At 55.1% G+C, this 56,317-nt stretch carries 56 protein-coding genes, 1 tRNA gene and 3 pseudogenes (1 of these 60 cut by a window edge); 42 read left to right on the top strand and 18 right to left on the bottom strand.

Annotation, left to right across the window (positions count from 1 at the left end; translation table 11 throughout):
- The 3 genes in view from P0G09_RS13485 to P0G09_RS13475 are tightly spaced (at most 17 nt apart) and all read right to left on the bottom strand, a layout consistent with a single transcriptional unit that may run on beyond the window.
- On the bottom strand, positions 1 to 347 hold the 5' end (the start) of the coding sequence (locus tag P0G09_RS13485; protein WP_035394259.1) for an ATP-binding cassette domain-containing protein. 472 nt of this gene lie to the left of the window's left edge; the window shows 347 of its 819 coding nt (coding positions 1-347); its start codon is at positions 345 to 347; the stop codon falls past the left edge of the window.
- A gap of 7 nt (positions 348 to 354) precedes the next feature.
- Positions 355 to 1,278, bottom strand: a complete 924-nt coding sequence (locus P0G09_RS13480) for an ABC transporter permease (RefSeq protein ID WP_156061928.1) — start codon at positions 1,276 to 1,278, stop codon at positions 355 to 357.
- Positions 1,279 to 1,295: 17 nt separating this feature from the next.
- Positions 1,296 to 2,402 (bottom strand): ABC transporter substrate-binding protein, encoded by a 1,107-nt coding sequence (locus P0G09_RS13475; RefSeq protein WP_275252913.1) that lies wholly within the window; start codon positions 2,400 to 2,402, stop codon positions 1,296 to 1,298.
- A gap of 782 nt (positions 2,403 to 3,184) precedes the next feature.
- On the opposite strand from P0G09_RS13475, the gene P0G09_RS13470 reads away from it, so the two are divergent.
- Entirely contained in the window at positions 3,185 to 5,467 is a 2,283-nt protein-coding gene (locus P0G09_RS13470) for a helicase associated domain-containing protein (protein WP_275252912.1), read from the top strand.
- A gap of 45 nt (positions 5,468 to 5,512) precedes the next feature.
- Here the strand turns inward: P0G09_RS13470 and P0G09_RS13465 are convergent, their stop codons facing one another.
- Complete coding sequence (locus tag P0G09_RS13465) at positions 5,513 to 6,664, bottom strand: aldo/keto reductase (protein ID WP_275252911.1); 1,152 nt, start codon at positions 6,662 to 6,664, stop codon at positions 5,513 to 5,515.
- Positions 6,665 to 6,846: 182 nt separating this feature from the next.
- Here P0G09_RS13465 and dusB point away from each other — a divergent pair, with 182 nt between their 5' ends.
- The 3 genes from dusB to P0G09_RS13450 all read left to right on the top strand — a co-directional run bounded on the left by dusB (position 6,847) and on the right by P0G09_RS13450 (position 10,528).
- Positions 6,847 to 7,878 carry a tRNA dihydrouridine synthase DusB gene (dusB, locus tag P0G09_RS13460; protein WP_275252910.1) on the top strand — a complete coding sequence of 344 codons (1,032 nt, stop codon included), beginning with the start codon at positions 6,847 to 6,849 and terminating at the stop codon, positions 7,876 to 7,878.
- A 36-nt stretch (positions 7,879 to 7,914) separates the two neighbouring features.
- Entirely contained in the window at positions 7,915 to 10,293 is a 2,379-nt protein-coding gene (locus tag P0G09_RS13455) for a YfhO family protein (RefSeq protein ID WP_275252909.1), read from the top strand.
- 61 nt (positions 10,294 to 10,354) lie between these two features.
- Positions 10,355 to 10,528, top strand: coding sequence for a chorismate--pyruvate lyase (locus P0G09_RS13450; protein ID WP_097770869.1), 174 nt, complete (start codon positions 10,355 to 10,357; stop codon positions 10,526 to 10,528).
- Positions 10,529 to 10,547: 19 nt separating this feature from the next.
- Here the strand turns inward: P0G09_RS13450 and P0G09_RS13445 are convergent, their stop codons facing one another.
- Positions 10,548 to 11,867 (bottom strand): MATE family efflux transporter, encoded by a 1,320-nt coding sequence (locus P0G09_RS13445; RefSeq protein WP_275252908.1) that lies wholly within the window; start codon positions 11,865 to 11,867, stop codon positions 10,548 to 10,550.
- 76 nt (positions 11,868 to 11,943) lie between these two features.
- Positions 11,944 to 12,014 (bottom strand) — tRNA-Gln (locus P0G09_RS13440).
- 599 nt (positions 12,015 to 12,613) lie between these two features.
- Between P0G09_RS13440 and P0G09_RS13435 the strand changes: the two genes are divergently transcribed.
- Genes P0G09_RS13435 through P0G09_RS13415 form a run of 5 tightly spaced genes read left to right on the top strand, consistent with a single transcriptional unit; the run spans position 12,614 to position 18,349 of the window.
- Positions 12,614 to 14,080: an aminotransferase class I/II-fold pyridoxal phosphate-dependent enzyme gene (locus P0G09_RS13435; RefSeq protein WP_005932972.1), complete on the top strand. Its 1,467-nt coding sequence runs from the start codon at positions 12,614 to 12,616 to the stop codon at positions 14,078 to 14,080.
- Between the two features lie 13 nt (positions 14,081 to 14,093).
- Positions 14,094 to 14,951 (top strand): polyamine aminopropyltransferase, encoded by an 858-nt coding sequence (gene speE / locus P0G09_RS13430; RefSeq protein WP_097772565.1) that lies wholly within the window; start codon positions 14,094 to 14,096, stop codon positions 14,949 to 14,951.
- The gene (gene speB, locus P0G09_RS13425) at positions 14,951 to 15,829 is read left to right on the top strand and encodes an agmatinase (protein WP_005932969.1); all 879 of its coding nucleotides are present in this window, start codon (positions 14,951 to 14,953) and stop codon (positions 15,827 to 15,829) included. Before speE ends, speB begins: the two co-directional genes overlap by 1 nt.
- 46 nt (positions 15,830 to 15,875) lie before the next feature.
- Positions 15,876 to 17,135, top strand: a complete 1,260-nt coding sequence (locus tag P0G09_RS13420; protein WP_275252907.1) for a saccharopine dehydrogenase family protein — start codon at positions 15,876 to 15,878, stop codon at positions 17,133 to 17,135.
- The gene (locus P0G09_RS13415) at positions 17,135 to 18,349 is read left to right on the top strand and encodes a carboxynorspermidine decarboxylase (RefSeq protein ID WP_275252906.1); all 1,215 of its coding nucleotides are present in this window, start codon (positions 17,135 to 17,137) and stop codon (positions 18,347 to 18,349) included. The genes P0G09_RS13420 and P0G09_RS13415 overlap by 1 nt, the downstream gene beginning before the upstream one ends.
- Positions 18,350 to 18,424: 75 nt before the next feature.
- Here P0G09_RS13415 and gnpA read toward each other — a convergent pair whose 3' ends face one another.
- The 6 genes from gnpA to P0G09_RS13385 form a co-directional block, all read right to left on the bottom strand.
- Positions 18,425 to 20,584: a 1,3-beta-galactosyl-N-acetylhexosamine phosphorylase gene (gnpA, locus tag P0G09_RS13410; RefSeq protein ID WP_275252904.1), complete on the bottom strand. Its 2,160-nt coding sequence runs from the start codon at positions 20,582 to 20,584 to the stop codon at positions 18,425 to 18,427.
- 27 nt (positions 20,585 to 20,611) lie between these two features.
- Entirely contained in the window at positions 20,612 to 20,803 is a 192-nt protein-coding gene (locus P0G09_RS13405; RefSeq protein WP_097772569.1) for a hypothetical protein, read from the bottom strand.
- An 11-nt stretch (positions 20,804 to 20,814) separates the two neighbouring features.
- Entirely contained in the window at positions 20,815 to 21,711 is an 897-nt protein-coding gene (locus tag P0G09_RS13400; RefSeq protein WP_275252903.1) for a carbohydrate ABC transporter permease, read from the bottom strand.
- Between the two features lie 12 nt (positions 21,712 to 21,723).
- Complete coding sequence (locus tag P0G09_RS13395; RefSeq protein WP_005932963.1) at positions 21,724 to 22,608, bottom strand: sugar ABC transporter permease; 885 nt, start codon at positions 22,606 to 22,608, stop codon at positions 21,724 to 21,726.
- Between the two features lie 83 nt (positions 22,609 to 22,691).
- A complete protein-coding gene (locus P0G09_RS13390) occupies positions 22,692 to 24,062 on the bottom strand; it encodes a carbohydrate ABC transporter substrate-binding protein (RefSeq protein ID WP_005932961.1) in 1,371 nt (456 codons plus the stop codon).
- Complete coding sequence (locus P0G09_RS13385; RefSeq protein WP_275252900.1) at positions 24,059 to 24,265, bottom strand: hypothetical protein; 207 nt, start codon at positions 24,263 to 24,265, stop codon at positions 24,059 to 24,061. Before P0G09_RS13385 ends, P0G09_RS13390 begins: the two co-directional genes overlap by 4 nt.
- Before the next feature lie 62 nt (positions 24,266 to 24,327).
- On the opposite strand from P0G09_RS13385, the gene P0G09_RS13380 reads away from it, so the two are divergent.
- The 21 genes and pseudogenes from P0G09_RS13380 to P0G09_RS13280 all read left to right on the top strand — a co-directional run bounded on the left by P0G09_RS13380 (position 24,328) and on the right by P0G09_RS13280 (position 39,751).
- The gene (locus P0G09_RS13380; protein WP_275252899.1) at positions 24,328 to 24,495 is read left to right on the top strand and encodes a hypothetical protein; all 168 of its coding nucleotides are present in this window, start codon (positions 24,328 to 24,330) and stop codon (positions 24,493 to 24,495) included.
- A complete protein-coding gene (locus P0G09_RS13375) occupies positions 24,476 to 25,342 on the top strand; it encodes an AraC family transcriptional regulator (RefSeq protein WP_097770858.1) in 867 nt (288 codons plus the stop codon). Before P0G09_RS13380 ends, P0G09_RS13375 begins: the two co-directional genes overlap by 20 nt.
- 17 nt (positions 25,343 to 25,359) lie before the next feature.
- Positions 25,360 to 26,457: an aminoglycoside phosphotransferase family protein gene (locus P0G09_RS13370; RefSeq protein WP_275252898.1), complete on the top strand. Its 1,098-nt coding sequence runs from the start codon at positions 25,360 to 25,362 to the stop codon at positions 26,455 to 26,457.
- 556 nt (positions 26,458 to 27,013) lie between these two features.
- The gene (locus tag P0G09_RS13365; protein ID WP_275252897.1) at positions 27,014 to 27,883 is read left to right on the top strand and encodes a DUF6017 domain-containing protein; all 870 of its coding nucleotides are present in this window, start codon (positions 27,014 to 27,016) and stop codon (positions 27,881 to 27,883) included.
- A complete protein-coding gene (locus P0G09_RS13360) occupies positions 27,883 to 28,716 on the top strand; it encodes a ParA family protein (RefSeq protein ID WP_275252934.1) in 834 nt (277 codons plus the stop codon). Before P0G09_RS13365 ends, P0G09_RS13360 begins: the two co-directional genes overlap by 1 nt.
- On the top strand, positions 28,673 to 29,599 hold the full coding sequence (locus P0G09_RS13355; RefSeq protein ID WP_128117868.1) for a ParB/RepB/Spo0J family partition protein: 927 nt from the start codon (positions 28,673 to 28,675) through the stop codon (positions 29,597 to 29,599). The genes P0G09_RS13360 and P0G09_RS13355 overlap by 44 nt, the downstream gene beginning before the upstream one ends.
- 62 nt (positions 29,600 to 29,661) lie before the next feature.
- Complete coding sequence (locus tag P0G09_RS13350; protein ID WP_156073422.1) at positions 29,662 to 30,087, top strand: hypothetical protein; 426 nt, start codon at positions 29,662 to 29,664, stop codon at positions 30,085 to 30,087.
- A 135-nt stretch (positions 30,088 to 30,222) separates the two neighbouring features.
- Complete coding sequence (locus P0G09_RS13345; protein ID WP_156073424.1) at positions 30,223 to 30,669, top strand: DUF3846 domain-containing protein; 447 nt, start codon at positions 30,223 to 30,225, stop codon at positions 30,667 to 30,669.
- A 30-nt stretch (positions 30,670 to 30,699) separates the two neighbouring features.
- Positions 30,700 to 31,158, top strand: a complete 459-nt coding sequence (locus P0G09_RS13340; RefSeq protein ID WP_117930537.1) for a PcfB family protein — start codon at positions 30,700 to 30,702, stop codon at positions 31,156 to 31,158.
- The gene (locus P0G09_RS13335; protein WP_275252895.1) at positions 31,155 to 32,936 is read left to right on the top strand and encodes a type IV secretory system conjugative DNA transfer family protein; all 1,782 of its coding nucleotides are present in this window, start codon (positions 31,155 to 31,157) and stop codon (positions 32,934 to 32,936) included. Before P0G09_RS13340 ends, P0G09_RS13335 begins: the two co-directional genes overlap by 4 nt.
- A gap of 136 nt (positions 32,937 to 33,072) precedes the next feature.
- A pseudogene (locus P0G09_RS13330) lies at positions 33,073 to 33,207 on the top strand (Maff2 family protein); the annotation flags it as partial.
- Positions 33,208 to 33,403: 196 nt separating this feature from the next.
- Positions 33,404 to 33,763, top strand: coding sequence for a PadR family transcriptional regulator (locus P0G09_RS13325; protein WP_005937450.1), 360 nt, complete (start codon positions 33,404 to 33,406; stop codon positions 33,761 to 33,763).
- Positions 33,760 to 34,218, top strand: a complete 459-nt coding sequence (locus P0G09_RS13320) for a DUF1700 domain-containing protein (RefSeq protein WP_005937453.1) — start codon at positions 33,760 to 33,762, stop codon at positions 34,216 to 34,218. The genes P0G09_RS13325 and P0G09_RS13320 overlap by 4 nt, the downstream gene beginning before the upstream one ends.
- A 2-nt stretch (positions 34,219 to 34,220) precedes the next feature.
- A complete protein-coding gene (locus tag P0G09_RS13315; RefSeq protein WP_005937456.1) occupies positions 34,221 to 34,658 on the top strand; it encodes a DUF6591 domain-containing protein in 438 nt (145 codons plus the stop codon).
- Positions 34,659 to 34,669: 11 nt separating this feature from the next.
- Positions 34,670 to 34,852: pseudogene (locus P0G09_RS13310) on the top strand (cysteine-rich KTR domain-containing protein); the annotation flags it as partial.
- 791 nt (positions 34,853 to 35,643) lie between these two features.
- Entirely contained in the window at positions 35,644 to 35,991 is a 348-nt protein-coding gene (gene mobC / locus P0G09_RS13305; RefSeq protein ID WP_044953234.1) for a plasmid mobilization relaxosome protein MobC, read from the top strand.
- Positions 35,963 to 37,597 carry a relaxase/mobilization nuclease domain-containing protein gene (locus tag P0G09_RS13300; protein WP_044953233.1) on the top strand — a complete coding sequence of 545 codons (1,635 nt, stop codon included), beginning with the start codon at positions 35,963 to 35,965 and terminating at the stop codon, positions 37,595 to 37,597. The genes mobC and P0G09_RS13300 overlap by 29 nt, the downstream gene beginning before the upstream one ends.
- A gap of 186 nt (positions 37,598 to 37,783) precedes the next feature.
- Positions 37,784 to 37,975, top strand: coding sequence for a hypothetical protein (locus P0G09_RS13295; RefSeq protein WP_005937470.1), 192 nt, complete (start codon positions 37,784 to 37,786; stop codon positions 37,973 to 37,975).
- Positions 37,965 to 38,717, top strand: coding sequence for a phage replisome organizer N-terminal domain-containing protein (locus P0G09_RS13290; RefSeq protein ID WP_158365285.1), 753 nt, complete (start codon positions 37,965 to 37,967; stop codon positions 38,715 to 38,717). Before P0G09_RS13295 ends, P0G09_RS13290 begins: the two co-directional genes overlap by 11 nt.
- The gene (locus tag P0G09_RS13285) at positions 38,714 to 39,541 is read left to right on the top strand and encodes an ATP-binding protein (RefSeq protein ID WP_015528425.1); all 828 of its coding nucleotides are present in this window, start codon (positions 38,714 to 38,716) and stop codon (positions 39,539 to 39,541) included. The genes P0G09_RS13290 and P0G09_RS13285 overlap by 4 nt, the downstream gene beginning before the upstream one ends.
- Positions 39,542 to 39,553: 12 nt before the next feature.
- Positions 39,554 to 39,751, top strand: a complete 198-nt coding sequence (locus tag P0G09_RS13280) for a transposon-encoded TnpW family protein (RefSeq protein ID WP_005939431.1) — start codon at positions 39,554 to 39,556, stop codon at positions 39,749 to 39,751.
- A 58-nt stretch (positions 39,752 to 39,809) separates the two neighbouring features.
- Here the strand turns inward: P0G09_RS13280 and P0G09_RS13275 are convergent, their stop codons facing one another.
- A complete protein-coding gene (locus P0G09_RS13275; RefSeq protein ID WP_005939429.1) occupies positions 39,810 to 40,517 on the bottom strand; it encodes an AAA family ATPase in 708 nt (235 codons plus the stop codon).
- Here P0G09_RS13275 and P0G09_RS13270 point away from each other — a divergent pair.
- From P0G09_RS13270 to P0G09_RS13220, 10 genes and pseudogenes are all read left to right on the top strand, one after another.
- The gene (locus tag P0G09_RS13270; RefSeq protein WP_275252893.1) at positions 40,516 to 42,129 is read left to right on the top strand and encodes a recombinase family protein; all 1,614 of its coding nucleotides are present in this window, start codon (positions 40,516 to 40,518) and stop codon (positions 42,127 to 42,129) included. The genes P0G09_RS13275 and P0G09_RS13270 overlap by 2 nt on opposite strands.
- A 28-nt stretch (positions 42,130 to 42,157) precedes the next feature.
- Positions 42,158 to 42,433, top strand: a complete 276-nt coding sequence (locus P0G09_RS20890; RefSeq protein ID WP_342760535.1) for a hypothetical protein — start codon at positions 42,158 to 42,160, stop codon at positions 42,431 to 42,433.
- Between the two features lie 79 nt (positions 42,434 to 42,512).
- Complete coding sequence (locus P0G09_RS13255) at positions 42,513 to 43,379, top strand: CD0415/CD1112 family protein (protein ID WP_275252892.1); 867 nt, start codon at positions 42,513 to 42,515, stop codon at positions 43,377 to 43,379.
- 13 nt (positions 43,380 to 43,392) lie between these two features.
- Positions 43,393 to 43,755 carry a PrgI family protein gene (locus tag P0G09_RS13250; RefSeq protein WP_275252891.1) on the top strand — a complete coding sequence of 121 codons (363 nt, stop codon included), beginning with the start codon at positions 43,393 to 43,395 and terminating at the stop codon, positions 43,753 to 43,755.
- Positions 43,730 to 46,096, top strand: coding sequence for a DUF87 domain-containing protein (locus P0G09_RS13245; protein ID WP_275252890.1), 2,367 nt, complete (start codon positions 43,730 to 43,732; stop codon positions 46,094 to 46,096). Before P0G09_RS13250 ends, P0G09_RS13245 begins: the two co-directional genes overlap by 26 nt.
- Positions 46,089 to 47,846, top strand: a complete 1,758-nt coding sequence (locus P0G09_RS13240; RefSeq protein WP_275252889.1) for a C40 family peptidase — start codon at positions 46,089 to 46,091, stop codon at positions 47,844 to 47,846. Before P0G09_RS13245 ends, P0G09_RS13240 begins: the two co-directional genes overlap by 8 nt.
- A 12-nt stretch (positions 47,847 to 47,858) precedes the next feature.
- Complete coding sequence (locus tag P0G09_RS13235; protein WP_112091926.1) at positions 47,859 to 48,131, top strand: DUF4315 family protein; 273 nt, start codon at positions 47,859 to 47,861, stop codon at positions 48,129 to 48,131.
- Positions 48,115 to 48,849: a DUF4366 domain-containing protein gene (locus tag P0G09_RS13230; protein WP_275252888.1), complete on the top strand. Its 735-nt coding sequence runs from the start codon at positions 48,115 to 48,117 to the stop codon at positions 48,847 to 48,849. Before P0G09_RS13235 ends, P0G09_RS13230 begins: the two co-directional genes overlap by 17 nt.
- A gap of 61 nt (positions 48,850 to 48,910) precedes the next feature.
- A pseudogene (locus tag P0G09_RS13225) lies at positions 48,911 to 49,228 on the top strand (toprim domain-containing protein); the annotation flags it as partial.
- Between the two features lie 88 nt (positions 49,229 to 49,316).
- Positions 49,317 to 49,598 (top strand): DUF6061 family protein, encoded by a 282-nt coding sequence (locus P0G09_RS13220; protein WP_217285589.1) that lies wholly within the window; start codon positions 49,317 to 49,319, stop codon positions 49,596 to 49,598.
- Positions 49,599 to 49,763: 165 nt separating this feature from the next.
- Here the strand turns inward: P0G09_RS13220 and P0G09_RS13215 are convergent, their stop codons facing one another.
- The 5 genes from P0G09_RS13215 to P0G09_RS13195 all read right to left on the bottom strand — a co-directional run bounded on the left by P0G09_RS13215 (position 49,764) and on the right by P0G09_RS13195 (position 53,489).
- Positions 49,764 to 50,363, bottom strand: coding sequence for a hypothetical protein (locus tag P0G09_RS13215; protein WP_217285590.1), 600 nt, complete (start codon positions 50,361 to 50,363; stop codon positions 49,764 to 49,766).
- A 51-nt stretch (positions 50,364 to 50,414) separates the two neighbouring features.
- Positions 50,415 to 51,479 (bottom strand): hypothetical protein, encoded by a 1,065-nt coding sequence (locus P0G09_RS13210; RefSeq protein ID WP_217285591.1) that lies wholly within the window; start codon positions 51,477 to 51,479, stop codon positions 50,415 to 50,417.
- A 224-nt stretch (positions 51,480 to 51,703) separates the two neighbouring features.
- Positions 51,704 to 52,090 carry a hypothetical protein gene (locus P0G09_RS13205; protein ID WP_223383317.1) on the bottom strand — a complete coding sequence of 129 codons (387 nt, stop codon included), beginning with the start codon at positions 52,088 to 52,090 and terminating at the stop codon, positions 51,704 to 51,706.
- A gap of 171 nt (positions 52,091 to 52,261) precedes the next feature.
- Positions 52,262 to 52,957, bottom strand: a complete 696-nt coding sequence (locus P0G09_RS13200; protein WP_217285592.1) for a DUF4367 domain-containing protein — start codon at positions 52,955 to 52,957, stop codon at positions 52,262 to 52,264.
- On the bottom strand, positions 52,950 to 53,489 hold the full coding sequence (locus P0G09_RS13195; RefSeq protein ID WP_223383315.1) for a sigma-70 family RNA polymerase sigma factor: 540 nt from the start codon (positions 53,487 to 53,489) through the stop codon (positions 52,950 to 52,952). The genes P0G09_RS13200 and P0G09_RS13195 overlap by 8 nt, the downstream gene beginning before the upstream one ends.
- 80 nt (positions 53,490 to 53,569) lie before the next feature.
- Here P0G09_RS13195 and P0G09_RS13190 point away from each other — a divergent pair, with 80 nt between their 5' ends.
- Together P0G09_RS13190 and mobQ are read left to right on the top strand one after the other, a co-directional pair.
- Positions 53,570 to 53,893: a DUF3847 domain-containing protein gene (locus tag P0G09_RS13190; RefSeq protein ID WP_005924694.1), complete on the top strand. Its 324-nt coding sequence runs from the start codon at positions 53,570 to 53,572 to the stop codon at positions 53,891 to 53,893.
- Positions 53,894 to 54,156: 263 nt separating this feature from the next.
- Complete coding sequence (gene mobQ / locus P0G09_RS13185) at positions 54,157 to 55,740, top strand: MobQ family relaxase (RefSeq protein ID WP_154256859.1); 1,584 nt, start codon at positions 54,157 to 54,159, stop codon at positions 55,738 to 55,740.
- Positions 55,741 to 56,317: the final 577 nt, after the last annotated feature.

Genomic DNA, 56,317 nt, shown 5'->3' with positions numbered 1-56,317 from the left:
GCGTGGGGGGCGGTTCCTGCCCGGAGATAGGCCAGCGCAAGGTTTTCCTCAATGGTCATATTGGGGGCCGTGCCCTTGAGGGGGTCCTGGAACAGGTGGCCGATGACCTTGCTGCGCTCATACTCGGGCGCAAAGGTAATGTCCTGCCCGCCCAGCACGATGCTGCCCTCGTCGGCAATGAAACCGCCGGTGATGGCGTTGAACATGGTGGATTTGCCCGCGCCGTTGGAGCCCACGATGGTGGCAAAGTCGCCTGCTTCCATGTGCAGGCTCACACCGTTCAGGGCCACCTTTTCGTTGACGGTTCCGGGATTAAAGGTCTTGTGCAGGTTGTTCAGTTCCAGCATTTCCATCTCAGTGCACCTCCTTCCGGGCATTGTGCTTGCGCTGCTCAAAGGCAAACTTTGCCCGGATGGCGGGCATCGAGATGGCTACAGCCACGATGAGGGCACTCACCAGCTTCATAGCGGCGGCGGGCACATTGAAGCGCAGGGCCACGGCCACGATAAAGCGATACAGGCAGCTGCCGAACACCACGCCCAGCACCCGGCGCACCATGGTGCGCTTGCCCACCAGCGTTTCGCCGATGATAAGGGAAGCCAGTGCGATGGTCACCATGCCGGTGCCCACGTTGATGTCGCTGCTCTTCTGATACTGGGCCAGCAGGCCGCCGGAAAGGGCGGTCAGCGCGCCCGAGATGCACAGGCCCACTGTGATGGTGAAGGCCGGGTTGATGCTGGAGGCCCGCACCATGGCGGCATTGTCGCCGGTGGCGCGGATGGAAAGGCCCAGCCGGGTGCCCAGGAAACCCACCATGGCGGCACAGGCGAGTACAATGACCGCCGCCGCGATGACCAGCTTATACCAGCCGCCCGTAAAGGCCAGTGCGGATTTTGCCAGCGAGAATACCGTATCGGTCTTGACCAGGGACATCGTGGACGAAAAGCCCATGACCGCCAGATTGATGGTGTATAGACCGGTGTTCACGATGATGCCTGCCATGATGCTCTCAACGCCCAGACGTGTCTGCAAAAAGGCGGTGACAAAGCCCGAACACACACCCGCCGCCATGGCCGCGAACAGGGCCAGGATGGGGTGGCCTGTCAGCGCCACCTGGCAGGCCACGGCACAGCCAAGGGTGAAGCAGCCATCGGTGGACAAGTCGGCAATGTTCAGGATCGAATAGCTCAGAAACAGCGCCAGCGCCACCAGACCGTAAATGCAGCCCAGCTCCAGCGCCGTCTGGATCACGTTGAGCGAAAAGATACTCGCCAGCATGGTTGATGTACTCCTTTTTAGAAATTCTCCTGCGTGGTCACTACCACAATTTCGGTGCAGTAGGGCTTGAAGGCTTCCTTAATCATGTTCAGGGTATTGTCGTCCATGCCCAATGCTGCGGCCGTTTCTGTATTGATGGTCACGATGCCGTTGTCGAAGGTCTGATAGGGCAGGTCGGCGGTGGTCTTACCCTCGCAGAGCAGCTCCACTACCATATCGGCGGTGGCCTCGCCCAGCTGGACGTAATCCACGCCGTAGCCCACAAAGGCACCGTTCAGTGCAAAGCTGTCGGCACCAGTGAAGTGCATCACGCCTGCATCGGTAAAGGTCTCATAGATGGACAGCTCGGCGGTCATCACGGTGTTGTCGGTGGGGGTGAACACTGCCTTGACACCGGCAGCCACAAGGGCCTCAGCAGCCATCTGCACCTCGGCGGTGGTGGTACCGTTCTTTTCAATGTACTTGATGCCCTTGCTGTCGCAGAACGCCTTGGCATCGGCGATGGCCTGGGTGGAGGCATCCTGGCTCAGGTCGTACAGCAGACCGATGGTGTCGATGTCGGGGTTGATGGCAGTGATGAGGTTCATAATGGCCTCGGTGTTCAGGGCATCGGAGGTGCCGGTGATGCCCTCCTCCCCGTCAAACCCGGCGGAAACAGGGTCGGTGACGGCAGAGTAGACCACAGGGATGTCGGTATCTTCCACAGCGGCCAGCATGGTGGCGGCAGTGGGGGTGGCCACGGCCACAATGACATCTACCTGGTCGGCCACCAGGTCTGCACCGATCTGGTTCAGGTTGGACTGGTCAGCCTGGGCGTTGGCGTAGTAATCGGCATAGTCGAAGGTCACGCCCTTCTCCGCGCCCACCTTATCCAGGCGGCTCTCAACAGAGGCCACAATCTGGTTCAGGGAAGCATGATCGACATAGTTGACGATGCCCACCTTAAAGGTCTGGCCTGCCTCAGAAGCGGCGGCAGCGGAACCGGCAGCGCTGGAAGCGGTGCTGGATGCTGCGGCAGAAGAGCCGGAGGAGCCGCAGCCGGTCAGGCCCAGTGCGGATACGACAGCGGCTGCGGCGGTAGCCTTCAGGAAGCTGCGGCGGGAGATCATGTTCATGGTTTTCATAGCGGTTGCTCCTTTCCCGGAGCGGGCGGCCCAAAAATAAATAAAACCCGCTCCACCTGCGGAACGGGTAAAATAAAAACGGCCCCGTCCCTGTGTGTTCATCCACAAGGACAGAGTCGAGAAATTCGAATCTGCGGTGCCACCTTGCTTGCTCCGCTCGTCTTCCCACCATGGAAAACTGCAGGAGCCCCTCAACGGAGAGCCAACACTCCCCTGCCCTGTAACGGAGGCTTCCGTCCCAAGCTACTAAAGGCACTGCCCTGTTCGCCCGGCCCTCGGCGGCCCACGAACTCTGCCCCGCTCTCTGCCCGTTTTCACCATTCGGGCTCACTGTAAGTGCGCTTGCAGGTTCTCTTCCGCCTCATCGGTTTGTTGATTGCATTATACGCTTTATTTTCATAAAGTCAAGAGGGAATTTTTCATTTTTTCGGCCGCAAAGATGAAATGCTTCTTGGATGTTCTGCAGCAGCCCGCCCGCCCAAATCTCCCCGGTGCGGCCCGGGCAGCTCCGCCGGGGCAAAAGAAGTCTTCTTCCTGCCATAGGTCATACTTTCTCTCCGCTCCGGGACGCATTTCCACTTTCAGTATCCCCGTTGCTGCGCACAAAGTTCGCAGTTTCTGCCACAGATTCCACACTATTTTTATTCTTTTCCCGAGTTTTGCTCTAAATTCTCTTCAAAGGGCTTGACAGAAAAATGTTTTTTGCGATAAACTAATTCTATGAAATATTTTCGTTGTATCCAACGATGTCAAACATGCAACTCGGAGAGGACACTACCACCATGTCGATGACCCTGAATCCCGTCAACGAAGCCGCTTTTCAGAAAGCTGTACAGTCTCTGGAGACCCTGAACCGGGCCGCCGTGTTCCACCCCACCGGCACCGGCAAAAGCTGTATTGCCTGGAAGGTGGTGGAGGCTCACCCCCAGACCACCTTTTTCTGGCTGGTGGCCGGTGCACAGCGTCTGGCCCTGCGGCAGGCAGAGTTGACACGCTACAACGGCGGCACCCTGCCCGGCAATGTCCGCTTCTGTGATTGCGAAAAGCTGGCCGCTGCCACCCCGGAGCAGTGGGTGCGGCTGGGGGAGCAGATACCCGGCTGCATCGTGCTGGACTGCTACCATGAGTTGAGCGCCGTGTGTTGGGCACAGTCGGTACAGAAGCTGCTGCGGATGTGCCCCCAGGCAAAGGTGCTGGGGCTGGGTGTGCCCAACGGTGCCCCCGTCTGCGCCGCCGCGCAGGAGCTGTTTGCCGACTGCATCGTCTCCCACATGACTGTGGCCGAGGCCATGGCCGCCGGGACCATGCCAGTGCCCTCGGCCTATGCGGCCCTGCTCTGGCCTCAGGAGGAGGAGCTGGCCACCCTGCGCGCCCGGATCAAAAACCTGTGTATGCCCAAGGGCGACACCTCCCTGCGCGTTCAATATGAAGAGCTGAGCTGGTCTCTGCGTCAGGTGGAAAACCTGACCGTTCTGCTGCCCCGCCTGCTCAGCGATACCAGCGGCCATTATCTGGTCCTGTTTGAATCCGCCGCCTATCAGGAAAAGCTGGGCGCGGAGCTGGAACAGCTGCTGCGCACTGTGGACCCTGCCGTCCGCTTTTACGCCGCAGATCACGCCTGCTTTGCGGATTCTGCTGCTGTGGAGACCTTTCTCTCCGATACGGCCCCCGGCCCCAAGGTCCTGCTCTGCGTCAACGCGCCGGGAGTCCAGCAGCCGCTGGAGGGGCTGGCCGGGGTCATTCTGGTGCGCCAGTCCAGCCTGATGTCCACCTTCAAGCAGATGCTCTGCCGCGCGCTGGTGGCTGCAGGCAGCCGCAGCGTACCGGTGTTCGACCTTGTGGCGCAGTTCGAGGGGCTGGGCAACGGCCGTACCCTGCAGCGTGACTGCACCGAGGCCATGACCAGAGCCGGCAGCAAAACGCCGGGCTTCCGGCAGGAGCGCCCCATGCAGCAGACCTACCGCCTGTATGGCAAGCTGCGCCGGGAGATGGAGGCCCGCTGGGAGGTGCTGTGTCAGGCTGCCGCCGATGCCGCCGCCAAAGAGGGCACCCTGGAGCTGCCCCGGAGCTATACCATCCACAGCGGCGTGCCCGTGGGCAAGTGGCTCGAGCTCCAGCGGCAGGTACAGGCCGGGCAGCGCCCGGGCCGCCTGACAGCGGAACAGGCCGCCAAGCTGGAAAAACTGGGCATCCGCTGGAACCACCGGCTGGAGGCCGCCTGGGAAAAAGGCTTTGCCTCCGCGCAGAAATACCGCACCGAGCACGGCGACCTGCTGGTGCCGGTGCGCTACCGCGATAAAAATGATTTTGCGCTGGGCGAATGGATCGTCTACAACCGCCAGCGCTATCTGGGCGGCAACCTGACCCAGAATCGCATCGAGCGGCTGGAAGCCATCGGCATGGTGTGGAGCACCTCCAACGATCTGTGGGAGCAGAACTATGCCGCCGCCACCCAGTATTATCTGGAGCACGGCGATCTGGAAGTGCCAATCAAGTACGAAACGCCCTCCGGCTTCGGTCTGGGGGTCTGGCTGGGAGCCCAGCGCGCCGCTCACAAGGCAGGTGAGCTGCCTCAGGAGCAGGTGGAGCGGCTGGACGCTCTGGGCATGGACTGGACCAACCGCAACGACCGCAAGTGGATGTCCCTGTACGATGTTGCCGCCGCCTACTACCATGAGCACGGCAACCTGAACGTCCCCTCGGAGTATGTCACGCCGGACGGAGTGCTGCTGGGCAAGTGGGTGGCACGCCAGCGCTATGCCTACCTGAACCCGGACCGCTCCAGCGCCCGGGTCACCCCTGAGCGCAAGGCCCTGCTGGACAAGCTGGGCATGGTGTGGGATGCCCGGGATGCCAAGTGGGGAACCGCCTATCAGCAGGCCAAAGCCTACTACAAGGCCCACGGCAATCTCCACGCCGCCGCCAACTACAAATCCGACGAAACCGGCTTCTGCCTGGGCGACTGGCTCCGCCGGATGCGGGAGTGGGATACCGCCCACGACCCCAAGCTCACCCCTGAGCGCCGCGCAATGCTGGATAAGATCGGGATGGAGTGGAGCGAATAAGAGAAAAGAGCCACCGGTTTTTGCCGGTGGCTTTTCTGATGCAGATTACAGCTGATCCAGCTCCTGCTGCAGCTGGGCCAGCGCATTGCGGATGGGCAGATGCTGGGGGCAGGCCGCCTCGCACTTGCCGCAGCGGACGCAGTGGCTGGCCTTTTCGGCATCGGGGAAGTGGGCTTCCCACTGGTGCTTGATGGCCTCGGGCTGGCCGAACATCCCCAGCTTGTTCCAGATGCTGAAGTTGTCCGGGATGTCCACCCCCATGGGGCAGGGCATACAGTACCGGCAGCCGGTGCAGCCGATCTTGATGCGGCTGTGCAGGAAGGCGGCGGTCTGCTCCACTGCGGCGGTCTCTGCAGCGGTCAGCGGCTCAAAGCGGGCAAAGGTGGCCAGGTTATCCGTGAGCTGGTCCTCGGCGCTCATGCCCGAGAGGATGACATGGACGTTCCGGTGGCTGCCCACCCAGCGCAGGGCCCAGGAGGCATCCGAGGCCTCGGGCCGCAGGGCCTTGAGGGGTGCTTCGGCCTCCGGGGGCAGGTTGGCCAGCGTGCCGCCCTTGATGGGTTCCATAATGATGAGGGGGATGTTCAGCTCCTCGGTCAGCTGATAGCCGCGGTCACCCGAGATCTCCTCGGCACGGTCATCGGTGTCCAGATAGTTATACTGCAGCTGGCAGAAATCCCAGGGCTGATCCCGCAGGATGTGCTCAAGGCCCGCTGCGTTGTCGTGGCAGGAGAAGCCGAAGCTGCGGATACGGCCCAGCTTTTTCTGCTCCCACAGCCAGTCCACGATGCCCATTTCCTTGGCCCGGTCGTACCGGGCGGCGTGCAGGGAGTGCAGCAGGTAGAAGTCGATGTACTCCACGCCCAGCCGCCGGAGCTGCTCTTCAAAGATATGCTGGGCCTCCTCCAGGCTCCCGCACTGCCACAGCGGCATCTTGGTGGCCAGATAAAAGCTCTCCCGGGGCCACTTTGCAATGACCCTGCCCACAAAGGGCTCGCTCCGGCCGCCGTGGTAGGGGTAGGCGGTGTCAAAATAGTTCACGCCTGCATCCCGCGCGGCGTTCAGCAGCGCTTCGGCCCGGGGCTCGTCAATGGCTCCCTCCGGTGTGGTGGGGAACCGCATACAGCCATAGCCCAGCAGGGAGGTGCGGATGCTCTCCCCTGCGCCGTTCTGCTTTTTCCATGTTCTGTATTCCATCTCTTTTGTGCAGCTGGCTGCCGTGTTCCAGCCGCTCCTCCTTTTGTCCCCCAGTATACCGGAAAAATCCCGCGCTGACAAGAAAGATGTTCCGCTTCTTGTTCTGCCGCCGGAAATATGGTATACTTATAATCCAAATTTTATCATGTTATCAACTAAATCAGATAGCGCTAAGGAGTATCATGGAACCTTTCAACACCCCTTTGAAGATCAGGGAGATCTCCCTGCCCCACCGGGCAGTGTTCGGCCCCATGGCGGGCTTTACCGATGCCCCGGCCCGGCGGCTGATGGCCCAGCACGGAGCCGGTTTTACCGTCAGTGAGATGGTGTCCAGCCGGGCGCTGGTATACGGCGACCACAAAACCGTCAGCCTGCTCAAGGCCGAACCCAACGGTGCCCCCTACGGCGTGCAGATCTTTGGCGAGGTGCCCGAGATCATGGGGCAGGCCGCTGCCGCCGTGGAGCAGTACACGTTCGATTTTCTGGACATCAACATGGGCTGCCCGGCCCCCAAGATCGTCTCGGGCGGGGCGGGCAGCAAGCTGATGCTTGACCCCGACCGCTGCGGCCGTATTGTGGAGGAAGTGGTCAAAAACACCTCCCGCCCCGTCACCGTGAAGATGCGCAAGGGCTGGGACGCGGAGCACGTCACGGCCGTGGAATGCGCCAAAGCCTGCGAGCAGGCGGGCGCAGTGCTCATCGCCGTCCACGCCCGCACCCGGGAGCAGATGTACACCCCGGGCATCGACCCGTCCATCATTGCGGCGGTGAAGGATGCCGTCCACGTTCCCGTGCTGGGCAACGGCGATATCCGCACCGCCGAGGATGCTGTGCGGATGGTGGAGGAGACCGGCTGCGACGGCGTGATGATCGCCCGGGCCGCCCTGGGCGACCCCTGGCTCTTTGAGCGGGTGAACGCCGCGCTGGAGGGCCTGCCCGCCCCCAAGGAGCCGAACCTGCAGGCCCGGATGAACGCCCTGCGCCGGCAGGTGGAGGAGATGGTGGAGCAGAAGGGCGAGTTCGTTGCCATGCCCCAGGCCCGGGCCCAGACCATGCACTACATGAAGGGCCTGAAGGGGGCCGCCAGCCTGCGGCGCTACTGCTGTGAGCTGAGCCGCCTTTCTGATCTCGACACCCTCATCGACGCGGTGTTCGAGCAGCAGCGCAGGGCCGCGCAGGACCCCGATGACACCCGCGAGGTGCCGTTCCCGTAAGCGGGAAATTTCCGATACTGAAAAGAGGACTGACGCATGACTGCATTTCATTCTTCGCCCCGGATGCTGGGACAGAAGCAGGACAAGTTCTGGCTCACCGTGGGGCTCTGCGCCCTGACAGCCGCCCTCATCTTCCTGCCGTTCTATCTGCTGGACGGCGGCTTTTTCCACTATGCAGGCGATTTCAACAGCCAGCAGATCAGCTTTTACCGCTACATGAACGGCTTTCTCAAGGGGGCAGGCTACCCCGCCGGATACGGAGGCGTGAAGAACACCTTTTCCTGGGCAACTGACCTGGGCAGCGGAACCATGAACGCCTATTCGTTCTACCTGTACGGCTCCCCCTTCTTCTGGTTTTCCCTGCTCTTCCCGCAGAACTGGCTCCCCTACCTCATGGTGCCGCTGCTGGTGCTCAAGTTCGCGGTGGCGGGCGGCGGCGCGTATCTGTACCTGCGCCGCTACGTCAAAGACCCGAACTTTGCGGTGCTGGGTGCGGCCCTCTACGCCTTTTCGGGCTGGGGGCTGTACAACATCTTCTTCAACCACTTCATTGATGTGCTGGCCCTCTTCCCCTGGATGCTCTGGGCACTGGATGAAACCATCTACGAGCACCGCCACGGATGGTTCGCCTTCTGGGTGGCGGTGAACCTGCTCAACAACTACTTCTTCTTTGTGGGGCAGGTGCTCTTCCTTGTCATCTACTTCGTCTGCAAGCTCTCCGCCGGGGAGTTCCGGCTCACGCCCCGCCTCTTCGGTCAGCTGGCCTTTGAGAGCCTGCTGGGCGTGGCACTGGGCTTTGTGGTGCTCTGGCCCACTGTCCTCAGCGTGCTTCAGAACCCGCGCACCATCGACCTTTCCTCCGGCTGGGGCTTTCTGACCTATTCCAAGCCCCAGCAGTATCTGGCCATCCTGCTGAGCTGGGTGCTGCCCCCGGATTCCCCCTATATGACCTCCATCTGGTCTGAGGGCATCATCAAATGGACCAGCATGACAGCCTATCTGCCCCTGTGCAGTCTGGCCGGTGTGGTGGCCTACTGGCGTGCCCGGCAGGGCGACAGCAAAAAGCGGATCATTGCCGTCTGCATGGTATTTGCGCTGGTGCCCATCCTGAACAGCGCGTTCTATGCCCTCAATTCCAGCTACTATGCCCGGTGGTTCTATATGCCGGTGCTCATCCTTGCGGCCATGACGGTGAGCGCGTGGGAGGACCCCAGCCTCGACCTCGCCCGCCCCGCCCGGAGCATTGCCTTTGTGATGATCGCCACGCTGGCCTTTGCACTGGTGCCCGTGCAGGATGCCACCACCAAGAAGTGGAGCCTGGGCGTGCTTCAGAATCCGGGCCAGTACTGCGCAGTGCTCGCCTTTGGTCTGGGCGGGCTGGCCGTCTACCATTGCATCTGCAGGCGCTGGCAGCAGCGCAGGGTCTTTGCCCGCCGTCTGCTGGCCGGTGTGCTGGCGTTCAGCTGCCTGTTCGGCATCGTCCACATCGGCATTGGCAAGTTCGGCCAGTGGAACACCGACAGTGACCTTGTGGAGCAGTACATCAACGCGCTGGCCCTGAAGGAGGATCTGCCCGAGGGTGACTGGCGCATTGACACTTACAAGACCCACGACAATCTGGGCCTGTGGCTGGACAAGAGCTGCCTGCAGTATTTCGGCAGCACCGCCGCTCCCAGCATCCTCAGCTTCTACCCGGCACTGGGGGTCAAGCGGGATGTGCGCAGTCAGCCCGAGCTCTCCAACTACGCCCTGCGCGGCCTGCTCAGCGTCAGATACCTGCTGACCACACTTGCGCATCAGAAGCAGTTCCACGCTGAGGCCGATGAGGGCTGGGCGTATTACGATACCCTGGACGGCTATGTTCTCTACGAGAACCAGAACTACGTTCCCATGGGCTTCACCTACGATTACTATCTCACCGAGACCCAGTACGAGGACACCGTGACCCCCACCCGCTCCAACCTGCTCATGCGGGCACTGGTGCTCACTGAGGAGGATGCGGTGGCCTACGGGCAGTACCTCACGCCCCTGCCCACGGCAGAGCTCAACGACCTGACCTACACCCGCTACACTCAGGACTGCGCCGACCGCCGGGCCTCTGCCTGCACCGCCTTTGAGATGACCAGTGCAGGCTTCCACGCTGAAGCCACACTGGACAGGGCCAACCTGATGTTCTTCTCCGTGCCCTACGATGACGGCTTCACGGCCTATGTGGATGGGCAGGAGACCGAGATCCTGCAGGTGGACGAGGGCCTGATGGCCGTTCTCTGCCCCGCCGGAACGGTCACCATCGACTTTGTCTATCAGCCGGACGGCATCCGCCTGAGCCGGACTGTCACCCTTGCCGCCCTGCCCGTGTTCCTGCTCTACACCGGGCACTTTGCCTGGGACGAAAAGAAAAGACGGAAGCATTAAAAAAGCCGCCGCTCCAAAAAGCGACAGCTCAAAGAAAAGCTCAAATGAAAGAAGGTATCCTATGGGCCCCTGGTATTACGAGGTCGTCAGCTTTGACGGCGATTATGTCAACCTGCGCCGCACCGACATTGAAAGTGACGAGCTGAACCCCGTTGCGCTGGCCCTGTTGCCGCCCGAGATCGAGGTGGGCAGCAAGGTCAAGTGCGAGTATTTTCAGTATGAGGTGATCGGCTGAACCTCTCCGTCATCCCCTATTAGGGAAGCTGGTGCGAAGTGCCTGAGAGGTTCGCCAGCGCCGCCGCCAGCAGCATTCCGATGGGTGCGCTGATCCAGCTGGACATCCAGAAGCCTGCAAAACCGATGCGGGGCACCAGGATCACACAGGCCAGCAGGTTCAGGGCGATCTGCCCCAGGCTGGAGGCCAGATACAGCCCCATCTTCTGGGCACCGCGCAGGCGGGCCTCGAACAGATGCTTCTGTGCCACAAACAGGTAGGTCACCGACTCAAAGGCCAGCATGGTGCAGCCGTAGCTGGCCGCTGCCGGGTCGGTGGTAAAGAGCCGGAGCAGCGGTCCCCGCAGGCCGATGCAGACCGCCACCACCCCAAGCGAATACACCAACAAGATCCGCCGCCCTTCCCGCAGGCCCTCTTTCACACGGCCCGGCTGAAGGGCGGCTGTGTTTTGCGCAATAAAGAACACTGTAGACTGCACAAAGCCGAACACCGGCATCATCAGCAGACTGGACAGCTTGCCTGCGCAGGAGAAGCCTGCAATGGCTTCCACACCCAGGCCGCCCAGCAGCCCCTGTTTGACCGTGGTGATGATGGTGCCGCTGGCCTGCTGGACACTGTTGGGGGCCGACAGCCGGAAGATATCCCTGGCATAGCGCGCCTTGAGCATCCGGGGCGAGAAGGCCGCGTCCATCTGGGTGCGGCGCAGAAACGCCACCATGTAGACCGCGCCCGCCACCTGCGCCACCGCTGTGGCAGCCGCCGCACCGGCCACCCCGAAGGGCCCCACCAGAACAAGGTCAAGCACAATGTTCATCACGCTGGTCGCCACAATGACCTTGAGCGGCGTTTTGGAATCGCCGCAGCCCATGACACACTCCTTGCTCAGATCATAGGGCATCAGAAATGGCAGCCCCAGCAGATAGATGCGCCCATAGAGCACAGCGGTATCCAGGATCTCCGCAGGCGTGTTGATCAGCCGCAGCAGGGCCGGCAGGGTCACAAAGCCCACTGCCGTGGTCAACAGGGCGATGACCTCATCCACGAACAGCAGGTTGTACAGCAGCTCTGTCATCTCATGCTTTGTAGCAGTGGGCTTGCCCGCCGCCACCAGCAGGCCGCCGCCCAGCTCCATGCCGCCGGAGACGAACAGAAAGATCATCAGCACCGTGGAAGCGTTGGACACTGCCGCCAGCGCATCGGCATCCAGCCGCAGGCCGATGATCATGGTATCGGCCACGGCGTAAAACTGTGTTGCCACCATGCTCAGGATAATGGGCAGCGCGTACCGCAGCAGCGCGGGCCGCACTGCCCCGGTCAGCAGAGAATTCTCTTCGTTCACACAAACACCCTCTTTTCACAAAAAATAAAACCCGCAGGGAACCTGTCGCCCAGGCCCCCTGCGGGTTCTTTTTCAGTTGCGCCAGCAGGAGTCGAACCTACGATGGGGGAGTCAAAGTCCCCTGCCTTACCGCTTGGCGATGGCGCACCGGTAAGAATTAGTATAGTAGAATTTCTTTCATTTGTCAAGCAAAAGCGTTTTACCGTGTCTGTGCAAAGTGTTTTGCCACACTTTTACCATGTCTTTACAGTGTCCTTGTCATAATGCGAACCGCTTGCCCATTTTCCGCTTTATTTTCCCAAAAAGTATTGACACCACCCTCATAGCATGATAAGATATCATCGATTTTGAGAGACAAAGCGTGTCAGAGTCTTTTCAAAGCAAATTACCTGGGACCGCCCATCGGGGCTAAGGCCATACGGACAGCCGGGTCCACTGCCGACCGGCGGCGCAAGCTGCCATTATTGATTGAGTTGAAAGCTCAAATTTTATAAGTTGGTTCCTTTACAGCCATGAAATTGCGCAGAACGTGCGCAGACTTGTGAAACGGTCAATAAGAGTAGTAAAAGTGTAATTGCTATATAGACTCTCGTCATCCCGTCTTTTTGAACCATGCGGAGGTTTTCCCCAGTGTCACCGGGGGGCTTTATCTGCATGTTCACAACGCTTTTTCAAGCGCAGGTCTGCACCAGTGTGGTGGGCCTGCGCTTTTTTGCTGCGCCGGAACCAGGGACGGAGGAGAAAAGATGAGTGAGAACCGTACACGGTTCCGGCTGGATCAGCGCCGCGCGCCCATTTATGAGGCGCTGGAGCAGTTCCGGCAGATGCGTGTGGTACCTTTTGATGTACCCGGCCACAAGCGGGGCCGCGGCAACCCGGAACTGACGGCCTTTCTGGGCCAGCAGTGCGTAGGTGTGGACGTAAACAGCATGAAGCCGCTGGATAATCTCTGCCACCCGGTATCGGTCATCCGGGAGGCCGAGGAGCTGGCCGCCGATGCCTTTGGCGCAGCCCACGCCTTTTTAATGGTGGGCGGCACCACCAGCTCTGTGCAGAGCATGGTGCTGACAGCCTGCAAGCGGGGCGATGAGATCATCCTGCCCCGCAACGTGCACCGCAGTGTGCTGAACGCGCTGGTGCTCTGCGGCGCGGTCCCTGTTTATGTAAATCCCGAGGTGGACAAGCGGCTGGGCATCTCGCTGGGCATGAAGCGGGAGCAGGTGGCCAAGGCCATCAAGGAGCACCCCAACGCCGTGGCCGTTCTGGTGAACAACCCCACCTACTACGGCATCTGTTCCGACCTGCGCGCCATCGTGAAGATGGCCCACGAGGCCGGGATGCTCTGCCTGGCCGACGAGGCCCACGGCACCCACTTCTACTTTGGCAACGGCCTGCCCGTTTCCGCTATGGCAGCGGGGGCCGATATGGCCTCGGTCTCCATGCACAAGAGCGGCGGCAGCCTGACCCAGAGCAGCCTGCTGCTCATCGGGCCCAATGTGCATCAGGGCTATGTGCGGCAGATCATCAACCTGACCCAGACCACCTCCGGCAGCTACCTGCTCATGTCCAGTCTGGACATCTCCCGCCGCAACCTTGCCCTGCGGGGGCGGCAGGTGTTCCATCAGGTGGCAGATATGGCCGAGTACGCCCGGGAAGAGATCAACGCCGTGGGCGGCTACTACGCCTTTGGCAAGGAGCTGTGCAACGGCAACTCTGTCTTTGACTTTGACACCACCAAGCTCAGCGTCCACACGCTGGACATCGGCCTTGCCGGCATCGAGGTCTACGACATCCTGCGGGACGAGTACGACATCCAGATCGAGTTCGGCGATATCGGCAACATCCTTGCCTACCTCTCCATCGGCGACCGCCCCCAGGAGATCGAGCGGCTGGTCAGCGCTCTGGCCGAGATCAAGCGCCGCTACCACACCGACGGCACCGGCCTGCTGAGCCAGGAATACATCGACCCCGTGGTGGCCGCCAGCCCGCAGGAGGCCTTCTATGCCCCCAAAAAGAGCCTGCCCCTGCGGGAGACCGAGGGCATGGTCTGCAGCGAGTTCGTCATGTGCTACCCGCCGGGCATCCCCATTCTGGCCCCCGGCGAGCGCATCACCAAGGAGATCCTGAACTATATCGAGTACGCCAAGGCCAAGGGCTGCAGCATGACCGGCCCCGAGGACCCTGATATTTTGCACCTGAACGTTCTGGCATAAGGAGGGAAAGCAGATGGAGTTTTGGTTTTCGGAATTTCACACCCCCGATGTGAAGCACAGCATCCGGGTGAACAAGCAGCTCTACTCCAAGCAGAGCGATTATCAGCGCATTGATATTTTTGAAACGCCCGAGTTTGGCCGGGTGCTCACACTGGACGGCAATGTGATGCTGACCGAGCGGGACGAGTTCATCTACGACGAGATGATCGTCCATGTGCCCATGGCCGTGCACCGGGAGGCAAAGGATATCCTTGTCATCGGCGCGGGCGACGGCGGCGTGGTGCGGGAGCTGACCCGCTACGACCGGGTGGAGCGCATCGACCTGGTGGAGATGGATCCCCAGGTGGTGGAGGCCTGCCGCGCCTACCTGCCCGGCAACGCCTGCCGGATGGATGACCGCCGGGTGCACATCTATTTTGAGAACGCCCTCAAGTTCATCCGCCAGTGCGAGGAGGAATACGACCTCATCATCGTGGACTCCTCCGACCCCTTCGGCCCCAGCGAGGGCCTGTTCACCCGCGAGTTCTACGGCAGCTGCTTCAACGCCCTGAAAGAGGACGGCATCATGGTCAACCAGCAGGGCAGCCCCTTCTACGCCGAGGATGCCAACGCCATGCAGCGCAGCCACAAGCGCATCGCTTCCACCTTCCCCATCAGCCGGGTGTATCAGGCCCACATCCCCACTTTTGCGGCGGGCTACTGGCTGTTCGGCTTTGCCAGCAAGAAGTACCACCCCATCGATGATCTGGATGCAAACGCTTGGAAGGCCCTGAACATGCGCACCCGGTACTACACCACCAAACTGCATATCGGAGCATTCTACCTGCCGGCTTTTCTGGAGGAGATGCTGCGGGAAGTGGAGGAACACTGATGCTTTACCCCAACGTTGAAACCTTTATCGGCTGCGACAGCAGCTACCGTGCCGCCAGCATCGTGCTGTACGGTGCCCCCTACGATTCCACCACCAGCTACCGCCCGGGGGCCCGGTTCGGCCCGGCTGCCATCCGGCATGAGAGCTACGGTCTGGAGACCTACAGCCCCTACCAGAACGCCGACCTGACCGATTTTGACATCTTCGACAGCGGCGATCTGGAGCTCTGCTTCGGCTCCAGCGAGAGCGCACTGGCCGACATCCAGAGCCGCGCGGCAGAGATCCTGCACGACGGCAAGTTCCCCCTCCTGCTGGGCGGCGAGCATCTGGTCACGCTGGGTGCCGTGCGGGCCATGGTGGAAAAGTACCCCGACCTCCACATCGTCCACTTTGATGCCCACGCCGACCTGCGGGACGACTATCTGGGTGCAAAGCTCAGCCACGCCTGTGTCCTGCGCCGCTGCCATGACCTCATCGGCGACGGGCGCATCCACCAGTTCTGCATCCGCAGCGGTGACCGCACCGAGTTTGAGTTCGCGGCTGCCCACACTGAGATGCACAAGTTCGATTTCACTGGCCTTGCCCAGCTCACTGAGCAGCTCTGTGCCAGCAAGGTGCCCGTTTACCTGACCATTGACCTCGACTGTCTGGACCCCTCCTGCTTCCCCGGCACCGGCACCCCGGAGGCCGGCGGCGTGAGCTTTTTGCAGCTGCTGGAGGCCATCCGCACCGTGACCAAGGCCAACATCGTGGGTGCGGACCTCAACGAACTGGCCCCCACGCTGGACACCACCGGCGTTTCCACGGCCACGGCCTGCAAGGTCCTGCGGGAGCTGCTGATTGCGCTGGACAAGGGCTGGCCGGGCTTTCAGGTATAAGGACAGACCGTAAAAAGACAACTTTACAGATAAAGGAGTAACCGACATGAGCAAAGTTCTGATCATCGGCTGCGGCGGCGTGGCCTCCGTTGCCATCCACAAGTGCTGCCAGGTCCCCGAGGTGTTCACCGAGATCTGCATCGCCAGCCGCACCAAGGCAAAGTGCGACAAGCTGGCCGCCGAGCTGGCCCCCAAGACCACCACCAAGATCACCACCGCACAGGTGGATGCCGACCATGTGGATGAGGTCATCGCCCTCATCAAGAGCTACCAGCCCGATCTGGTGATGAACATCGCCCTGCCCTATCAGGATCTGACCATCATGGATGCCTGCCTGGCCTGCGGCGTGAACTACATGGACACCGCCAACTACGAGCCTGAGAACACCGACGACCCGGAGTGGCGCGCCATTTACGAGAAGCGCTGCAAGGAGGCCGGTTTCTCCGCCTACTTTGATTACAGCTGGCAGTGGGCCTACGCCAAGAAGTTTGAGGAGGCCGGCCTGACCGCCCTGCTGGGCAGCGGCTTTGACCCGGGCGTGACCCAGGCTTACTGCGCTTACGCCAAGAAGCACGAGTTCGACACCATCGACACCATCGACATTCTGGACTGCAACGGCGGCGACCACGGCTATGCCTTTGCCACCAACTTCAACCCTGAGATCAACCTGCGCGAGGTCTCTGCCCCCGGCAGCTACTGGGAGAACGGCCACTGGGTGGAGATCCCGGCCATGAGCATCAAGCGGGAGTACCACTTTGATCAGGTGGGCCAGAAGGATATGTACCTGCTCCACCACGAGGAGATCGAGTCTCTGGCCAAGAACATCCCCGAGGCAAAGCGCATCCGCTTCTTTATGACCTTCGGCCAGAGCTACCTCGACCACATGCGTTGTCTGGAGGACGTGGGCATGCTGTCCACCACCCCGGTCAACTTCAACGGTCAGGAGATCGTGCCCATCCAGTTCCTCAAGGCCCTGCTGCCCGACCCCGCCAGCCTCGGCCCCCGCACCAAGGGCAAGACCAACATCGGCTGCATCTTCACCGGCAAGAAGGACGGCAAGGAAAAGACCTACTACATCTACAACGTCTGCGACCATCAGGAGTGCTACAAGGAGGTCGGCTCTCAGGCCATCAGCTACACCACCGGTGTGCCTGCCATGTGCGGCGCACTGATGCTGCTGACCGGTAAGTGGACCACCAAGGGCGTGCACACTGTGGAAGAGTTTGATCCGGACCCGTATCTGGATGCTCTGGACAAGTACGGCCTGCCCCGCTCCGAGAGCCACGTCCCGGCTCTGGTGGACTGATGCGGCTGGCCGACACCCGCCCGCCCTTTGCGGGGCTGGCGAACCTCTCTGCGGCTGCACTGGCTGCCCTGCCCACCCCATGCTACCTGCTGGATGAAGCCCGGCTGCGCCGCAACGGCGAGATCCTGCTGGGCGTGCAGCAGCGGACAGGCTGCAAGATCCTGCTGGCCCAGAAGGCCTTTTCCAACTACGACCTCTACCCGGTGCTGGCCCCCTATCTGGCAGGCACCGAGGCCAGCGGCCTGTACGAGAGCCGCCTGGGCAGGGAGAAGCTGCCGGAGAAGGAGAACCATGTGTTCTGCGCCGCCTACCGGGCCGACCAGTTCGAGGAGCTGCTGCAATACGCTGACCACATCGTGTTCAACTCACCCCACCAGCTGGCAAAGTTCGGCCCGGCCGCAAAGGCGGCGGGCAAGAGCGTGGGCCTGCGGGTGAATCCCGAGCATTCCACCCAGGAGGGCCACGAGATCTATGACCCCTGCGCCCCGGGCAGCCGTCTGGGCACCACCCGCGCCCAGTGGGATGCCGCTGCGGCGCAGCATCCTGACCTGCCCGACCTGCTGGACGGCCTGCACTTCCACACCCTGTGCGAGCAGGATTCCGACGCGCTGGCGGCCACCCTGCCCGCGCTGGAAGCGAAATTCGGTGACCTGCTGCCCCGGATGAAGTGGCTCAACTTTGGCGGCGGGCACCACATCACCCGCCCAGATTACGACCTTGCCACGCTGGAAAAGTGCATCACCGGGATGCAGGAAAAGTACGGCGTGCAGGTGTATCTGGAACCGGGCGAGGCCTGGGCGCTGAACGCGGGCTACCTCGTCACCACGGTGCTGGACACCCTGCAGAATGGTCAGACACATCTTGCCATTCTGGATATGTCCGCAGCCTGCCACACGCCGGATGTCATCGAGATGCCCTACCGCCCGCCCCTGCTGGACGCGGGCGAGCCGGGGGAAAAGCCCTGCACCTTCCGGCTGGGCGGCCCCACCTGCCTTGCCGGGGACGTGGTGGGCGATTACAGCTTTGCCGCCCCCCTCACCGAGGGTGACCGGCTCATCTTCGGCGACATGGCCATCTATTCCACCTGCAAGAACAACACCTTCAACGGGATGCCCCTGCCGGATATCTGGGTGCTGCATGAAAACGGCACCACCCAGCCGCTGGCCCGCTTCGGCTACCACGATTTCAAATACCGTCTGGGCTCTCCCCGCTGAGCCGCCCGGATACACAAACACCCCTCTGCGCTCCTTTCGGAATGCAGAGGGGTGTTTGCTTATGAAACGGAGAACTCAGATCTCATACCACTTGATCTCGTTGGCTTCCAGATGCAGGTCGAAATGTTTTTCATCGGTGGTGTAGACCGTGGTGTCCTGCGGCTCGTAGGTGTTGTTCACCACGCAGTACTTGCCATTTTTTACGTAGGCGTGCACTTCCACATTGTAGTTGGAGCTGAACCAGGTGTGCAGCTCCTCCTCGCTGTGGGCGCTCCACAGGATGGCACGGTACAGGGTGCGGCTATTGGCAAAGCTGTAGGGAACGCCGCTGATGTACACGGCGCGGCCCTTACCAAAGTCGTGGGCCGCCATCTGCACTTCCCGGTTCCGCTGCACCAGCACCTCGGTCCCCTCGAGGGCGTAGATGTTCTTCTTGCCCTCGCCAAAGTCGATGGGCTGGTCGGCATCCTGCAGAATGAAGTGGTCCGGGTGCTCGTCCCAATTGTACTTGTCGTAGTTGAGGGTGAAGCCGTTTTCTTCCTCCACGCCCAGCACACTGGCAAGCTGGAGGATGTGGCCCTGATAGGCATGACCGGAGGGCTCACCCACGCCGATGAGGCCGCCGCCGTTCCAGACGAATTTCCGGATCGCGGAGGAGATCTCCGGGTCCTCCCACCAGATGCCGCCGGTGTGGGCGGTGTCAGCATCGCCCACATTGATGATGACATCCAGTTCATCCAGCAGGGCGGGGTCCTTCTTGATGTCCTCAAAGCTGATGAACTTCACGTCAAAGGGCGCGCCGGACAGCATTTCGATGACTCCGGAGTAGCTGTAGTTCTGCTTGTAGTAGAGGGCGTGGTGCACCATGTGGCAGCCCCAGGCCCGCATCTTGCCCCAGCAGTTCAGCACGGCCACCCGCTTGACGCAGTAGGGCGTGGTGCCCTTGATGTTCTCATACAGCTCACGGAACTCGCTGCAGACGCTCTCCACATAGTCCACGAACTCCGGGAACTGCAGCGCCAGCTTCAGGTAGCCGCCGTAGCCGATGCGGTCAATGGGCTTGCGCAGGATGGCGCGGCGGGCCGTGACCCAGTTTTCCTTGGCCTCCCGCACCGGGTCGCCGCCCTCGTGGAAGGTGTCCGGGAAGAAGTAGGGCAAAAAGCGGCCCTCCGTGTACTTCACACCCTCAATGTCCGAGATCAGGCGCAGGGTGGAACCGTTGCCCACGCTGCCCACCACGGCATCCAGACCGATGGTCTTGAACTCCGGCATAAAGGGCTCGGTGCCGATCCAGTGGTCCCCCAGGAACATCATGGCCTCACACCCACACTCGTGGGTGATGTCTACCATCTCTTTGGCCAGCTTTGCCACCTCCCGGCGCTGGAAGGCCTGAAAATCCCGGAATTCCCTGCTGGGCACCCGGTACTGGTTGTTGTAGTAGCCCTGATCGATGATGTACTCCGGGCGGAACTTGTAGCCCACCTCCTGCTCGAACTGCTCCAGGATATAGGGGCTGACCGAGGCGGAATAGCCGTACCAGTCCACGAACTTCTCCCGCTTGAGCTCATCGAAGATCAGGGTGAACTGGTGGAAGAAGGTGGTGTAACGGATGACATTCACATAGGGGTGGTCTGCAATGAATTTCCGCAGGCGCTCCATGGAATACTTGTGGGTCTTGGGCTGACGGACATCAAAGGTGATCTGATGCTCGAAGTTGGTCCAGCCGTTGGTGGTGGCGTTGTACATGTGCACCGGGTCCCAGATCAGGTAGGCCAGAAAGCTGACCGTATACTCATGGAACGGCACGGCCTGCACAGTCACGCTGCCGTCGGCGTAGCTCCACAGCTCCGGGGGCACCGGCTGACCGGTGGTGCGGTCCATGACCTCCCACCAGCGGGTGATATCGTCGTTGGTGTTCACCTGCATCAGCTCCGGGCTGATGCCCTTCATCAGCGGAATGGTCACGGTGTCACCGGGGGCGGTGTAGAAGCCGGTCATAATGTAGCACTGCTGCACCTCGTCCGGGTTCGCTTTGGCCCACGCGTTGTCCTTGCGGGTGGTGTAATAGGTGGAGTAGATCTTTGCGTCGGCATCCTTCAGCTCCTGTGGAAAGTCGGTGCCGTCGCAGTCGCGGATAGCATCCGCGCCCCACTTTTTCAGGATCTGCAGCGTTTCGGGCACCACGTCCAGATCGGTCGGGATCGTTACGCGCCCAGTCATTCTATTTTCTTCCATGGGAATTCTCCTTTACCTCTCTTCTCCTCAATCCCGATAGGGGGCGTTATAGAGCGCCAGCACAGCCAGCAGCAGCGCCACCCCCAAAAGCATGATGCCAAGACCGGCCAGCTGCCCGGTCATTTTCCAGCCTGCTGTCACCAGCGCGATGGACAGCACGAACAGTACCAGCATCAGCACCATGCGCAGGGCGGGATGATTTTTCCAGAATGCTTTCATCGTTTGTCACCTTACCCTTTCAGACCGCCCACGGTCATGCCCTGTGTCAGCTGCTTCTGCACGCAGATGTACAGGATCAGGGTGGGCAGCATCACCAGCACCAGACCGGCATACATGGTGCCGTACTGGGCCGCGCTCTGCTGGGCCTGCATCAGATTCAAAAGGCCCACCGGCAGGGTGCGGGGCGCGCTGGTGGAGCTCATCAGCGTCATGGAAATAATGTACTCGTTCCAGAAGGACAGGAAGTTGAACAGGATGATGGTGATGATGGAGGGCTTTGCCATGGGGAAGATGATACGGGTCATGGTGGAGAAGTAGCTTGCACCGTCGATGTAGGCAGCCTCCTCAAAATCATGGGGCAGGGTGGCAAAATAGCCCGAAAGCAGATAGATGGTAAAAGGCAGGGCCGTGGCTGCATACACCACCGCCAGCACCACCAGATTGTTCAGCAGGAAGCTGCTGCCAAAGTGGCTCTTCAGCCAGACATCTCCGTCCCGCAGCATCAGGAAGATGGGCACCACGATGTAGTTGACATTGATGAACAGGCCCGCCATAAACAGGGTGTTCAGCAGTTTGCGGCCCTTGAACTGGAAGCGGGACAGGCAGTAGGCGGCAGGCAGCGCAATGACCAGCAGCAGCACCAGTGCCAATGCGGTCACGATGACAGAGTTGAGCATATACTCGCCCATCTTGGCTCCGTTCCACGCATTGACAAAGTTCTGCCAGTAGAACCCGGCAGGCAGCGCCCACGGGTTGCCGTAAAACTCCGCGTTCTGCTTGATGGAGGCCATGAATACCCATGCCACCGGCACGATGATGATCACCGCCAGCAGGACCAGCACAAAATAGATAAAGAACTTGTAGAGACCTTCCGCCGAGCGGGAAGATCTTTCGGTGGTATTCTGCATCTTCTTCCCTCCTTAGAATTCCAGCGGATCGCGGTCGGTGGCCTTGTTGACACAGGCAGACAGTGCAAACGAGAACAGGAAGATGACCACGCCAATGGCCATGCTGTAGCCATACAGGCCTGCGTCCTTCTGGCTGTACATATAGCTCAGCGCCACATCCGAAGCACCGTTGGGCCCGCCGCTGGTCATGGCCTTGACAAAGAGGAAGGCCATGTTGATGGTGGAGATGATGAAGAAGGTCAGGGTGGTGCGGATGTTGGTCCAGATGAGGGGGATGGTGATCTGGAAGAACTGGGTCAGGCGGCCCGCACCGTCCAGATTGGCGCTCTCGTACAGGCTGGCGGGCACCGAGGACATGGAAGCCATATACATGACCATGTAATAGCCCACGGCCTGCCAGACCATGGCGAGGATGATGGAGGGGATGACCAGCTTTTCGCCCTTCCAGAGGATGGGGTCCGTCATATCCCGGAACAGGCCGATGATGCTGTTCAGCATACCGTTTTCCGGCTTATAGATGGCCGAGAAGATGCCGGAGATGACGACCACCGACAGGATGTTGGGGATGTAGAAGATGACCCGGAAGAAATTCTGCCCCTTGATCTTTTCCCTGGTCAGGATGGCCGCAAACACCAGCGCAAAGGCAAAGGTGACGATGGTTACCACTACCACCAGCAGGATCATATTCTGCATGGAGCGGATGAACTGGGTGTCCTTGAGCAGGTGCTGGAAATTCTTCAGGCCCACAAAGGTCTCGTTGGGCGAGTAGGCACCGCGCTCGTACAGGCTCATGCGGAACACGTTGAGAGTGGGCAGGATCATAAAGAGAAAGAACAGGATCGTGGCCGGTGCCACGCAGAGAAAGACGAACCGTCTGCGGCTTTTGTCAGATCTCATAGACAAACCGCTCCTTTCTATCGGAACCCGAAAACCACAAAAAGCGGAGGCGGTCAAAACCGCCCCCGCTGGGCAGGGTTCAATTACTCGATGATATTGGCACGCATCTGGTCGCTGGCGGACTTGATGCCGTCGATCCACTGCTGCTCGGTCATGCTGCCGGACACCAGAGAGTTGACGGGGTCAAAGAACACGGTGCGGACCTCCACGCCGGGGATGGCGCTGAAGGAGGCAAAGTTGCCCATAGCGGCCTTTGCGCCGTTGTCGTAGATGGAGTAGAACATCTTGTTGTCGCCTTCCAGATCATCGGCGATGCCCAGCACAGGCTGGATGGCACCGCTCTCGGCAAACAGCTTGCAGGCCTCGTCGCTGTACAGGTAAGCCACGAACTGCTTGGCGGCATCCAGATGCTCGGCACCAGCCGGGATCCATGCCTGCTCGAACCAGGTGTAGCTGTACTGGTCGCCGCCGGCCTTGACAGCGGGCAGGGCGGTCATGCCCCACTCAAAGCCATCCGCACGGGGAGCCTCGGCCATCTCGCCCACGATCCAGGTGCCGTTGGGCATGAACAGGGCCTTGTTGTCCAGCACCAGCTGCTGGTTCTGGGTAAAGTCCTGATCGTTGGCCTGTGCGGGGGTAATGGGGTTGGTGTAGGAAGCCAGCTTGTTGACGATGTCAAAGCAGGTCTTTGCCTCCGGGGTATCCCAGATGCCTTCCTCATAGTGGGTGGCCTTGTTGAAGAACTCCGGGCCGCCGGCGGCATACATCAGTGCGTAGAAGAACGCATCAAAGTAGCCGGTGGTGGGGTAGGTGAACAGGTAGGTACCCTCAGCGGCAGCCTTGTCGCCCAGTTCCCACATCTCGTCCCAGGTGGTGGGCACGTCCCAGCCCTTTTCCTTCAGGAAACCGGCGTTGTAGAACAGGCCGCAGGGGCTGTAGAACATGGGAGCCAGATAGGTCTTGCCGTCGCCGTAGGGGTTGGTCAGGGAGGTGTCGGTAAAGCCGCCTGCGATCTTCTCGCTCACCTTCTTGCTCTCGCCGGGCACGGTCATGCTCAGCACATCGGTGATATCCGCGATCAGGTTGCCCTTGATGAACTGCTCGGTCAGGGCAGCCTCACGGCCGGTAGCCAGGTGGATCACGTCGGGGTAATCGCCGCCCTGCATGGAAGGTCCGATGACATCCTCCAGCTTCTTGTCGGTGGTCAGCTCCACCTTGATGCCGGTCTGGGCGGTAAAGGCCTCAGTGACCTTCTTCCACATATCAGCGCCATAGCCGGTCTCGATGGCGGCGACCTTGATGGTCACGTCCTCAGCGGGAGCGGCAGATGCAGCAGCGGAAGAAGCCGTGCTGGAAGCTGTGGAGCTGGAAGAACCGCCGCAGGCAGCCAGACCCAGTGCAGCGGCACCCACACCGGCCACTTTCAGGAAATTGCGACGAGAAATGCGTTTCATAATGTATCCTCCATCATAAAGTTCCGTTCATGCACAGCCGGAGCAAACAGGTTTTGCCCGAGGGGCTGTGTTTTTTCTGATTCCAATATAGAGGTTTTTACAGTTTTCAACAAGGTCTTTGTTGTTTCATTTTTTAGAAATATTGCTCTTTTATCATTTTCTTCAGCAAAAGCACTAAATTTTGCGGTATTGTTTTGGTACATTCTCCCTACCTGTAACCAATTTGACATATTTTCGTCTTTCTGTGCAGAGGAAAGCATTTACCATGCCAAAAAAACAGGGCTTGCTTTTTTTCTTATTTGCCCCTATAATGAGAAAAAATGCACGAAGCAGTGCGGCGTTTTTCGCATTTAATTTTCAGTATCTTGCTTTTATTTTTATATTTTTTGCGTCTGCTTCAAAAGGAGCCTTTTATGAGTACCGAGCGCTTTGATATCCGCCACGCTCCCGCTCCACGGGAATCCTTCCGGCTGCTGTACATCAGCAAGAGCAGATTCGGCGGCGACTGGAACAGCACGGTCCACACCCATTCCTGCACGGAGCTGTTCTACTGCCTCAGCGGCGAGGGGCAGTTTCTGCTCAGCGGGCAGCTGTTCCCGGTCAAACCGGACGATATGGTCATCGTCAACCCGCAGGTGGAGCACACCGAACTGAGCCTGAACGCCTCGCCTTTGGAATACATCGTACTGGGCGTTTCGGGCATCGAGATCCTGTTTGGCAAAGCCGATTCCACCTACGCCATCTTCAACTGCCGGGAGAACCGGGAGCGGATGGTAACGCTGCTGCACATGCTGCTGGCTGAGGCAGACCGCAGTCTGGACGGCTGCGAGACCGTCTGCCAGGACCTGCTGGAAGTCCTGCTCATCTGGTTGGTGCGGTGCACCACCCTCTCTTTGCAGGTGGAGGAATCCCCCCGCTCTGACAACCGGGAATGCGTGGAGATCAAGCGGTATCTGGACAACAACTACCGGGAGGATATCTCCCTTGATACCCTTGCCGAGGTCGCCCACATCAACAAATATTATCTGGCCCACACCTTCCAGAAGGCGTACGGCATTTCTCCCATCACCTACCTGAACCGCCGCCGCATTGAGGAGAGCAAATATATGCTGGGCAACACCGGTTACAGCCTGGCGCAGATCAGCGAGCTGATGGGATTTTCCTCCCCCAGCTACTTTTCGCAGTGCTTCCGCAAGGCGGAAGGCCTGACCCCCAACGAATACCGCCGTCAGGTGCGGCAGGGACAACGCCCTGCACCTGCCAAACGGCATGAAGGATAAGAAATGAGGAACCCAAAATGAAACCTGTTACCGAACCCATTCTCCGCGCCGCCGCAAATGCCTTTGATTTTGGCGGGCCGGTGGTCTGCGATGCCCGTCACTACGGCGAAGGTCACATCAACGATACCTTCGTGATCTGGCGGGAGGACCACTCCAAGCGCTTTATCCTGCAGCGCATCAACACCGACACCTTTACCGACCCGGTGGGCCTGATGGAGAATGTCTGCGGCGTGACCCGGCATCTGCGGGAGAAGATCCTTGCCGCAGGCGGCGACCCGGCACGGGAGACCCTGAACGTGATCCCCACCCTGTCCGGCGCGGCCTGCCATCTGGATGCCGAGGGCGGCGCGTGGCGTGCCTACGACTTTGTAGAGGACACCATCTGCCTGCAGCAGGTGGGCAGCGAGGCCGACTTCCGCACTGTTGCCGAGACTCTGGGCAAATTCCAGAACCAGCTGGCAGATTATCCGGCCTCTACCCTCCACGAAACCATTGCACGCTTCCACGACACGCCCAACCGCTATGCAAACTTTGAAAAAGCCCTTGCCGCCGATGCGCTGGGCCGTGCCAAGGACATTGCACCGGAGGTCGCGTTCATCCATGCGCGGGAGAAGGACTGCCATGTCCTGCTGGATCTGCTGGCAGCCGGTGAGATCCCGCTGCGTGTTACCCACAACGACACCAAGATCAACAACGTCCTGATCGATGCTGCCACCGGAAAAGGCATCTGTGTCATTGACCTTGACACCGTGATGCCGGGTCTGTCGGCCTACGATTTCGGCGACTCCATCCGCACCGGTGCCAACGACTGCGCCGAGGACGAGCCCGACCAGAGCAAGGTCCACTTTGACCTTCACCTGTACGAGGTGTTCGCCAAGGGGTATCTCTCCACTGCCGGGGCTTCCATGAGCCCTGCGGAGAAAAAGAGCCTTGCCTGGGGTGCCAAGCTGATGACGCTGGAGTGCGGCATCCGCTTTCTGACCGACTATCTGGAGGGCGACCACTATTTCCACACCGCCCGACCCGACCACAACCTTGACCGCGCTCGCACCCAGTTCACGCTGGTGCGGCAGATGGAAGAGGTGTTCGATCAGATGCTGGAGATCGTCAGCTGAACCGGCACCTTCTGACCTGCCGAAGCACCAATGACCGGGGGCTGCACTGAACCGCCTGCAAAACGTCTGAAAACGATGCAGGCAAGGCAGTGCAGCCCCCATTTTTTGCGACTGAGAAAAAGAAAAGCACCATACTTCCTACGAAGTACAGTGCTTTTTTGGTGGAGAATAGCGGGATCGAACCGCTGACCTCTTGCATGCCATGCAAGCGCTCTCCCGAACGGTATCGAAACACACCCCCACACGAAAGTGCGGGGACAGGCTTAATATCGCGTTGATACGTTCTATCCACCAAAAAGGTTCACAGTTGCATCCTGCTTCCAGGAATCATGCTCCGCCTACAAGGCAATTTTACCACCCAATTTTCAAGTGTGTCAATGGGTTTTGCTCAGAGAGAAGGTCATTTACGAGAAAAGTTTTTCTGACAGCTTACTTAGCGCAATTTTGATTTTACACATCAAAGTTGCGCTTTTTATTTTCCCCAAAAGTATTGACAAGGAGGTTTTCTCAACGATGCCGATGTATTATCGCTGTTTTTTATCCATGAACCAACCGCATGACCCTTGACTACTTCTACGGACAGACTGGAGAGCTTTTCTCCTTCTACCGCATTCCAAAGGCTCTTTTTCAGGAGCAGCGGTTCCAGAGCCTGTCCACGGATGCCAAAACCCTGTATGGTATCCTGCTGGACCGCATGAGCCTGTCGGTGAAAAACGGCTGGCTGGACAAGCAAAACCGGGTGTTCATCATCTTCACAATCGAGGATGTCAAGAGGGCATTGTGTTGCGCAGACAACAAAGCAACCAAGCTGCTCCGGGAACTTGAAAAGTTTGGTCTGATTGAACGAAAACGCCGAGGGCAAGGAAAGCCAAGTTTGGTATATGTGAAAAACTTTTCGGCAGAATCTTCAAAAGAGAGTGTCAAGAATCGAGATAATGACGATTTTTGTGGCTTCAAAATCGCGTGTCAAGACCCTGCAAAATCACGGTGTAATAAGACTAAAGAGAATGATACTGAAATGAGTGAGATTAATCTCTTCTATTCCGAAGAATCGGATGGGATGAGTAAGCGCGCCCAACTGGAAGAATATTTTTCGCAGTCTTTGGAGGTAGACCTTCTGCTCCGGCTCTGCCCGGATGATGAGGACACCATCTATCAGATCGTAGATTTGCTGGTGGACACCTGTGCTACCAACCGCAAGCTGCTGCACATCGCCGGGGACGATAAGCCCGCCGAGGTGGTACGTAGCCGATTTATGAAGCTGAACGCCGACCACATCAAATTTGTGTTGAAGTGCCTTGCAGAGAACAGCAGCCCAATCAGGAACATGAAGCAATACCTGCTCGCTTCTCTGTACAACGCACCGACCACCATGCAGCTTTACTATCAGAATCAGACCAACCACGATTTAGCGAAACGGGGGTGATAAAAATTTCCAAAAAAGCAACCACGATTGCCATTGTCAACCAAAAGGGAGGCACTGGCAAAACAACAACCTGTGAAAATCTGGGTGTTGGCCTTGCCGCCGAGGGTAAGAAGGTCCTACTTGTAGACGCTGACCCGCAGGGTTCACTCACCATTAGTATGGGCTGGCAGAAGCCGGACGAACTGCCCGTTACTCTTTCGACCCTGATGCAGAAAGCCATAAACGACCAGTGCATTCCGCCCGGTGAAGGTGTGCTGCACCATGCAGAGGGTGTAGACCTCATCCCGGCCAGCATTGAGCTGGCAGGGCTGGAAGTTGCCCTTGTCAATACCATGAGCCGGGAAAAAATGCTGAAGCAAGTCTTGGACAGTGCAAAGCAGGACTATGACTATATTTTGTTGGACTGCACTCCCTCCCTTGGGATGCTGACCATTAACGCGCTGGCGGCGGCAGACACTGCTCTGATACCCGTACAGGCACAGTACCTTTCCGCGAAAGGTCTGGAACAGCTTTTGCAGACCATCAACAAGGTGCATCGGCAGATCAACCCAAAGCTGAAAATCGAAGGTATCCTGCTGACGATGACAGATAACCGCACCAACTATGGCCGACAAATCGACATGCTGATCCGGCAGGCATACGGAAAGCACATCAAAGTGTTCGGTCAGACGATTCCCCACTCCGTCCGTGCAGCGGAAATCAGCGCGGCGGGTAAGAGCATCTTTGTCCATGACCCGAAAGGCAAAGTGGCAGAAGCCTATAAATCTCTGACGAAGGAGGTGCTGGCCGATGCCGAAAAGCAGCGTAAACGCCAGTCTGAGCAGCTACGATGATATTTTTTCCACCGAAGAATCCCGGCAGGAAGAACAGCGCGAGCAGGTGCAGCAGATTCCGATTGGAGAGCTGTTTCCATTCAAGAACCATCCCTTCAAGGTTCTGGACGATGATTCTATGAGCGATACCGTGGAAAGTGTCAAGCAGTACGGTGTGCTTTCGCCGTTGATTGCCCGCCCCAGACCGAAGGGCGGCTATGAAATTATCTCCGGGCACCGCCGTCAACACGCTGCGGAGCTGGCCGGACTGGAAACCCTGCCGGTCATTGTGCGCCAGATGGACGATGATGCTGCCATAATCCTCATGGTAGATAGCAATTTGCAGCGTGAGCATATTCTGCCCAGCGAGAGAGCGTTTGCGTACAAAATGAAGTTGGATGCCATGAAAAATCAAGGTACAAGGTCAGATTTAACTTCGACACAAGTTGTGTCGAAGTTGCGGAGCAATGAAAAGCTGGGCGCAGAGAATAATCAAAGTCGTGAGACTGTTCGACGTTTCATCCGTCTGACCAACCTTATTCCAGAACTGCTGGACATGGTGGATAACAAAACCGTGTCCTTCAATCCTGCTGTGGAGCTTTCCTATCTTTCTCCTGAACAACAGCAGGAAGTGATCCGGGCAATGGATGATACCCAGAACTTTCCTTCTGTCTCACAAGCAAAGCGTATCAAGAAGCTGGCTCAGGATGGAACTTTTACAACGGAGACGGTCGTTGCCATTATGGGCGAGGAGAAAAAGAGCGAGCTTGATACGGTGACCATCAAAAATGACACCCTGAGAAAATACTTTCCCCGCAGCTATACGCCCAAACAGATGGAAGATACCATCATCAAGCTGCTGGAGCAGTGGCAGAAAAAGCGTCAGCACAGTGAAGAACGCTGACAGGATATGAATTGGAAAGACCCGGTTGGGTCTTTTTCTTTAGAAAAAAGGAGAAAATGCCTATGAAAAATGATTCTAATCCCATTATTCGTTCCGAGAAAGTCACCATTGATATGCACATCTGTGCGGCACTGTCGGAGAGCAGGAGCAGTGGCGAGATCTATTTTGCTGCCATCGCCCCGGATATGGAACTGACAGTCATCACGCTGGACGAGGCTCCCGACATTCTGCCCTGCTTTGACGAGGATGATGCGTACCTGAACATCCCCGACAGCTCGCTGCTGCTCAGCTACAACCCGGCGCAGGTGCTGAAACTGGCGGGCAAGCGCTATCTGACCGGTCCGGTCATTCTGGTGCGCACCAATATGGATGGCGAGTTCATCTCGCTGACGATCGATCAGGTCTACCTCTTTCAGAAGTACCTGATGCGCCACAGCGTTACCCTGATGGCTGACGGCCAGAAACTGCCCTGCATCTGTATCGACTGAGGTGTGCCATGCTGAACTTTTTTATCGGTTTCGCATTTTTTGAAGCCGGCGCTTTTTTCGGCTTCTTTGTGGCAGCTCTGTTGAACGCCGCCCATGCCGGGCAGGAGATCTCTATCAAATTCGAGGAGGACGATAATGGAACAGAACGAGAACACCCTGACGGTGCTGGAGATTGTACCGGGGCAGTATCCGAAGCAGGTCGAGATCGACCCTGACCTGAAATCTTTGCAGCAGGCAGTCGGCGGCAACATCGGTGCCAGCTATCCGTTCAGTGACCCGGTAGCCATCGTCTACAACGATGAGGGTAAGCTGATGGGTCTGCCGCTGAACCGTGCCTTGCGGGATGAAAGCGGCGAAGCCTATGATGTGGTCGCCGGAACCTTTCTGGTGGTCGGTCTGGGTGAGGAAGATTTTGCATCCCTGACCCCGGAGCTGGCACAGAAGTACGAGGAGCATTTTCATCAGCCGGAAGATTTTATCCGGCTGGGGCATCGGATGATGGTTGTTCGTGTGCCCGATGAAGCAGTCTGCCCGGAAGAAAGCAAAACCACCCCGCCGAAGGATGCCGGATTTGACCGCTAAACACGACTTTCTGCACTGGAGGTGATGGAAATGCAGGAAGAAATCGAGCACAAAACAGTCAATTTTGCCATTTCGACTGTAAAACTGTCTGCCCGCACTCTGCTGAAAGGGGCGCAGTTCTTTCTGCGCCAGTACGACAAGAGTGCATCGCAGGGCAAGCAGTCCATGAATCGGCTCATACGGCAGAACCGGGGTGTGACCAATCTGGAAATCGAAAAGACTGGCATCAAGGATTTTGACCGCTACGCTAAGCGGTATCACATCGACTACGCCATCCAGAAAGACCTGTCCTGCACGCCGCCCCGGTACCTGATTTTCTTCAAGGCGCAGGACACTGATGCGCTCAATGCTGCATTCAAGGAGTATTCGGCATCGGTGCTGAGCAAGACCGAGCGTCCCTCTGTGCTGGCCAAGCTGCACAATCTGGCACAGACCATTGCCAACCTCCCCGATAAAGTACGGCACAAAGAGGAGGAACGTGGCTTATGAACAAGAAAAAGTTCACCAAGCTGCTGGCCCTGTACCTGCCTTATCTGGTGATTGGGCTGGCTGCGACCAATCTTGGCGAGGCATGGCGGCTGGCCGAGGGTAAGGAGCTGGGCGACAAAATCGTGTCCCTGATGGGGACGCTCCCAGCTGCATTTGCGAACCCGCTTCCTAGTCTGCATCCACTGGATATTCTGGTGGGCATCTGCTGCGGTGCTGGACTGAGGCTGGCCGTCTATCTGAAAAGCAAAAACGCCAAAAAGTACCGGCACGGCATGGAGTATGGCTCCGCCCGATGGGGCACACCGGCGGATATTGCACCATTTATAGCTCCGAAATTTGAGGACAACATCATACTGACCAAAACGGAACGCCTAATGATGAGCAACCGTCCACCTGACCCCAAAAATGCACGAAACAAAAACGTGCTGGTGGTCGGCGGCTCTGGCAGCGGTAAAACAAGGTACTTTATCAAGCCGAACTTGCTTCAATGTACGTCTAAAAGCCATCCAGTTTCATTCGTGGTGACTGACCCAAAAGGCGGTCTCATTCAAGAATGCGGCCTTGCCTTGCTGAAGAACGGATATAAAATCAGGACGATGAACACCATAAATTTTCACAAGTCCATGCGCTACAATCCGTTCGCATATATCCACGAGGAAAAGGATATTTTGAAGCTGGTCACGACCCTTATGACCAACACCAAAGGTGAAGGTCAGGGCGGCGATCCGTTCTGGGACAAGGCGGAACGGCTTTTGCTGACCTCGCTGATTGCCTATCTGCACTACGAAGCCCCGGCTGAGGAACAGAATTTTGCTACGCTGCTGGAAATGCTCAACACCATGCAGGTGTCCGAGGAGGACGAGGATTATCAGAATCCGGTTGATTTGCTCTTTGAAGATTTGGCAAAAAAGAAGCCAAACAGTTTTGCAGGGCGGCAGTACAAGCTCTATAAATTGGCTGCCGGCAAGACCGCAAAATCCATCCTGATTTCCTGCGGTGCCCGCCTTTCGCCCTTTGACATCCAAGAAATCCGGGATGCGACCATGTACGATGAGCTGGAGCTGGATAAGCTGGGCGACCGAAAAACAGCCTTATTCCTTATCATGTCGGATACAGACAGCACGTTCAATTTCCTTATCAGCATGATCTACTCCCAGCTTTTCAATTTGCTCTGTGACAAGGCAGATGATGTGTACGGCGGAAAGCTGCCTGTCCATGTGCGCTGCCTGATCGACGAGTGTGCCAACATTGGCCAGATTCCGCAGCTGGAAAAACTAGTGGCAACCATCCGCAGCCGCGAGATTTCGGCCTGCCTTGTGCTGCAAACCAGAAGCCAGTTGAAAGCCATCTACAAGGATAATGCGGATACCATCGTGGGCAACATGGACAGCCAGATATTTCTGGGTGGCAGCGAGCCTACTACCCTTAAAGATCTTGCCGAAGCACTCGGCAAGGAAACCATCGACAGCTACAACAATTCCGATACCCGCGGCAATAGCCCAAGCTATGGCACCAACTACCAGAAACTCGGCCACGAGCTGATGAGCCGGGATGAGCTTGCTGTTCTGGATGGTGGCAAGTGCATCCTGCAGCTGCGCGGTGTCCGCCCATTTTTGAGCGACAAGTACGATTTGACCCAGCATCCGAACTACAAATTAACATCGGATGCCAACCCCAAAAACGCTCTGGATATTGAAAAATATCTGAGCCATAAAGAAAAAATCCACTCGGATGACCAGTTCGTCCTCGTGGATGTTGATTCACTCCCGCCCGCCTGACAAAGACGAGCGGTTATTTTTTACCCTGGCCCAAAAGGCGCGCCAGCAAATCAGCGCTTGCCGCAGTTTGCGGCAGTTCATCACTGGATTTCAGGTGTGTGCAGGGTCACTTTTTCAAAACAAAGGAGATGCAATTATGGAATTTTTCAACAGTGCAGTGGATGTTCTGAAGACTCTGGTCGTTGCTCTGGGTGCCGGTCTCGGCGTTTGGGGTGCCATCAACCTGCTGGAAGGTTATGGCAACGACAACCCCGGCTCCAATGCTCATGGTTAATAAAGAAGCACAACAAAACAGGACAAGGACAGTCAGCCCCGCCGCTATTCCGAGCAAGGCAAATTATAGGGTAAAGTCTAAAAAGCATTTGTAACATTTCTATAAACTCTATTGACTTGAACACCTCCGGGAGTTATAATATGTTTTGCTATTTAGGAACGCTAAATAGCAAAACTAAAGTGAGGTAGAGAGTATGGATAACAGGTATGTGCAGCAATTCAAAAAAGGCTCTCTTGAAATGATACTTTTGTGCTTGATCGGACGCAAAGAAACCTACGGCTATGAAATCATTACAGAGCTAAATAACAGCGCGTCCGTTTTGGGCTATGCAAAAGAGGGAACGATTTACCCTATTCTGTATCGTTTGCAGGAAGCCGAGTTAATCCAATGCCGATTAGCCCCGGCAGCGGCAAATGGCGGATCAAAAAAATACTACTCCCTTACCCATAAGGGCAGAGAGGTATTAGACGAGCTGATTTTATTTTGGGCGAGCTATGAAAGTTGTGTAAATGGCTTTATTGCCACCTATCAAACAGCGGAGGTATCAGAATGAAAGAGCAATACATTAAGCAAGTGGAAAAGGAATTGAGTTTAACACGCAAAGCAAAAAAAGAGGTCGTGCGTGATCTGAATGAAGTCTTTGCTTCTGCGTTGGAGCATGGCGAAACGGAACAACAGGTAATCGAACGGTTAGGCACTCCCAAAGAGTTTGCAGAGAATACCGCCGAGCAGTTAGGCATTGACAGCGCAGCACCGCAGAAACGGAAAGGGATTATTTCGAGCGTTGCAGCCCTTGTCGTTGCCGTTGCAGCGTTTGTGATTTACGCCACTACCCAATCCGGGAAAGTGCCGGACGGGGCAATCGGACAAGCAGACGCAATGACAAACATTCAAGTTGAGGGAGCTTTTGGATTTGACGCTTCACAAATCATTTTGGCAGTCGGTGTAATCGCGGTTACAATCGCAATCATTCAGATTATCCGAACCGTCCGCAAAAACAGGAGGTAGCTATGAAAAAATTTGTTTCAATAATCGCTATTTTACTTATGCTTTCTTTGGCTGCCTGTTCCAATCAAGATACGCCGTCCGCTGCGGATAATCCAAGCAATACACAAACAGAAAGCAATACCATGCTTGACGCGGGTGTATGGCCTGTGAATGAATACACCGAGGGGCTTCCCGTCCCGTCCGGTACGGTCGGTTGGGCTATGCTTGATACGGAACATGAGAATTGCAGTATCAGTATTGTGGATATAAGCGAAACCGACTATAACGACTATTTAGAGCTTTTGAAGCAAGAGGGGTTTTCTATAATAGAGGAAGTGTCGGAAGAAATTGAGGGACAGGACTATGTTTCTATCGGTACGCTTTTGTCAAATGGCGAAAAGGGATTGAGTATCAGCTACATTCCCGATAACTTCACAATTTACATTTCTTTCCTTAAATAATGAAAATTAAAATGATTAAATCGCCTGATAGGTGGGTGCTTTGCCCTATTTGTGGAAATAAAACACGAACAAAGATACGCCCCGATACAATACTTGAAAATTTCCCTCTGTTCTGTCCGAAATGCAAACAAGAAACACTAATCAGCGCAAAAGATTTGAATGTAGCTGTAATCCCACAACAAATAGCGGAATCAGCCGGAGCAGTCAACGGTCAAGATGAACGGCGTATAAATGCGCCGCCGTTGACAGCCCTGCCTGTTTCCGCTGATGGGTAATCAAGGGAGCGACAGACTAAAGTGCTGTCGCTCCCCTCACATTATGGAAATGAAAATTGAATATCGACCAAGCTGCAACGCCACAGATTTTTTGAAAGTCCGTGGCGTTTTTTTTGCGCCCATTTTTGGCAGACCGCACATTCCTGTTGTTGTAGAAAGTGACGGGGAAATTTGCCCAAAACGGTCTTGCGTACCGTAGTAGTGATGAAAAGAATACCGCAGCCATTTGGAAGAAAGGTATGGGGCTACCGTAGTAGTGATGAAGAAATCCAAGGGAGCGTTTGGCATTTTCCATTTCCGTCCGTAGAAGAAAGCAAAACCACAGCGGGCAGGACACGCCACCGCAATCGCTATATTGACGGAAACAAGCCAAGCCGCCCCCTGCGGATTGCCGCAAAGTCAGCCGTAGAGGAAAGCGGCAGTTTCTTAGAGCAAGATTCTACCACGGTGCCAAAATCCGCATATCTGCGGTTTTGCCCCTGCGGTAAATCTTGTTGGGGAGTGCCTTCCCCAAACCCTGCTATGCGGCTTGCGCCGCAAAAAATCTTCCGAAACCGTTTGGCAATTTTGCTTTTTTGGTGGTGTGGGTAGTAAAAGGGGCAGCTTGCCTTTTTCAGACCACCACGCCGGAATACCACGCACAGAAAGGAGTGATACCCATAGCCAAGAGATACAACACGCCCCACCGCAGCCATGTAGTCAAGACCCGCATGACCGAGGAAGAATACGCCGACTTCACCGGGCGGCTGGAGCATTACGACATCAGCCAAGCCGAGTTTATCCGGCAAGCCATAACACGGGCTACCATTCGCCCCGTTGTTACCATTTCCCCGGTCAATGATGAACTGCTTGCCGCCGTTGGGAAGTTGACCGCCGAATACGGGAAAATCGGCGGCAACCTCAACCAGATCGCCCGCGCCCTCAACGAGTACGGCACACCCTACAACGCACTATCCGGCGAGGTACGGGCAGCCATAGCCGACCTTGCCGCCTTGAAGTTTGAAGTCTTGCGAAAGGTAGGTGAAGCGGTTGGCAACATTCAAACATATCAGCTCTAAAAATGCCGACTACGGCGCAGCCGAGCAGTATTTGACCTTTGAGCATGACGAGTTTACCATGCGCCCCACCCTTGATGAAACCGGGCGGCTTGTTCCCCGCGAGGACTATCGGCTTGCCACTTTGAACTGCGGCGGCGAGGATTTTGCCGTTGCCTGTATGCGCTCCAATCTCCGCTATGGCAAAAACCAAAAGCGGGAAGATGTGAAAAGCCACCACTATATCATTTCCTTTGACCCACGGGACGGGACAGACAACGGATTGACCGTTGACCGGGCGCAGGAGTTGGGCGAGAGATTTTGTAAAGCACACTTCCCCGGACACCAAGCCATTGTCTGCACCCACCCGGACGGACACAACCACAGCGGCAATATCCATGTGCATATCGTCATTAACAGTCTGCGGATTGAGGAAGTACCCTTGCTGCCCTACATGGACAGACCGGCAGATACAAAAGCCGGGTGCAAGCACCGCTGCACCGACGCAGCTATGGAGTATTTCAAAGCCGAAGTCATGGAGATGTGCCACTGGGAAAACCTCTATCAGATTGACCTCTTGCATGGGAGCAAAAACCGGGTGACGGAGCGTGAATACTGGGCGCAGCGGAAAGGGCAAGCCAAGCTGGACAGGCAGGCCGCAGCACAAGCCGCCGCTTTACCCGCCGGGGAGCAACCGCCCAAGCCCACCAAGTTTGAAACGGACAAGGAAAAGTTGCGGCAGATTATCCGAGCCGCCCTGTCCTCTGCTACCAGCTATGACGAGTTTTCCGCTTTACTTCTCCGGCAGGGCGTGACTGTCAAGGAGAGCCGGGGGCGATTGTCCTACCTCACGCCGGAGCGCACCAAGCCCATCACCGCCCGGAAGCTGGGGGACGGTTTTGACCGCACCGCCGTACTTGCCCTTTTGGAGCAGAACGCCCACAGAGCCGCCGAAAAAGCCGCAGCCATACCCGAATACACCCGCACTATCCGGGAGCGATTACAGCAGGGAAAAACAGCGAAAACCGCCCCGAAACAGGGCGCTATCCAGCGCATGGTTGACCGGGAAGCCAAGCGAGCCGAGGGGAAAGGCGTGGGCTATGACCGCTGGGCGGCTGTCCACAACCTCAAACAGATGGCGGCTACCGTTGCCGCCTATGAGCAGTACGGCTTTACTTCCCCGGAGCAGCTTGACGCAGCCATTACCGCCGCTTATGCGGATCTCCATGACAGCACCGCAGAACTGAAAACCCTTGAAGCGGCGTTGCAGGACAAAAAGGAGTTGCAGGGCTATGTCCTGCGCTATGCCAAGACCAAAGATGTGCGGGACGGATTGAAAGCGCAGAAATCGGACAAGGCAAGAGCTGCCTACCGACAGAAGCACGAAAGCGACTTTATCATAGCGGACGCAGCCGCCCGGTACTTCCGGGAGCATGGCATAAAGAAGCTGCCAACCTACAAATCCCTGCAAGCCGAGATTGAGCAGCTAACCGCCGACAAGAACGCCCGGTACAACGATTACCGGGAGAAAAAAGAGCGTGTCCGGGAGTTGCAGACGGTCAAGGGCAATATCGACCAGATGATGAGGGGCGCACCGAGCCAGCAGAAAAGGCACGAACATGACCGATAAACACCGCCCCGAAATGATACCGAAACCATACAAAAACAGGGGTATGCCCTGCACCCTACCCGCAATACCACCCGGCATTTTCAAGGGGCTTACAGGGCAGAAAATCCCCGAAAATGACACCGGGAATATACAGATTTACCGCCTATCCTGCTACACCGCAGGAAACGGCAGAAAGGAGCGTCACCCATGCCACGCATGAGCAAGAAGCGGCGGCTTGAATGGTCTTTCTTCCTCAACCACCGCAACCGTATCACCTACAACGACCTATGCCGGGGCTGTACCCACGACTGCAAGCAGAGTTTCCGGGCTATCGTGGTACTCTGCCCCCGGTATTACTCCAAACGCTGGAAAAAGGAGGACACCGCCAATGTCAGATAACCGCAAATATTACTACCTCAAGCTGAAAGAGAACTACTTTGACGAGGACGCTATCGTGCTGCTGGAAAGTATGCAGGACGGTATCTTGTACTCCAATATCCTCTTGAAGCTGTACTTAAAATCGCTGAAGAACGGCGGGAAGTTGCAGCTTGACGAGAATATCCCCTACACGGCGCAGATGATTGCCACCATTACCCGGCAGCAAGTCGGCACAGTAGAGCGTGCTTTACAGATTTTCTTGAAGCTGGGGCTTGTAGAGCCGCTGCAAAACGGCGCACTCTACATGAGCAATATTGAACTGCTGATAGGGCAATCTTCCACCGAGGGGGAGCGCAAGCGCAGGGCAAGGCTTGAACTGCAAAAAGCCCTGCCAAAGCATGGTGCGGACAAATGTCCACCATATCAAGCGGACATTTGTCCACCAGAGATAGAGATAGAGAAAGAGATAGATATAGAGTTAGAGAAAGAGAGAGAGGGAGATATAGGACACCCCGCCCCCGCCGCCTATGGCAGATACAGCAATGTTTTCCTGTCTGATACAGAACTTGCGGAACTGCAAGAGGAATTACCCGGCAAATGGGAGTTTTATATTGACCGTCTTTCCGGCTATATCGCTTCCACCGGGAAGAAATACCGAAACCACGCTGCCACAATCCGCAGATGGGCGGCAGACGATACCGCAAAGGCAGCCCCGAAACAGGGCATACCCGATTACACCTACAAGGAGGGACAGAGCTTATGACGAATGATTTTGAAAAGGTTTTCGATACCGCAGCCGAGCCGCAGGACTACACCGGGGAGGACGGGCTTTTGTACTGCGGCAGTTGCCGGACACCGAAAGAAGCATATTTCCCGGCAGATAAAGCCGCCCTGTTCGGGCGTGACCGCCACCCGGCAGAGTGTGACTGCCAGCGGGCGAAACGGTTAGAGCGTGAAGCCGCCGAGCAGCGCAGGAAACACCTTGACACCGTAGAGGACTTGAAACGCCGGGGATTTACCGACAGCAAAATGCGGGAATGGACTTTTGCCAATGACAACGGCAAATGCCCCCAAATGGGAATGGCGCACAGCTATGTGGAGCGTTGGGAGCAGATGAAAGAGGGCAACCACGGCTTGCTGCTATGGGGCAAGGTAGGCACAGGGAAAAGCTATTTTGCCGGGTGCATTGCAAACGCCCTTATGGAGCAGGAAATCCCCGTCCGCATGACAAACTTTGCCCTTATCCTCAATGACCTTGCCGCCAGCTTCGAGGGGCGCAACGAGTACATTGACCGCCTTTGCCGCTACCCCCTGCTTATCATTGACGATTTTGGAATGGAACGGGGGACGGAGTACGGTTTGGAGCAAGTCTACAATGTGATTGACAGCAGATACCGCAGCGGCAAGCCGCTGATCGTCACCACCAACCACACGCCGGATATGCTGGAAAACCCGCAGGACACCGCCCACGCCCGTATCTATGACAGACTGATTGAAATGTGTTCCCCTGTCTGCTTCACGGCAAAGAATTTCCGAAAGGAAGCCGCAAAAGCCAAGCTGGACAGGCTGAAAGAACTGCTGAAATGAAAGGAGTTGCCTATGACCGATAAAAAGCACCGCACCGCCAGCCCCACAGACCGCCGCCCGGATTGCGTGACGGAAACCCGCATGGGTAACACCGTCCTCATTGTTTCCGGCTTTTTCAAGAAAGACACCACCGCCACCGCAGCCGACAAGATGATGAAAGTGCTGGAAGCGGAAACCGCAGCCGCACCAAAGCCGCCCTATACTGCATGAGCCGGGGGTATGAGAAAAGCGGTCATGCCGGGGAGCATGACCGCTGGAATGGGAGTGATTATAACGCCGCTATTTCATCTGCTATCTGATTTGGCGAACTGTTAGAAACATCAATCCTTTTTGTATATAACAGTCGGTACTTCGGAAGATATGAAATGCTTTTTTCAATAATTGATGGCAAACGAACACCCTGCTCTATATCTTTGCGCAGTCTTTCGCTCAATACATCAGGGTCACAAACCAAGGAAACGCAATAAACCTTGCAATCTTTATGGTCTAACCTTGATAGAATGTCGTCAATTATACTCTGTTCGTGCATTACCCAACAAAAAATGATGTTGTCATATGCAGAACAATGAATGAAGTTGTTAAGCAAATGACTAATGTTATCTATAACCATAATTTTTGTTTCTTCTGTAACTTGAAATGGGTCAGAATCCCAGCACCAATCGCCATCAAGGAAAACGCTGTTTGATAATTTTGTTTTTAAGATTTGTGCTACTGTTGTTTTTCCAACACCCATTGCCCCGCCGATTAAATATATTTTCTTCATGTGGCTATTCTCCCGCTTAATAATTGCTTTGACAAAAGTATAGCACAGAAGTATGAACTTTTCTACCGCTTGTGTGACATGACAAGCCTTTTTTGAAAAATCGTCATTATGACAGGCGATAAAGAAGCAGAAACCACTATACAGACCGCCGCCCCGTATGGTACAATCTTTGTACGGAATAGCGGGGCGGCTGTCGGAAATGGAGGAAACCATGATTAGACAGACCACCCAATTAGCACCCGTTACCGCCCTTTACGCAAGATTGAGTAAAGATGATGAATTGCAGGGCGAGAGCAATTCCATATCCAACCAAAAGCGCATTTTGGAAACCTATGCCCGTGACAATGGATTTTTGAACTACCGTTTTTTCGTTGACGACGGATGGAGTGGGGCGAACTTCCAAAGACCCGGCTTTATGGAAATGATGGATTGCGTGGAGAATGGCGAGGTAAAATGCGTCATTACCAAAGACCTATCCCGCATGGGGAGGAACTACCTGCAAGTCGGAATGTTTACGGAAATCACTTTCCCCAAGAAAGGCGTCCGCTTTATCGCCATCAATGACGGAGTGGACAGCGCACAGGGCGACAACGACCTAACGCCGCTAAAAAATCTTTTTAACGAATGGATGGTGAGAGACACGAGCAGGAAAATCAAGGCAGTTTTCAGAAGCAAGGGCATGAGCGGCAAGCCCATTACCAGCCAGCCCGTCTATGGCTACTTAAAAGGCGAGGACGGACGCTTTATCATTGACGAGGAAGCCGCCCCGGTAGTCAAGCAGATATTCAGCTTGTGCCTTGCCGGGAACGGCCCGACCAAAATCGCCCGTATGCTCACCGAGCAGGAAATCCCCACGCCGGGGACGCTGGAATACCGCAGGACGGGCAGCACCCGCCGCTACTACCCCGATTACCCGTACAGATGGGCGACAAATACCGTTGTCCATATCCTTGAACGCAAGGAGTATCTGGGGCATACGGTAAACTTCAAGACCGAGAAAATCTCCTACAAAGTGAAGTCCAGCGTAGAAAACCCGGAGGAAAAGCAAGCGGTATTCGAGAACACCCATGAGCCGATTATCGACCTTGCCACATGGGAACGGGTGCAGGAGTTACGCAAGCAGCGCAAACGCCCCAACCGCTATGATGAAGTGGGCTTGTTCTCCGGCTTGCTGTTCTGCGCCGACTGCGGCAGCGTCCTCTACCAGCAGAGGTATGAGAACAAGACAAGGCGGCAGGACTGCTACATCTGCGGGAACTACAAGAAGCGTGTCAAGGACTGTACGGCGCACTTTATCCGCACCGACCTTTTGACAGCGGGAGTGACCGCCAATCTGCGGAAAGTGACCGACTATGCGGCAAGGCACGAAAAGCAGTTTATGAAGCTGCTGATCGAGCAGAACGAGGACGGGGGCAAGCGCAGAAATGCCGCCAAGAAAAAGGAACTGGACGCAGCCGAGAAGCGCATAGCCGAGTTGTCCGCTATCTTCAAGCGGCTTTATGAGGACAGCGTGACCGGGCGCATTTCTGATGAACGGTTTGCGGAGTTGTCGGCAGACTATGAAGCCGAGCAGCGGCAGCTTAAAGAGAGAGCCGCCGAACTGCAAGGGGAACTTGCAAAGGCGCAGGAAGCCACGGTAAACGCCGAGAAGTTTATGAACATTGTCCGCAAGTACACCAGCTTTGAGGAACTTACCCCTACCCTGCTGCGGGAGTTTATCGAGAAAATCGTAGTGCATGCGTGCAGCTATGACGAGAACAAAAACCGCAGGCAGGAAATTGAAATCTATTATTCTTTTGTCGGCAAGGTAGACTTGCCCGAATAATGCCCGACCTGTCCGGCACAATGCGCAAGTGCCGGATAGGAACGGCAAAAAATTTTACACTTCTATTGCTTCTTTATATTACACAACCAAAAAGTCAGGGCATGAAGCAGCTGATGGCTGGCGGCGGCGTTGCCCTCATCGGCATCACCCTGATCCCGCTGCTGAGCGGTCTGTTCGGCTAAAAACTGCGGGCGGCATCTGCCGCCCATACATATTGCTCCAACTCACCGTGGCTAACGGTTTTTGTACTTGTGGAGCGAATTTTCAAGCCATACGTTCTATCAAAAAGGAGTTGTTTCTATGAATTTTTTGACGAACCTCATCTTTGTTCTCAACCTGCTCAAGACCCTCATCAACCATTTCTTTTAAGGTGGTGGCTCTGAGTGGAAACTGTTCTCAAAGCGATTTCAGATTGGATCAAGTCGCTGCTGACTGCGGCCATCATGTCCAATCTGTCCGGCCTGTTTGATGATGTCAATACACAGGTGGGCAGCATCGCACAGCAGGTCGGCACAAAGCCATCCAATTTTGAACCGCGCGTTTTCGCCATGATCGAAGCCCTCTCCCGGAATGTGGTGCTGCCCATTGCAGGCGTGATTTTGACCTTCATTGCCTGTTATGAGCTGATTCAGCTCATCACAGAGCACAACAACATGGCACAATTTGAACCTGCGCTGCTGATGAAGTGGATCTTCAAGACTGCCGTTTCGGTCTGGATGATCTCCAACACTTTCGACATCATCATGGCGGTGTTCGACGTGACGCAGCAGGTGGTGGCAAATTCCAGCGGCATCATCAGCGGCAACACACGGGTGAACGACATCGGGCTTTCCATGCTGCAATCCAGCATGATGCAGATGGACGTCGGCCCCCTGTTCGGGCTGTTCTTGCAGTCCTTTTTCATCGGCATTACCATGCGCATCCTGTCCATTGTGATTTTTGTCATCGTGTACGGAAGAATGATTGAGATATATTGCATGGTGAGCCTTGCGCCCATCCCCATGGCAACATGGGGCAACCACGAGCAATCGCACATGGGGCAGAACTACCTGAAATGCCTGTTTGCATTGGGCTTTCAGGGTTTCCTCATCCTCATCTGCGTGGCAATTTATGCCGTGCTGATCCAGAGCGTAGCGATTTCCGGGGATGCCATCAACTCCATTTGGAGCATTGTGGGCTACACCGTTCTGCTTTGTTTCAGCCTGTTCAAGACAAGCTCCGTGACAAAATCCGTCCTCGGAGCGCATTAAAGGAGGTGCTTGATTGGCAGCTTATATTTCCGTGCCGCGCGATTTCAGCAAGGTGAAGTCCAAAGTAGCCTTCAACCTGACCGCCCGGCAGCTTATCTGTTTTGGGGCAGCGGCAGTCGTAGGAGTGCCACTGTTCTTTGTTCTGCGGGACACCGCAGGCAATTCCGGTGCTACCCTCGGCATGATGGCAGTCATGCTGCCCATGTTCTTTCTGGCGATGTACCAGAAAAACGGACAGCCCGCCGAAAAGATCCTGCGGTACTACCTTCAGGCACGTTTTGTTCGCCCGAAGGTGCGTCCGTACAAGACCCGCAATTACTATGCACTGCTTATGAAAGGAGATGAAGCCCATGATCCCGTTTCTGAAAAAGAATAAGGACGGCAAGAAGCCGCCCAAGTCCACAGTGCCCCGCACGGCACAAGAGAGCATCCCGTTCCAGCGGATGTTTGAGGATGGCACTTGCCGTGTCCGTCCCGGCTACTACACCCGCACCATCCAGTATCAGGACATCAATTATCAGCTTGCTCAGCAGGAGGACAAGACGGCCATTTTTGAAGAATGGTGCTCGTTCCTCAACTTTTTTGATTCGAGCATTCATTTTGAACTTTCGTTTGTGAACACTGCCACGGACAGCGCAGATTTTGAAAAGTCCATCCGTATCCCATACCAGCAGGATGGTTTTGATGATGTGCGTGCTGAGTATTCCCAGATGCTGCGGCAGCAGCTTTCCAAGGGCAACAACGGCCTGACCAAGACCAAATTCCTGACCTACGGCATCGAGGGTGACAGCATGGCGCAGGTCAAACCCCGGTTGGAGCACATCCAGAACGACCTGATGAACAATTTCCACAGACTTGGCGTTCTGGCTAAGCCGCTGGACGGTACGGAGCGTCTGCGGCTGATGCACGGGATGCTGAACATGGACGGAGCCAATAAGTTCCACTTCAACTGGAAAGACCTTGTGCCCAGTGGTCTGTCCGTAAAGGATGCCATTGCACCCACCGCGCTGGCGTTTAAGAACAGCCGTACCTTTCAGATGGGCGGCATCTTCGGGGCGGTCAGTTTTCTGAATATCACGGCTTCTGATTTGAGCGACCAGCTTTTGAAGGACTTTCTGGATATGGACTCCAGCCAGATCGTCACCATGCACATCCAGTCCGTTGACCAGAACAAGGCTATCAAAACCATCAAGCATACGATTACTGAACTTGATAGATCAAAGATCGAGGAGCAGAAAAAAGCCGTCCGCGCCGGATACGACATGGACGTGTTGCCGTCCGATTTAGCGACTTACGGGCGGGATGCAAAAGCCCTGCTGAAAGAATTACAGTCGCAAAACGAGCGGATGTTCCTTGTCACTTTTCTGGTGCTGAACACCGGCAAGACCGAGCAGGAACTGGAAACCAACGTGTTTCAGGCGGTCAGCATTGCCCAGAAGCACAACTGCGAACTGTGTCGGCTGGATTTTCAGCAGGAGCAGGGGCTTATGTCCTCGCTGCCGCTGGCAGACTGCCAGATCGAAATTCAGCGGGGACTGACCACCAGCAGCACGGCAATTTTTGTGCCGTTTACTACGCAGGAGCTGTTCGACAACGGTAAGGAAAGCCTGTACTACGGTTTGAACGCCCTGTCCAATAACCTGATTATGGTGGACCGCAAAAAGCTGAAAAACCCCAACGGTCTGATTCTGGGCACTCCCGGCTCTGGCAAGTCGTTCAGCGCAAAGCGAGAAATTTGCAATGCTTTTCTCGTCACGGATGACGATATTCTTGTGTGCGATCCTGAGTCGGAGTATGCTCCACTGGTGGAACGTCTGCATGGGCAGGTCATCCATATCAGCCCTTCCAGCACCCAGTATATCAACCCCATGGACATCAACACAAACTATTCCGAGGAAGATAATCCGCTGGCTTTGAAAGCCGATTTTATTCTTTCCCTTTGCGAACTTGTAGTCGGCGGCAAAGAGGGGTTGAAGCCTGTGGAGAAAACGGTCATTGACCGCTGCGTCCACAAAATCTATGCTCCTTACTTTGAGCACCCCTGTCCCGAAACCGTGCCGATGCTGGAAGATCTCTACAATGCTCTGCTGACGCAGGATGAGCCGGAAGCCCATCATGTTGCAGCTGCTCTGGAAATCTACGTCAAGGGCAGTCTGAATATCTTCAACCACCGCACCAACGTGGATATCGACAACCGCATCGTCTGCTATGACATCAAGCAGTTGGGAAAGCAGCTGAAAAAGCTGGGTATGCTCATCGTGCAGGATCAGGTCTGGGGCCGTGTGACCGCCAATCGCTCCGTTGGCAAATCGACCCGATACTACGCCGATGAGTTCCACCTTTTGCTGAAAGACGAGCAGACAGCCGCCTATTCCGTGGAGATTTGGAAACGTTTCCGTAAGTGGGGCGGCATCCCGACAGCCTTAACACAGAATGTGAAGGATCTGTTGGCAAGTCCCGAAGTATCGAATATTTTTGAAAATTCGGACTTCGTTTATATGCTGAATCAGGCCAACGGCGACCGGCAGATTCTTGCGAAACAGCTTAATATTTCGCCCCATCAGCTTTCCTATGTGACCCACTCCGGCGAGGGCGAAGGGCTGCTGTTTTTCGGCAACGTGATCCTGCCCTTCGTTGACCACTTTCCGAAAGACCTTGAACTCTACCGCATCCTGACCACCCGCCTGTCGGAAGTTGTGGAGGCAAAGCATGAATAAGAAACAGCCGAAGCTGAAATTTGAGGAGGACAAGGAACGCACTGCAACACGCTCCCCTCCGAAAAAGGAAAAGGTGGAGCAGACGCAGCCCCGAAAGAAACTGAAACTGGATGCCGACAAAGCTGCCGAAAAAGCACAACATCTACGCTTTGGCAAAGCCGAGATCACCCCGGACGAAGCATCCCGCATGACAAAAGCCCAGAAACGAGAGATGTACGCTTCGGCCATTGCCCGGTCTGCGGCTCACCGGGAAGTTGACCAGTATGAGGATGATAATGTCGGCACGCAGGCTCTCAACGAGGGACTGAAAACAGAAGAATCTGCTGCGGATTTTTCCAAAAGCCGCTATTCTCGTAAGCTCAAGAAGAAAGCCAAGCTCCAAGCAAAAAAGAAGTTCAGAGCTACAAAATCTTCTGCCCATGAGCCGGACAAGGTACAAAATGCAGGAGAGGCCAACGTCATTCATAGTGACAGCGGCGAGGGTGGTTCCAACTGGCTTTCCCGGTGGCGGCAGAAACAGGACGTTCGCAAAAGCTACTATGCTGCTGCCCGGTCGGGCGGCACCGCAGCACAGACCGCTGGCGGGCAAAAGATCACATCCAGCGGTGCATCTGCCACTAAGTCCGGTGTAGAGCAGGTCATTGATAAGGGCAAGTCGGCTGTCAGCACTGCCGTCAACGGCATTGCCAATTTTGCAAAGAGCAACGCACACGTTTTGGTGATCGTGGGCGTTTTTCTTTTGCTCCTGATGCTGGTCATGTCGGCATTTTCGTCCTGTTCCATTCTGTTCTCCGGCACCACGCAGGTATCCGGGCAGACCATGTACTCTGCCGAGGATCGGGACATCCGGGGCGCAGAACAGGACTACAAAAAGCTGGAAAAGGAACTGGACAAAAAGATCAAGCACACTCCCACCGACCACCCCGGCTACAACGAGTACCAGTATCACCTTGACCCCATCGAGCACGATCCGTGGCAGTTGACCTCATTTCTCACGACTCTGTACGACGATTACACTCGGTCAGAGGTGCAGGGCAAACTGAAGGAAACCTTCAAAAAGCAGTACAAGCTGACCACATGGGTGGAGGTGCAGATACGGTATAAGACCGTGTGGGTCATCAGCCCGGCAGGAATCCCAATTCCTACGCAGGTGCCCTATGAGTACCGCATCTTCCACACCAAGCTGGTGAACCGTGGCTTGGAGGTAGTCATCCGGGAGGAACTGGACAACGACCAGTGGAAACGGTACGAGATCTTTCAGGATACCTTGGGTGGCAGACCCTACCTGTTCAACGGCGGTCTGCCGCCCGGTGGCTCCGATGGCTCCGGCGCACCGGGCATCGACTATCAGGTGCCGGCAGAAGCACTGACCGACAGCGAATTTGCCGCCATCTACAAGGAAGCCCAAAAGTATGTGGGTACGCCCTATGTGTGGGGCGGCTCCACCCCGGAAACCGGCTTCGATTGCAGCGGCTACGTCTGTTGGGTTTACAACCAGAACGGCTACAATGTCGGGCGCACCACGGCCAACGGTCTTTGGAATAAATGCCAGCACATCTCCGAAGCAGAAGCAAAGCCCGGAGATCTGGTTTTCTTCAAAGGTACCTACGACACCCCCGGCATGAGCCATACTGGAATATATCTCGGAAACGGTATGATGGTCAGTGCCGGAGACCCCATCAAGTACGCCAATATCCACTCGTCCTACTGGCAGAAATACCTGTCAGGATTCGGGCGGCTATCCAAATAACAGGAGGACAATATGAGCGAAAAACTCGATAAACTGCGCGCTTCACTGGAAAAAGAGAAGGAACGGCGCATCAAGATCAACAATCGCATCGAAAGTCTGGAGCGGCGGATTCAGGAGGCCGAAGCCGCCGAGGTCAACGAGATGGTTCGGACGGCAAAGGTCACGCCGGAACAGCTTGCCGCCCTGCTGCGGCAGTCTGCAACTTCCACCCCGAACCCGGCTGCGCTGTCCGCAGTCGGTGCTACCATTGATAAGGAGGACCCCGATAATGAAGATGATGAATAAGGTATGTGCGCTGGTGCTGTCGGTGGCACTGTGCGCTGGCATGGCAGCTCCTGCTTTTGCCTATGACGGCGAGCCTGTGGAGGAAGTGGAACAGCCTGTCCTGACTGCTGCCACCGAAGAGGAAGAGGCTGTCACCGTGACCGATGAGGAAACCGGTGCTCTGACCCCGGAGGGCAATCTGACGCTGGTGGACGATTACCACACTGACTACTCCGATGGCAGCGGACAGCAGTTCATTACGCTGGTGTCGAAGTCGGGAGCCACCTTTTATCTGGTCATCGACCGCAATGCCAAGGGACAGCAGACCGTCCACTTTATGAACCTTGTGGATGAAGCCGACCTGCTCTCCCTGATGGAAGATGAAGATGCCGAAGCCTATACCGCCGAAAAGGAAGCGGCGGCGCAGGCAGCGCAGGAGCGCAAACAGGCCGAAGGGGATGCGAAAAAGGCTGCGGAAGAAGCGGAGGCATCCGGTTCTGAACAGACTGGTGGCAACAAAGTTACGAAGTATGCTGCCACATTCTTAGGCGTACTGGCGCTGGTCGGTTTGGTTGCTGGCGGCGGCATTTACACCTTTATGAAGCAGAAGCAGAAAAAGCAGGCCGAAAAAGAAGCTCTTGACCCCGATGCAAACTACACCGAGGACAAGGGCGACTTTGAGATTCCTGTGGAGGATGAACCGGAAGAAACCGGCGAGGAAGATACCGAACCCATCTGATTTTAAGGCGGCGTTTTGCCGCCGTACATATTGCAATCAGAAACAGATTGGAGTGATTTTTATCGCAAAATTAGTCGTGGCGGAAAAGCCATCCGTCGCTATGTCCTATGCAAAAGTCCTTGGCGCCACCAGCCGCAGAGACGGCTACCTTGAGGGCAACAGCTATCTCGTCAGCTGGTGCGTGGGTCATCTGGTGGAGCTGGCTCCACCCAATGTTTACGATGCTAAGTACGTCAAGTGGAGTATCGCTGATTTGCCCATTCTGCCGGAAAGGTGGCAGTATCTGGTGTCTGCCAGCACCAAAAAGCAGTTCGGCATCCTGCAAAAACTTATGCAGCGCCCGGATGTGGACAGCGTGATCTGTGCTACGGACGCAGGATAGTGCGGATAGGTGACTTAAGGAAAAGAAAAAAGAGACCTCATCTCGTTGAAAATCAAATTTCAAAGTCATTAAAGGAGCTATTCAAATGAAACGAAATCAGAATTTCGATCATAATCACTCTCAAAAAGTGCTTTCCTGCCACTATAACATGGACACCAACCGGGTGGAAGCCCGATTTGAAGATGGCACCACCCTTGCCATCGACTGTATCGCCGTTGAGGACGAATACGGCAATACCCCGGCACAGCGAGCTGAACTTGACTGGCTGCTGTACAACAATCCGCTGGAGTACGCACAGATGGTGCTGAGCGGGGAGATAGAGCACTACCTCACGCTCGGCTGTGATCATGGCAAACTGAAAGACTAACCTCTAAATAGACCAAACAGCCCTCTACCTGCAATCTTTGCAAATGGAGGGCTGTTTGCTTATTTTAAATTTTCCCTTTGCTCATGGTAGTGCAAAATCAACTGCCCAATGACCAAAGAAATCATAAACATCAGGCAAATCCACTGGTCACTTATAAATATCCTTCTAAAATTCAATGGATTTTGCTATTTCTAACACCTGTTCTTCCGACACAAAATTCGATTCGAGTTCAACCGCTACAAAGCATTCTTTCTCATTATTATATGAGAGAATGCCCCAGTTGTTCACCGGTTCAACGCTTGCACCATCCTGATAAACTACCGTTGTAAGTGCAGTCGTTCCATATTTGTTTGTTTTGACCACCTCATACCTGCTGTCTGTATCAAATCTGTACACTGATCCAAGCCGAAGTGCAGAATATACGACCTGCACAGAATCTTTATCTCCCTCGTATGGTTCATAATTGCTGTAACCAATTGCACCGATTAGTGTGCGATTACTGTCATAAATGTCATACACGGTGTACAGCGGATTCAATCCAGCAAGTATGAGCGGCTCAAGTTCGGTGCCCGACTTCTTTGTTTTCTCCTGAAATTCCCACCCTTGTGGGAGTGTAATCGAAATCGTACTGCCAGATTGTCCGGACCCTTGTGCAGCGAATTCAATTTCATGGCTTGGAATTTTTTCATCTTTCAAAAAAAGGAAAGCTCCCAAAAGTACTACAACGCCAGTGAACATCATCAAAAACGCTTTTTTGTTTTTCATATTCTAGCCTCGAAAACCTTTTGCTGTTTATCTATAAAAAGCAACTAGCGATTAATTGATTTTGACAATGCCAACGGACGGATTATTGTAGGATGAATTATCATAGTAATAATGAAGAATCTCTGTATATGTATACGACTTTGTACTTGCAAGATAATTCGAGCCATTCTGACGCAGTCGCCCAGAATTTTTACCATCCGTATTAGAACTTCCTGCAAAGTAAGACGTAAAAAACAGTTGTCCACCAGAACTCACAAGCTTTTTGCCATCGACAGCATTGATTGCATTTGTGATTGCCGGTTTCGTTTGATAGCTGCTTTTATATGCAACATCGCCATACTTTATATCACAGCCCTCAGCAGAACGATACCCAGCGGCATGTGCCCACCAACCACACATCTTGATAGCCATAACATTGGCTTTGATTGCCTCATCGTAATACCCCATATTTCCGATTTCATTGTAGGTAACATTTTTCAGATAAGTTGAGAATGCAACATTTTTGACCGCTCCCTTCTCATCTTTTACCTTAATGTAATCCGGTTGACTTTGATAAGAAACAAATCCATAACTTTGTCTCGATACCGTAACACCGGCTGGAACGCTTCCGAGATCGCGTGGACATTTGCAAATGCCTCCGATTTTCCAACCACTTGCTTCTCGAATCATCAGTACAAGACTAAAGTTTGTGCCGTTCCCGAAATATTCGCCCGTTTCGGTTTCCATATCTGTAATAGTCTTGTAGCAGGCATAATTTGTGCCAGAATCATAGTACCGGTTAAATTCATAATATTTCGGAGCATAGACGTTGTTTACTTTTTCAGCATAAAGCAGTTCGGCTTTATCAATATCTAAAAGCCCCAATCTTTTAGCCTGGTTAAATACATTCTGCGCAAATTCGCGATAGTATCCATATACCGAACTTGCGAAATAATTTACCCAAGACTCATGGTCTGTTGGAGAGAACGATTCAAAAAAATTTTTCAGAACATCTTTGGGATTCTCGGAAGCTGTTGTAGCAAAAGCAGTATTGCCCAAATTCAGTGTTACACTTGCCGTCATAATACTTGCTACACTCAGCTTCATAAAATCCCGGCGGTTAATCTCGTTATTCATAAAATATCCTCCATTACTTTTTGCATCCGCACATCCATATCGAATGCGATAATGTTTGCCGTTTCTTTCTCTTGATATTTTCTTCTCAGCAATAATCACCTCTGCACTGGAGCCACCCTTTCTATTTTATAAAATTACAGCTAGATATCAGACAACTCGCGTTGGTCTCTCCTTTACAATTACCTCCCACCTTTCTAATTTGTTGAAATATATAACAGTTTCACTTATCTGCTGGTACTGCCAGTAATGGTTTCACTCCGCCCATCGGAATAGCTAAAGGTTGCAGAATACTCCAGCCTGTAAGATTTTCCAGGCTTAGTGTTAAAGCTACTGCTCACCATGCAGGTTGAGGTCGTGCTGCTGTTTGAGCAGCTACTTACTTTTTGCCATGTTCCAATTGTCCCCTTTTCATAGAGAACGCCTGAAACGCTGATTTTCTTTACTCCAGTTCGAGTCTGGGCATCAACCTGATAGTATGTTTGGTAAATAGATCCGTTGACCGTACTATCGCCTACATACCGTTCAGACTTTTCAGCGGCCATTGCGGTGCAGGCAAAGCTCAAGAGAATCACCGCTGAAACAACAATGGACAACAAACGCTTTTTCGACATAGACATACACCTCCGTTTTTTTGCTCCCATCAAGAGCCTTTGTATAATCAACGCAATTCGCATTCGCTTCGTTTCAATTTTCAGGAGAAAATTTTTCAAATTTTCCATCTTTGTAAGTTCAGACAAAAAGAAAGCCAGACATTTGTGAACTCTCACAAGTGTCCAGCTTTCTTAACGGATACCTTCCGCAATTTTCATAATCTCATCGTATGGAATGTTTCCCATAACGGTATGTGTAATCCCCCGATGTTCCCAACTTAGAGTATAAACATTCTTTCCATGTTCATCCGTACTGGTTCCAAGTACACCATCTGCTTCTCCGACCTTTACGGTTTCGTACACTGTATGCTCATTATCAAACAGGGACTGCCGCCCTGGCTGGATAATTGAGCAACGGACTGTGTAGCTTTCCTCTGTTTCTTTTGACGAGTAAACATGTAAAAAGTTTTCTGCTCGCTCAAATTTCTGCACATCGTCCATTTCAAAGCCGTTCGGCACATAATGGTCGCTGTATCCATCCGGGAGCCACTCCAGCGGTTCGCCATCCACCTGATAAGTCAGCTGCATCTCAATGGGCAGAAATTTTTGAATCATCGTATAGACTGCCCTGCGGAAATCAGCGCTGACCGCAAGAGCACCAACCGTCAGCATTACGAGTGTCAATGCCGCAATTAGTACTCGTTTCAACACTGGGTGGTGCTTTTTCTTCTTTAAGGCCTCTGTCATTCGTTCGTCCCATTGGGACGTATCTGGGTAGATTTCCTCAAACTGCTTTGGCGTTGGAAGCGAATCCAGTTCTCTTTGCGCATCTGCACGAAGTGCCATCATCAAAGCCGCATCAAATGAAATGTCTGTCCGCTCACTCATGGCTGTTCATCTCCTTCCATAATAGTTTTCGTCCTCGAAAGAGCCGTGTTCGTACCACTTCATCCGTTAATCCCAGCGATTTTGCAATCTCACGGTTTGTATATCCCATTGCCAAAAGGCGTAGCGGATCACGGTACATCGGTTTCATTTGGCCAATCAGTTCTGTTAGACGTTCAATGTTATCGGTGCTAACTGCTGCATCATCCGGCACCGGAGCGGCATCTGGTTCGTTTGGGACATCTTCCAGCAATTCTTCTCGTTGTTTGCGAAGCATATCATATGCACGGCTTCTACTACAACTAACGAGATAAGCAGCGAGTTCGTGACAGTTTTCTCGATGAATTTTAGAAAAATTTTTTGCAACGTACAAAAATACCTCTTGTAGCACATCCTCTGCCAGATACGAATCATCCATGATTTTGTAAGCGGTATGGTAAACCAGCCGTTTGTATGTATTGTACACCTCGGTAAAATCTTCTTCAAAGTTTCGATCATCAAGCACACTTAGATATAACGCAAGCAACGCAGTCACCTCTATTCACATTGATTGTGTGTAGTGTACCACGAACCAATAAAAATGTCGAATACAACCAACTTTTGAAAAGGAGCGTGATGCCATTGACCCAACCGAAAACCGATCTCGCCTATCTCCGCAGCGAGAAAGCCAAAGCAGAACAGCAGCTGCGCTACTACCAGCACCGGGAGAAAATTCTGGAACACCAGATACCGGAGCTGACCCGCAAGGCCCGTGTGCATCGGCTGTGTACCCGTGCCGGAATGCTGGAAAGTTTTCTGATTGCGCCGGAAGAACTCACCAACGATCAGGTGATGGAGCTGCTGAAAATTGCGTTCCGTCAGCCGGAAGTTGCGCTGGCTCTTGCAAAGATGATTCACGACCTGCACGAAAGCCGCAGCGTTCCGCACCCTTTAGAATAAAGGGCGCAATTATACACCGTTCCGGTGAAATTGCGGTCTTGCAGACGGCTCGATGAAATCGAAGCTGGCGTTTGTGCGCCAGCCCGATTCCATCCCAAGGAAAACTGCATTTTCCTTGCGCTGCTTTGCAGCTATCCTTTTGCGGCTCCCGCCTGAGATCGAAGCGCATGGCACTCCGTTCTAAGGCGGCGAGCAAAACCGAATACAATTCCAGACCGTTCACCAAGAGCAATCTTGCTGGGCGGTCTTTTTGTTTGGGGGTGATGCCTATTCCGTGTCCGCATTTCAAAATTACCATCGTCAAGCGCAGCCAAGGGCAGTCCGCTGTTGCCGGGGCCGCTTACCAAAGCGGCGAACGGCTGTTCAGCGAGTACGACCAGAGAACAAAATTCTACAACAAGAAGAAAGAGCTTGTCCACGCTGAGATCATGCTGCCATCCTATGCGCCGCCCGGATATGCAGACCGGGCGACCCTCTGGAACGCCGTAGAAGCTGTGGAGAACCAGTGGAACTCCCAGCTTGCCCGGCGCATCGTGCTGGCGTTCCCGGTGGAGGTGCCGAAGGAGCAGTATTTGTCCATGATAAAAGAGTTTTGTCAGGAGCAGTTTGTTTCCAAAGGGATGATTGCCGACTTTGCCATCCACGACAAGGGAGATGGAAACCCACACGCTCACATTCTGCTGACGCTCCGGGCAATAGATGAACACGGCAAGTGGCTCCCGAAAGCCAGAAAGGTGTACGACCTTGACGAGAACGGTGAGCGCATCCGGCTCGCTTCCGGCAACTGGAAGTGCCACAAGGAAAACACGGTGGACTGGAACGACCAGAAGTATGCCGAGGTCTGGCGGCATGGCTGGGAGACCATTACCAACCGCTATTTGGAAGCGGCTGGCCGCCCGGAACGTGTTGACCTGCGCTCCTTTGAGCGACAGGGCATCCAGCAGATACCGACCGTGCATCTCGGTCCCGCCGCACACCAGATGGAAAAGCGTGGAGTGGAAACTTTTCTCGGCAACCTGAACCGGGATATTCGCGCCGCCAATAGCCTGATGCAGTCCATCCGCAGTGCGATTCGTGGGCTGCAACGCTGGATCGCAGACCTGAATGAAAAGAAGCAGATTCTTTTGGATGCACTGGAACAAGCCAAGGAGCCAATGCTGTCCGACCTGCTGGTGGATTACTTCAACCTCCGCAACGAGCAGCGCAGCGATTGGTCTGGCAAGGCAAAACTGAAATGCACTGTCCGAGACTTTGAGGAAGTCAAACGGGCGGTGGACTATCTGAAAGCCCATTCTCTGAACACCATCGAGGATCTGGATACCGCAATTTCTAACCTGAACCAGACCGCCGCCCCTCTCCGTAGGCAGTTGAAGCAGAACGAAAACCGTATGCGGGCAATCGCCCAGATCAAGGATGCTGCCGCCGCCCATGCCAAGCTGAAGCCCATCCACGACACCTTTATCAAGAAGAACTTCAAGTTGACCAAGGACGCTTATGCCGCCCAGCACAAAGAGGAGCTGGACACCTTTAATAAAGCTGTCCGCACTCTGATGAAACTGAACGGCAGCACAGCGGTAGATTTTTCGGCATTGGATGCCGAATTTTCTGCGCTGCAATCCGGCAGCGCAGAACTGCGTACCAAACTGGAAACCTTGCAGCCGGATGTCTCTGCCCTGAAAAATATCCGCAAGTATATCGACATGGTGCTGAATAAGCAGCAGCTTTCCACACCGGGCGGCAAGCCCCCGGAGAAGGAATCGGTGCTGAAACAGCTGGAGCAGCTTCAGCAGAAAAAGTCCAACTACAAAACGATTTCTACCACCCCAAACCGCGAAGAATCGCTCTAAACGATCTTTCTGTCACCGATATGCCGTTGCAATCAGTGGCAGAAGTACATAATTCATTTGTTTTTTGCTGGCTTTTGGCTATTCTCGCTGGCTAGTGAGTAGAGGCGTACTTTTAAGGCAGAAATTTTCTCCAACACCCCCCATTTTAGGCCACTTTTTCTGTTAATAGTAGAAGCGCCTCTTTGAAAGCCGGTCATTTGTGACCTTTTTGTTAATTCTCAAAAAGATGGTTGTCTTTGGGCTGTTTTCGTTGCCTACCTATTGAGAGGATTTTTTCAAAAGCGGAGATTTGGTCTCAAGAATTACAATTCAATTACAAGTTTCTCACCAATGCTACGAAACAGGCGTTCTCGATGCCTACCAAGTGTAGGGCATCTTTTTCAAGACCACTTTCAACTTCAGGCACTGCCGCTGCTGCAAAGTTTCGTCCTCCGTCGGTCGCCCATGGAGCAATGTTATTTTAATCAAGCAGCCACTTCAACTATATTTTCCAAAAACTTTTCAACAAATTTCTTTTTCGGGCTACTTTTGGGCCGTTTTCGATGGCTCGTAAGTAGAGGGACAATTTTTCGGAAGC

This window comes from Faecalibacterium sp. DFI.5.82, assembly GCF_029076575.1.
Classification (GTDB): Bacteria; Bacillota; Clostridia; order Oscillospirales; family Ruminococcaceae; genus Faecalibacterium; species Faecalibacterium duncaniae.
The sequence above is the reverse complement of the archived record's forward strand: the minus strand, read 5'-3'. Positions and strand labels throughout refer to the sequence as shown.

Bases quoted from the DNA above. Each gene is read 5' to 3' on its own strand.
- P0G09_RS13480 (WP_156061928.1), bottom strand. From the start codon at position 1,278: ATGCTGGCGAGTATCTTTTCGCTCAACGTGATCCAGACGGCGCTGGAG.
- P0G09_RS13475 (WP_275252913.1), bottom strand. From the start codon at position 2,402: ATGAAAACCATGAACATGATCTCCCGCCGCAGCTTCCTGAAGGCTACC.
- P0G09_RS13470 (WP_275252912.1), top strand. From the start codon at position 3,185: ATGTCGATGACCCTGAATCCCGTCAACGAAGCCGCTTTTCAGAAAGCT.
- P0G09_RS13465 (WP_275252911.1), bottom strand. From the start codon at position 6,664: ATGGAATACAGAACATGGAAAAAGCAGAACGGCGCAGGGGAGAGCATC.
- dusB (WP_275252910.1), top strand. From the start codon at position 6,847: ATGGAACCTTTCAACACCCCTTTGAAGATCAGGGAGATCTCCCTGCCC.
- P0G09_RS13455 (WP_275252909.1), top strand. From the start codon at position 7,915: ATGACTGCATTTCATTCTTCGCCCCGGATGCTGGGACAGAAGCAGGAC.
- P0G09_RS13450 (WP_097770869.1), top strand. From the start codon at position 10,355: ATGGGCCCCTGGTATTACGAGGTCGTCAGCTTTGACGGCGATTATGTC.
- P0G09_RS13435 (WP_005932972.1), top strand. From the start codon at position 12,614: ATGAGTGAGAACCGTACACGGTTCCGGCTGGATCAGCGCCGCGCGCCC.
- speE (WP_097772565.1), top strand. From the start codon at position 14,094: ATGGAGTTTTGGTTTTCGGAATTTCACACCCCCGATGTGAAGCACAGC.
- speB (WP_005932969.1), top strand. From the start codon at position 14,951: ATGCTTTACCCCAACGTTGAAACCTTTATCGGCTGCGACAGCAGCTAC.
- P0G09_RS13420 (WP_275252907.1), top strand. From the start codon at position 15,876: ATGAGCAAAGTTCTGATCATCGGCTGCGGCGGCGTGGCCTCCGTTGCC.
- P0G09_RS13415 (WP_275252906.1), top strand. From the start codon at position 17,135: ATGCGGCTGGCCGACACCCGCCCGCCCTTTGCGGGGCTGGCGAACCTC.
- gnpA (WP_275252904.1), bottom strand. From the start codon at position 20,584: ATGGAAGAAAATAGAATGACTGGGCGCGTAACGATCCCGACCGATCTG.
- P0G09_RS13405 (WP_097772569.1), bottom strand. From the start codon at position 20,803: ATGAAAGCATTCTGGAAAAATCATCCCGCCCTGCGCATGGTGCTGATG.
- P0G09_RS13400 (WP_275252903.1), bottom strand. From the start codon at position 21,711: ATGCAGAATACCACCGAAAGATCTTCCCGCTCGGCGGAAGGTCTCTAC.
- P0G09_RS13395 (WP_005932963.1), bottom strand. From the start codon at position 22,608: ATGAGATCTGACAAAAGCCGCAGACGGTTCGTCTTTCTCTGCGTGGCA.
- P0G09_RS13390 (WP_005932961.1), bottom strand. From the start codon at position 24,062: ATGAAACGCATTTCTCGTCGCAATTTCCTGAAAGTGGCCGGTGTGGGT.
- P0G09_RS13385 (WP_275252900.1), bottom strand. From the start codon at position 24,265: ATGTACCAAAACAATACCGCAAAATTTAGTGCTTTTGCTGAAGAAAAT.
- P0G09_RS13380 (WP_275252899.1), top strand. From the start codon at position 24,328: ATGCCAAAAAAACAGGGCTTGCTTTTTTTCTTATTTGCCCCTATAATG.
- P0G09_RS13375 (WP_097770858.1), top strand. From the start codon at position 24,476: ATGAGTACCGAGCGCTTTGATATCCGCCACGCTCCCGCTCCACGGGAA.
- P0G09_RS13370 (WP_275252898.1), top strand. From the start codon at position 25,360: ATGAAACCTGTTACCGAACCCATTCTCCGCGCCGCCGCAAATGCCTTT.
- P0G09_RS13365 (WP_275252897.1), top strand. From the start codon at position 27,014: ATGACCCTTGACTACTTCTACGGACAGACTGGAGAGCTTTTCTCCTTC.
- P0G09_RS13355 (WP_128117868.1), top strand. From the start codon at position 28,673: ATGCCGAAAAGCAGCGTAAACGCCAGTCTGAGCAGCTACGATGATATT.
- P0G09_RS13350 (WP_156073422.1), top strand. From the start codon at position 29,662: ATGAAAAATGATTCTAATCCCATTATTCGTTCCGAGAAAGTCACCATT.
- P0G09_RS13345 (WP_156073424.1), top strand. From the start codon at position 30,223: ATGGAACAGAACGAGAACACCCTGACGGTGCTGGAGATTGTACCGGGG.
- P0G09_RS13340 (WP_117930537.1), top strand. From the start codon at position 30,700: ATGCAGGAAGAAATCGAGCACAAAACAGTCAATTTTGCCATTTCGACT.
- P0G09_RS13335 (WP_275252895.1), top strand. From the start codon at position 31,155: ATGAACAAGAAAAAGTTCACCAAGCTGCTGGCCCTGTACCTGCCTTAT.
- P0G09_RS13325 (WP_005937450.1), top strand. From the start codon at position 33,404: ATGGATAACAGGTATGTGCAGCAATTCAAAAAAGGCTCTCTTGAAATG.
- P0G09_RS13320 (WP_005937453.1), top strand. From the start codon at position 33,760: ATGAAAGAGCAATACATTAAGCAAGTGGAAAAGGAATTGAGTTTAACA.
- P0G09_RS13315 (WP_005937456.1), top strand. From the start codon at position 34,221: ATGAAAAAATTTGTTTCAATAATCGCTATTTTACTTATGCTTTCTTTG.
- mobC (WP_044953234.1), top strand. From the start codon at position 35,644: ATGACCGAGGAAGAATACGCCGACTTCACCGGGCGGCTGGAGCATTAC.
- P0G09_RS13295 (WP_005937470.1), top strand. From the start codon at position 37,784: ATGCCACGCATGAGCAAGAAGCGGCGGCTTGAATGGTCTTTCTTCCTC.
- P0G09_RS13290 (WP_158365285.1), top strand. From the start codon at position 37,965: ATGTCAGATAACCGCAAATATTACTACCTCAAGCTGAAAGAGAACTAC.
- P0G09_RS13285 (WP_015528425.1), top strand. From the start codon at position 38,714: ATGACGAATGATTTTGAAAAGGTTTTCGATACCGCAGCCGAGCCGCAG.
- P0G09_RS13280 (WP_005939431.1), top strand. From the start codon at position 39,554: ATGACCGATAAAAAGCACCGCACCGCCAGCCCCACAGACCGCCGCCCG.
- P0G09_RS13270 (WP_275252893.1), top strand. From the start codon at position 40,516: ATGATTAGACAGACCACCCAATTAGCACCCGTTACCGCCCTTTACGCA.
- P0G09_RS13275 (WP_005939429.1), bottom strand. From the start codon at position 40,517: ATGGTTTCCTCCATTTCCGACAGCCGCCCCGCTATTCCGTACAAAGAT.
- P0G09_RS13245 (WP_275252890.1), top strand. From the start codon at position 43,730: ATGATCCCGTTTCTGAAAAAGAATAAGGACGGCAAGAAGCCGCCCAAG.
- P0G09_RS13240 (WP_275252889.1), top strand. From the start codon at position 46,089: ATGAATAAGAAACAGCCGAAGCTGAAATTTGAGGAGGACAAGGAACGC.
- P0G09_RS13235 (WP_112091926.1), top strand. From the start codon at position 47,859: ATGAGCGAAAAACTCGATAAACTGCGCGCTTCACTGGAAAAAGAGAAG.
- P0G09_RS13230 (WP_275252888.1), top strand. From the start codon at position 48,115: ATGAAGATGATGAATAAGGTATGTGCGCTGGTGCTGTCGGTGGCACTG.
- P0G09_RS13220 (WP_217285589.1), top strand. From the start codon at position 49,317: ATGAAACGAAATCAGAATTTCGATCATAATCACTCTCAAAAAGTGCTT.
- P0G09_RS13215 (WP_217285590.1), bottom strand. From the start codon at position 50,363: ATGAAAAACAAAAAAGCGTTTTTGATGATGTTCACTGGCGTTGTAGTA.
- P0G09_RS13210 (WP_217285591.1), bottom strand. From the start codon at position 51,479: ATGAATAACGAGATTAACCGCCGGGATTTTATGAAGCTGAGTGTAGCA.
- P0G09_RS13205 (WP_223383317.1), bottom strand. From the start codon at position 52,090: ATGTCGAAAAAGCGTTTGTTGTCCATTGTTGTTTCAGCGGTGATTCTC.
- P0G09_RS13200 (WP_217285592.1), bottom strand. From the start codon at position 52,957: ATGAGTGAGCGGACAGACATTTCATTTGATGCGGCTTTGATGATGGCA.
- P0G09_RS13190 (WP_005924694.1), top strand. From the start codon at position 53,570: ATGCCATTGACCCAACCGAAAACCGATCTCGCCTATCTCCGCAGCGAG.
- mobQ (WP_154256859.1), top strand. From the start codon at position 54,157: ATGCCTATTCCGTGTCCGCATTTCAAAATTACCATCGTCAAGCGCAGC.